This window comes from Kribbella sandramycini (assembly GCF_013131805.1).
Classification (GTDB): Bacteria; Actinomycetota; Actinomycetes; order Propionibacteriales; family Kribbellaceae; genus Kribbella; species Kribbella sandramycini.
The window spans coordinates 1-57,671 of record NZ_JABJRC010000002.1 but is presented as its reverse complement, the minus strand read 5'-3'; the positions used below and the strand labels follow the sequence as shown (position 1 = coordinate 57,671).

At 69.0% G+C, this 57,671-nt stretch carries 47 protein-coding genes and 1 pseudogene (1 of these 48 running past the window's edge); 18 read left to right on the top strand and 30 right to left on the bottom strand.

Going from position 1 to position 57,671, the window contains the following annotated elements; all coding sequences use genetic code 11:
• From HPO96_RS08020 to HPO96_RS08005, 4 genes are all read left to right on the top strand, one after another.
• Nucleotides 1-347 carry the 3' end of a helix-turn-helix domain-containing protein gene (locus HPO96_RS08020; RefSeq protein ID WP_171672543.1) on the top strand. 868 nt of this gene lie to the left of the window's left edge, so 347 of the gene's 1,215 nt are visible here — the last part of the coding sequence; its start codon lies beyond the left edge, outside the window; the stop codon is at nt 345-347.
• A gap of 61 nt (nt 348-408) precedes the next feature.
• Nucleotides 409-1,635, top strand: coding sequence for a DegT/DnrJ/EryC1/StrS family aminotransferase (locus tag HPO96_RS08015; protein WP_337796552.1), 1,227 nt, complete (start codon nt 409-411; stop codon nt 1,633-1,635).
• On the top strand, nt 1,635-2,357 hold the full coding sequence (locus HPO96_RS08010; protein ID WP_171672540.1) for an amidohydrolase family protein: 723 nt from the start codon (nt 1,635-1,637) through the stop codon (nt 2,355-2,357). Before HPO96_RS08015 ends, HPO96_RS08010 begins: the two co-directional genes overlap by 1 nt.
• Complete coding sequence (locus HPO96_RS08005; RefSeq protein ID WP_171672539.1) at nt 2,357-3,079, top strand: amidohydrolase family protein; 723 nt, start codon at nt 2,357-2,359, stop codon at nt 3,077-3,079. The genes HPO96_RS08010 and HPO96_RS08005 overlap by 1 nt, the downstream gene beginning before the upstream one ends.
• Before the next feature lie 72 nt (nt 3,080-3,151).
• On the opposite strand, the gene HPO96_RS08000 is transcribed toward HPO96_RS08005, so the two are convergent.
• From HPO96_RS08000 to HPO96_RS07985, 4 genes are read right to left on the bottom strand one after another with little or no spacing between them, the layout of a single operon-like run.
• A complete protein-coding gene (locus HPO96_RS08000) occupies nt 3,152-3,703 on the bottom strand; it encodes a GNAT family N-acetyltransferase (protein WP_171672537.1) in 552 nt (183 codons plus the stop codon).
• A 9-nt stretch (nt 3,704-3,712) separates the two neighbouring features.
• Nucleotides 3,713-4,000: a hypothetical protein gene (locus HPO96_RS07995; protein ID WP_171672536.1), complete on the bottom strand. Its 288-nt coding sequence runs from the start codon at nt 3,998-4,000 to the stop codon at nt 3,713-3,715.
• A 39-nt stretch (nt 4,001-4,039) separates the two neighbouring features.
• A complete protein-coding gene (locus HPO96_RS07990; RefSeq protein ID WP_171672534.1) occupies nt 4,040-4,825 on the bottom strand; it encodes a CPBP family intramembrane glutamic endopeptidase in 786 nt (261 codons plus the stop codon).
• Nucleotides 4,822-5,778, bottom strand: a complete 957-nt coding sequence (locus HPO96_RS07985; protein ID WP_171672532.1) for an ArsR/SmtB family transcription factor — start codon at nt 5,776-5,778, stop codon at nt 4,822-4,824. The genes HPO96_RS07990 and HPO96_RS07985 overlap by 4 nt, the downstream gene beginning before the upstream one ends.
• Before the next feature lie 61 nt (nt 5,779-5,839).
• On the opposite strand from HPO96_RS07985, the gene HPO96_RS07980 reads away from it, so the two are divergent.
• Nucleotides 5,840-7,036: an MFS transporter gene (locus HPO96_RS07980; protein ID WP_171672530.1), complete on the top strand. Its 1,197-nt coding sequence runs from the start codon at nt 5,840-5,842 to the stop codon at nt 7,034-7,036.
• Here the strand turns inward: HPO96_RS07980 and HPO96_RS07975 are convergent.
• The 3 genes from HPO96_RS07975 to HPO96_RS07965 all read right to left on the bottom strand — a co-directional run bounded on the left by HPO96_RS07975 (nt 7,026) and on the right by HPO96_RS07965 (nt 10,397).
• The gene (locus tag HPO96_RS07975) at nt 7,026-7,853 is read right to left on the bottom strand and encodes a carbohydrate ABC transporter permease (RefSeq protein WP_171672528.1); all 828 of its coding nucleotides are present in this window, start codon (nt 7,851-7,853) and stop codon (nt 7,026-7,028) included. The two genes, HPO96_RS07980 and HPO96_RS07975, sit on opposite strands and share 11 nt — an antisense overlap.
• A complete protein-coding gene (locus tag HPO96_RS07970) occupies nt 7,853-8,695 on the bottom strand; it encodes a carbohydrate ABC transporter permease (RefSeq protein ID WP_171672526.1) in 843 nt (280 codons plus the stop codon). The genes HPO96_RS07975 and HPO96_RS07970 overlap by 1 nt, the downstream gene beginning before the upstream one ends.
• A 376-nt stretch (nt 8,696-9,071) precedes the next feature.
• The gene (locus tag HPO96_RS07965) at nt 9,072-10,397 is read right to left on the bottom strand and encodes an extracellular solute-binding protein (protein WP_171672525.1); all 1,326 of its coding nucleotides are present in this window, start codon (nt 10,395-10,397) and stop codon (nt 9,072-9,074) included.
• 194 nt (nt 10,398-10,591) lie between these two features.
• Here HPO96_RS07965 and HPO96_RS07960 point away from each other — a divergent pair, with 194 nt between their 5' ends.
• The 4 genes from HPO96_RS07960 (at nt 10,592) to HPO96_RS07945 (ending at nt 17,869) form a co-directional block, all read left to right on the top strand.
• Complete coding sequence (locus HPO96_RS07960; protein WP_171672523.1) at nt 10,592-11,620, top strand: LacI family DNA-binding transcriptional regulator; 1,029 nt, start codon at nt 10,592-10,594, stop codon at nt 11,618-11,620.
• A gap of 115 nt (nt 11,621-11,735) precedes the next feature.
• Nucleotides 11,736-14,006 carry a HelD family protein gene (locus tag HPO96_RS07955; RefSeq protein ID WP_337796551.1) on the top strand — a complete coding sequence of 757 codons (2,271 nt, stop codon included), beginning with the start codon at nt 11,736-11,738 and terminating at the stop codon, nt 14,004-14,006.
• A gap of 139 nt (nt 14,007-14,145) precedes the next feature.
• Entirely contained in the window at nt 14,146-16,533 is a 2,388-nt protein-coding gene (locus HPO96_RS07950; protein WP_171672521.1) for a transglycosylase domain-containing protein, read from the top strand.
• A 70-nt stretch (nt 16,534-16,603) separates the two neighbouring features.
• Complete coding sequence (locus HPO96_RS07945; RefSeq protein WP_171672520.1) at nt 16,604-17,869, top strand: aspartate aminotransferase type Ic; 1,266 nt, start codon at nt 16,604-16,606, stop codon at nt 17,867-17,869.
• Here HPO96_RS07945 and HPO96_RS07940 read toward each other — a convergent pair.
• Nucleotides 17,858-18,367, bottom strand: coding sequence for a PaaI family thioesterase (locus HPO96_RS07940; RefSeq protein ID WP_171672518.1), 510 nt, complete (start codon nt 18,365-18,367; stop codon nt 17,858-17,860). The genes HPO96_RS07945 and HPO96_RS07940 overlap by 12 nt on opposite strands.
• 67 nt (nt 18,368-18,434) lie before the next feature.
• Between HPO96_RS07940 and HPO96_RS07935 the strand changes: the two genes are divergently transcribed.
• Nucleotides 18,435-18,914 (top strand): winged helix-turn-helix transcriptional regulator, encoded by a 480-nt coding sequence (locus HPO96_RS07935; RefSeq protein WP_238354938.1) that lies wholly within the window; start codon nt 18,435-18,437, stop codon nt 18,912-18,914.
• Here HPO96_RS07935 and HPO96_RS07930 read toward each other — a convergent pair.
• From HPO96_RS07930 to HPO96_RS07920, 3 genes are all read right to left on the bottom strand, one after another.
• Nucleotides 18,902-19,867: a trypsin-like serine peptidase gene (locus tag HPO96_RS07930; protein ID WP_171672515.1), complete on the bottom strand. Its 966-nt coding sequence runs from the start codon at nt 19,865-19,867 to the stop codon at nt 18,902-18,904. The genes HPO96_RS07935 and HPO96_RS07930 overlap by 13 nt on opposite strands.
• Before the next feature lie 84 nt (nt 19,868-19,951).
• On the bottom strand, nt 19,952-21,082 hold the full coding sequence (locus HPO96_RS07925) for a hypothetical protein (protein ID WP_171672513.1): 1,131 nt from the start codon (nt 21,080-21,082) through the stop codon (nt 19,952-19,954).
• Nucleotides 21,083-21,138: 56 nt separating this feature from the next.
• Entirely contained in the window at nt 21,139-22,497 is a 1,359-nt protein-coding gene (locus HPO96_RS07920; RefSeq protein WP_171672512.1) for an NAD-dependent succinate-semialdehyde dehydrogenase, read from the bottom strand.
• Between the two features lie 131 nt (nt 22,498-22,628).
• On the opposite strand from HPO96_RS07920, the gene HPO96_RS07915 reads away from it, so the two are divergent.
• Nucleotides 22,629-24,725, top strand: coding sequence for a M6 family metalloprotease domain-containing protein (locus HPO96_RS07915; protein ID WP_337796550.1), 2,097 nt, complete (start codon nt 22,629-22,631; stop codon nt 24,723-24,725).
• Between the two features lie 204 nt (nt 24,726-24,929).
• The gene (locus HPO96_RS07910) at nt 24,930-26,960 is read left to right on the top strand and encodes a phosphocholine-specific phospholipase C (RefSeq protein ID WP_171672509.1); all 2,031 of its coding nucleotides are present in this window, start codon (nt 24,930-24,932) and stop codon (nt 26,958-26,960) included.
• 213 nt (nt 26,961-27,173) lie between these two features.
• Here HPO96_RS07910 and HPO96_RS07905 read toward each other — a convergent pair whose 3' ends face one another.
• From HPO96_RS07905 to HPO96_RS07875, 7 genes are all read right to left on the bottom strand, one after another.
• Nucleotides 27,174-28,061 carry an ABC transporter ATP-binding protein gene (locus tag HPO96_RS07905; protein WP_171672507.1) on the bottom strand — a complete coding sequence of 296 codons (888 nt, stop codon included), beginning with the start codon at nt 28,059-28,061 and terminating at the stop codon, nt 27,174-27,176.
• Complete coding sequence (locus tag HPO96_RS07900) at nt 28,058-28,903, bottom strand: ATP-binding cassette domain-containing protein (protein WP_171672506.1); 846 nt, start codon at nt 28,901-28,903, stop codon at nt 28,058-28,060. The genes HPO96_RS07905 and HPO96_RS07900 overlap by 4 nt, the downstream gene beginning before the upstream one ends.
• A complete protein-coding gene (locus HPO96_RS07895) occupies nt 28,896-29,771 on the bottom strand; it encodes an ABC transporter permease (protein ID WP_171672504.1) in 876 nt (291 codons plus the stop codon). The genes HPO96_RS07900 and HPO96_RS07895 overlap by 8 nt, the downstream gene beginning before the upstream one ends.
• A 5-nt stretch (nt 29,772-29,776) precedes the next feature.
• A complete protein-coding gene (locus tag HPO96_RS07890) occupies nt 29,777-30,871 on the bottom strand; it encodes an ABC transporter permease subunit (RefSeq protein ID WP_171672503.1) in 1,095 nt (364 codons plus the stop codon).
• Nucleotides 30,868-32,700 (bottom strand): ABC transporter substrate-binding protein, encoded by a 1,833-nt coding sequence (locus HPO96_RS07885; RefSeq protein ID WP_171672501.1) that lies wholly within the window; start codon nt 32,698-32,700, stop codon nt 30,868-30,870. Before HPO96_RS07885 ends, HPO96_RS07890 begins: the two co-directional genes overlap by 4 nt.
• Nucleotides 32,701-33,035: 335 nt before the next feature.
• Nucleotides 33,036-36,077, bottom strand: coding sequence for a sacsin N-terminal ATP-binding-like domain-containing protein (locus tag HPO96_RS07880; protein WP_337796549.1), 3,042 nt, complete (start codon nt 36,075-36,077; stop codon nt 33,036-33,038).
• A gap of 99 nt (nt 36,078-36,176) precedes the next feature.
• Nucleotides 36,177-36,617: a cupin domain-containing protein gene (locus tag HPO96_RS07875; protein WP_171672500.1), complete on the bottom strand. Its 441-nt coding sequence runs from the start codon at nt 36,615-36,617 to the stop codon at nt 36,177-36,179.
• A 122-nt stretch (nt 36,618-36,739) separates the two neighbouring features.
• Between HPO96_RS07875 and HPO96_RS07870 the strand changes: the two genes are divergently transcribed.
• Both HPO96_RS07870 and HPO96_RS07865 read left to right on the top strand, forming a co-directional pair.
• Nucleotides 36,740-37,537: a GDSL-type esterase/lipase family protein gene (locus HPO96_RS07870; RefSeq protein WP_202885753.1), complete on the top strand. Its 798-nt coding sequence runs from the start codon at nt 36,740-36,742 to the stop codon at nt 37,535-37,537.
• A 31-nt stretch (nt 37,538-37,568) separates the two neighbouring features.
• Nucleotides 37,569-38,051: a GNAT family N-acetyltransferase gene (locus HPO96_RS07865; RefSeq protein ID WP_171672498.1), complete on the top strand. Its 483-nt coding sequence runs from the start codon at nt 37,569-37,571 to the stop codon at nt 38,049-38,051.
• Here the strand turns inward: HPO96_RS07865 and HPO96_RS07860 are convergent.
• Together HPO96_RS07860 and HPO96_RS07855 are read right to left on the bottom strand one after the other, a co-directional pair.
• On the bottom strand, nt 38,048-38,911 hold the full coding sequence (locus tag HPO96_RS07860) for an LLM class flavin-dependent oxidoreductase (RefSeq protein WP_171672496.1): 864 nt from the start codon (nt 38,909-38,911) through the stop codon (nt 38,048-38,050). The genes HPO96_RS07865 and HPO96_RS07860 overlap by 4 nt on opposite strands.
• A 12-nt stretch (nt 38,912-38,923) precedes the next feature.
• Nucleotides 38,924-39,937, bottom strand: coding sequence for an aldo/keto reductase (locus tag HPO96_RS07855; RefSeq protein ID WP_171672495.1), 1,014 nt, complete (start codon nt 39,935-39,937; stop codon nt 38,924-38,926).
• 110 nt (nt 39,938-40,047) lie between these two features.
• Between HPO96_RS07855 and HPO96_RS07850 the strand changes: the two genes are divergently transcribed.
• Entirely contained in the window at nt 40,048-40,605 is a 558-nt protein-coding gene (locus HPO96_RS07850; protein WP_171672493.1) for a TetR/AcrR family transcriptional regulator, read from the top strand.
• Between the two features lies 1 nt (nt 40,606).
• Here HPO96_RS07850 and HPO96_RS07845 read toward each other — a convergent pair whose 3' ends face one another.
• Together HPO96_RS07845 and HPO96_RS07840 are read right to left on the bottom strand one after the other, a co-directional pair.
• The gene (locus HPO96_RS07845) at nt 40,607-42,631 is read right to left on the bottom strand and encodes a S9 family peptidase (protein WP_171672491.1); all 2,025 of its coding nucleotides are present in this window, start codon (nt 42,629-42,631) and stop codon (nt 40,607-40,609) included.
• Between the two features lie 29 nt (nt 42,632-42,660).
• The gene (locus tag HPO96_RS07840) at nt 42,661-43,152 is read right to left on the bottom strand and encodes a MarR family transcriptional regulator (protein WP_171672490.1); all 492 of its coding nucleotides are present in this window, start codon (nt 43,150-43,152) and stop codon (nt 42,661-42,663) included.
• 93 nt (nt 43,153-43,245) lie between these two features.
• Between HPO96_RS07840 and HPO96_RS07835 the strand changes: the two genes are divergently transcribed.
• A complete protein-coding gene (locus tag HPO96_RS07835) occupies nt 43,246-44,016 on the top strand; it encodes a hypothetical protein (protein WP_171672488.1) in 771 nt (256 codons plus the stop codon).
• On the opposite strand, the gene HPO96_RS07830 is transcribed toward HPO96_RS07835, so the two are convergent.
• The 3 genes from HPO96_RS07830 to HPO96_RS07820 all read right to left on the bottom strand — a co-directional run bounded on the left by HPO96_RS07830 (nt 43,982) and on the right by HPO96_RS07820 (nt 46,607).
• Entirely contained in the window at nt 43,982-44,731 is a 750-nt protein-coding gene (locus HPO96_RS07830) for a DUF2071 domain-containing protein (protein WP_171672486.1), read from the bottom strand. The two genes, HPO96_RS07835 and HPO96_RS07830, sit on opposite strands and share 35 nt — an antisense overlap.
• Before the next feature lie 83 nt (nt 44,732-44,814).
• Nucleotides 44,815-45,471, bottom strand: coding sequence for a response regulator (locus tag HPO96_RS07825; RefSeq protein ID WP_171672485.1), 657 nt, complete (start codon nt 45,469-45,471; stop codon nt 44,815-44,817).
• Nucleotides 45,468-46,607 carry a histidine kinase gene (locus HPO96_RS07820; RefSeq protein WP_171672483.1) on the bottom strand — a complete coding sequence of 380 codons (1,140 nt, stop codon included), beginning with the start codon at nt 46,605-46,607 and terminating at the stop codon, nt 45,468-45,470. The genes HPO96_RS07825 and HPO96_RS07820 overlap by 4 nt, the downstream gene beginning before the upstream one ends.
• Nucleotides 46,608-46,770: 163 nt before the next feature.
• Between HPO96_RS07820 and HPO96_RS07815 the strand changes: the two genes are divergently transcribed.
• On the top strand, nt 46,771-47,199 hold the full coding sequence (locus HPO96_RS07815) for a DUF6326 family protein (RefSeq protein WP_171672482.1): 429 nt from the start codon (nt 46,771-46,773) through the stop codon (nt 47,197-47,199).
• A gap of 46 nt (nt 47,200-47,245) precedes the next feature.
• A complete protein-coding gene (locus HPO96_RS07810; protein ID WP_171672480.1) occupies nt 47,246-48,313 on the top strand; it encodes an epoxide hydrolase family protein in 1,068 nt (355 codons plus the stop codon).
• A gap of 80 nt (nt 48,314-48,393) precedes the next feature.
• Here the strand turns inward: HPO96_RS07810 and HPO96_RS07805 are convergent, their stop codons facing one another.
• From HPO96_RS07805 to HPO96_RS07785, 5 genes and pseudogenes are all read right to left on the bottom strand, one after another.
• Nucleotides 48,394-49,395, bottom strand: a complete 1,002-nt coding sequence (locus HPO96_RS07805) for a sugar phosphate isomerase/epimerase family protein (protein WP_171672479.1) — start codon at nt 49,393-49,395, stop codon at nt 48,394-48,396.
• Nucleotides 49,396-49,632: 237 nt separating this feature from the next.
• A complete protein-coding gene (locus HPO96_RS07800; RefSeq protein ID WP_171672477.1) occupies nt 49,633-55,014 on the bottom strand; it encodes a ThuA domain-containing protein in 5,382 nt (1,793 codons plus the stop codon).
• An 87-nt stretch (nt 55,015-55,101) separates the two neighbouring features.
• Nucleotides 55,102-56,244: a xylose isomerase gene (gene xylA, locus HPO96_RS07795; protein ID WP_171672476.1), complete on the bottom strand. Its 1,143-nt coding sequence runs from the start codon at nt 56,242-56,244 to the stop codon at nt 55,102-55,104.
• Entirely contained in the window at nt 56,241-57,404 is a 1,164-nt protein-coding gene (locus HPO96_RS07790) for a Gfo/Idh/MocA family protein (protein ID WP_171672474.1), read from the bottom strand. Before HPO96_RS07790 ends, xylA begins: the two co-directional genes overlap by 4 nt.
• Before the next feature lie 11 nt (nt 57,405-57,415).
• Nucleotides 57,416-57,671, bottom strand: a pseudogene (locus tag HPO96_RS07785) (sugar ABC transporter substrate-binding protein); the annotation flags it as partial.

Sequence of the window (57,671 nt, the reverse complement as noted above, 5' to 3'; positions counted from 1 at the left end):
CGAAGACCGCCGGCCGCTCAGCGGCTGTCGTGTCACTGCGCAACGACATCGATCTGATCCTGGTCGGCGGCGCGACGCCGCGCGCGCAGCAGCGCTCGAAACTGCAGCTGCTCGCCCAGCGCGCCGGGTTGTCGAAGGGCACGCTGGAGCGGCTGCAGGAGCTGGTGCACGCGCCGAACGGCGACGGCCTGACGACGCGGACCGTCGCCGATCACCTCGGGATCCAGCCGCGGACGGCGCGCCGCGTGCTGAACCGCCTGGAGCGCGCCGGACTGGCCGATGCCACCGGCACCCAGATCGGCACCGGCAGCGGCCGGCCGCTGGTCGTCTATCGCGTCCACCTGTGATCCGGTAGGGTCGGCCCGAAGCTTTTACAGCCATGACCGTAATTCTGTTGCGGGAGGCATCGTGGACGAGCTCGCGGTGAACGGCGGGGCCCCGGTACGGACCGTTCCGCTGCCGTCGGTGTTCAACGCGACCGGCCGGCGCTTCGGCGACGACGAGGTCAAGGCGGCCGAGCGGGTGCTGCGCAGCGGCATGCTGTCGTCGACCTGGGGCGCCGAGGTGCGCGCGCTCGAGCAGGAGTTCGCAACGCTGATCGGCGCGGAGTACGCCGTCGGCTGCAGTTCCGGGACGGCGGCGCTGCACCTGGCCGTCGCCGCGGTCGACCCGGAGCCGGGCGACGAGATCATCACGACGCCGATCAGCGACATGGGCACGATCTTCCCGATCCTGATGCAGAACGCCGTGCCCGTCTTCGCCGATGTGAACCCGCTGACCGGGAACCTCGATCCGGCCGCGGTCGCCGCGGCGATCACCCCGCGGACCAAGGCCGTCCTCGCCGTCCACCTGTTCGGCAAACCGGCCCCGATCCGCGAGCTGCGAGCGCTCTGCGACGAGCACGGCCTGCGCCTGATCGAGGACTGCGCGCAGGCTTACCTCGCCCCGGTCGGCGACAGGTACGCCGGGCGCGTCGGCGACATCGGCTGCTTCAGCCTGCAGCAGACCAAACACATCAGCGCCGGGGACGGCGGCCTCGTGATCACCGACGACCCGGCGCTGGCCCGGCGGATGCGGCTGTTCGCCGACAAGGGCTGGCCGCGCGACACCAACGAACGCACGTACTTGTTCCTCGCGCTGAACTACCGGATGACCGAGTTGGTCGGCGCGGTCACCCGGGCCCAGTTGACGCGACTGGCCGGGGTCGTCGCGGATCGGCGTACCGGCGCGGCTCGCCTGACCGCGGGCTTGGGTGAGCTGCCCGGCGTCCGGACGCCGCTCGACGGGGGCGACCATGTGTATTGGATGTATCCGCTCGTCCTCGACCCGGATGTTGCGGGCGACATCCATCAGTGGGGCGCTGCGCTGACCGCCGAGGGCGTCGCGGCGAACCCGGGCTATCTGACCGGGCCGCTGTATGCCGCGCCCGCCATCCGGGAGCACCGCACGTACGGGCGGTCGGAGTTCCCGCTGCAGGGGGTGGCGTACCCGCCGGGGTTGTGCCCGGTCGCGGAGGAGTTGATCGACCGCCGGCTGCTCGTCCTGAACTGGAACGAGAATTACAGCTCCGCCGACGTGGACGATATCGTCACCGCGATCCGCAAGGTGCACTCCGCATTCGCCCAGGAGACCTGATGACCGACGCTCCCCCGCTGCTCGACTGCGACATCCTCGTCGGGCACGACGTGACGACCGGCCGCTGGAGCCGGCCCGAAAAGGTGCGCGAGGTGTTCGCCGCGACCGGGATCTCCGGCGGCGTGGTCGCCTCGCTGCGGGCGGTGCACTTCGACGTCCCGTCGGGGAACGCCGAAGCGCAGGAAGTTGCCTCGGGCAATGGATGGATCGGGTGCCCGGTGCTAGATCTGCGGGATCCGCTCGGCGCGGAGAAGGAGCTGGAGCGGTTGCTCGCGGCGCCGGAGCGGCCGGCTGCGATCCGGTTGGCCCCGGCCGCGCAGGCCGTCGATCCGCGGTATCCGGCGTTCGGGCACGTGGTGCGGCTGGTGGTCGCGGCCGGGCTGCCGCTGTTCGTCGAGGGCGACGTCCGGGTGATCGGTCCGGAGCTGCGCGGGCTCGGCGCGCGGGTGCTGTTCCTGGACACGCACTTCTACTACCTGGGCGACTTCGTCCTGCTCGCCCGGGCGGAGCCGGGTTTCCACACCTCGACCCGGATGCTGACCGGGCCGGACTCGCTGGAGATCGTCGCCGCCGAGGTCGGCGCGGAGCGGCTGGTCTTCGGCGGCCGGACGCCGTTCCACGAAACGCATTCGGTCCGGCGGCGGCTGCTCAGCTCGAAGCTGACCGCGGCCGAGATCGCGCAGGTGGGCAGTCAGTCCCTGACCAAGCTCCTGGAGCCGTGATGCTGATCGACGTCCACGCCCACTGGGGCCCGTGGTTCTTCTCGATGGAGGTCGGCCCGATCGAGGTCAACTCCGAGCTGCTCGACCGGTTCGGGATCGACCTGCAGCTGGTCTCCTCGATCGAGGCGATCGTGTACGACGCCCCCGCGGGCAACCGCGCGCTCGACGAACAGCTCGGCGTCGACGACCGGCTGCGCGGCATGGTCGTGGTCGACCCCCGCCGCCTGGAGGAGGCGCGCGCCGACCTGACCCGGCTGGCCGGCGACGTCCGTTGGGTGGGCGCCAAGATTCACTCCGAGTACAGCCGGACGCCGATCGCCGCCCCGGCCATGCAGGCCGCGATCGAGCTGACCACCGAGTTCGGCCTGCCGACCCTCGTGCACACCTGGGGTGACACCGTTCTCGATCTGGCCGATGTCGCGGCCCGGGTGCCCGGCGCGCGCGTCCTGGCCGGTCACATGGGCGCCGCCGGCTGGCCGCTCGTCCCCGAGGCCGCCGGCCGCTCCGACCGGATCTGGTTCGAGCCCTGCTGGTCGGCCCCCGAAGCCGGCCGGATCCGCTGGATCCTCGACCGGATCGGCCCCGACCGCCTGATGTTCGGCACCGACGCCACTCTCATCGACCCCTCGGTCGCCCTCGGCGCCCTGGAGGCAGCCGACCTGACGCCGGCCGAGGCCGACGCGGTCCGGTGGGGAAACGCCGTGGGGCTGTTCGGTTTGTAGGGGCGGACAGCCACCACTCACCAACTCCTCCGCGCGGCCCACGGTCGCGCTCAGCGCCGCCTGCGGGGGCCGCTACTCCGCATAGCTGGTGAGTGGCGCGGATCCGGGTGCCAAGAACACCACGACCTCGGTCTCCTCGCCCTTGACCGGAGGTTCAACCCAGCCGACGCGGCGGTAGAAGGCGATCGTGTCGGTCGCGTGGTCGGCGGTCAGCAGCCAGGCGCGGGGATGGCCGGCGATCGCGGTCGCGAGCAGGCGGCGGCCGAGACCGGTGCCGCGGGCCGACTCCAGGACGCCGAGCTCGTCGATCTCGAATGCGCCGACCAGGTGCTCCTCGACCTGCTGCGCGCCGAGCCGCTCCAGCACGGCGCCGTACGCGCGATCGGTCCGGAACGGCGCGGGCGTCGTCCACCCGGTCACGAACCCGGCGATCCGGCCCGCGGCGTCGCGCTCGACCCAGGCCTGGAACCCAGGCCGCCGCACGTCGCCTTCCAGCCGCTGCCGGAAGGCGGCGCGCAACTGATCGGGATCGCGGTGACCCCACGGCGGCGCGGTGAAGACCTCGACGTACGCCGCGGTCAGCTCGGCCGCGATCTCGATCAGGTTGCTCGTGTAAGCCTGCACCCCGGCAGATTAGTCGACAGCGGGGTGCACGGGCAGCGCCGAGATCGTCTCCAGCTCGTCGCGGAACTGCGGGAGCATCCAGCGCAGCGGCTGGTCGAGCACCCGGGCGATGGTGGATTCGTCGACCTTGAGCAGATCGCCGATCCGGGCCAGGGCGTCCGGCTCGTCGGTGGCCGCGTAGAGCAGATGGACGACCTCGTGCCGATGCGCGAAAACGGCCAGGGCCGCAGACGCCAGGCCGGCGTCGATCGTGGGTGGGTCGCTGGTCTCGATGATGATTTCCCCGTTGACAGTCACGTCAGACACAACCCCGCCGAACCGCGATCGGTTACGTGCTCAGCCCGGTAACCAGCCGACCTTTCCGATCAGATACGTCGCGCCGACCAGCGCGACGATGTCGATCACCGTGTGCGCGACCACCAACGGCATCACCCGGCCCCAGCGCCGGTACAGGTAACAGAAAATGACCCCCATGATCACGTTGCCCGCGAAGCCGCCGATCCCCTGGTAGAGGTGGTACGAGCCGCGGACCAGCGCGCTCGTCACCGTGCTCCGCCCGACCGACCAGCCCAGCTGATCCAGCCGCCGGTTCAGGTAGGCGAGCACGACGACTTCCTCCAGGACGGCGTTCTGCACCGCAACCGCGACCAGAATCGGGATCCGCCACCAGTGGTCGGGCAGCTGCGCCGGGTCCACACTCAGGTTCATCCCGGAGGCATAGGCGAGCAGGTAGAAGCCGAGCCCAGCGCCGCCGATCACCGCCGCGACCGCCGTCCCGCGGCCCAGATCGCGCAGGCGATCGCGCAGATCGAAGCCAAGCGTGCGCAGCGACTCACCGCCGCGTTTCAGCAGGTGACCGACCAGCACGACCGGCACCAATGCGGTCACGACCGCAAAGATCTGCCACGCGAGGTCGAGCCACGGTCGCCCCGGCGCGCGGGAGCCGACGATCACCGCCGTCTGCCCGCTGATCGCCTTCTCCGCGGTCAGCACCCCCGCGAACGAGATCAGCGCCGCGACTCCGGAGGCCCCCAGCGACAGGGCGAGCACCAACCACACTTCCCGGCTCAGCACCCCGCGGGGCGCCAGTTGCGCATCCGGCTCGCGCACGGCTTCCGTCATACGCCCACTATCCCTCGCGACACCCGGCTGCCGGTGTCGGACTGCCAGTAGAGGACCGACCGGCCGGAGCGGCGACGTTCGAGCAGCCCGGCCGCGGTGAGCACTCGCAGATGGTCAGAAACCGTGGCCAGCGCCAGACCGGTCGCAGCGACCAGGGCGGTGGTGCTGACCGGCTCTGCGGCCGCGGTGAGGATGCGAGCCCGGTTACGGCCGAGCAGGTCGACCAATGGCTCGGCCGGTACGTCGGTGCCCGCGAAGATGCCGGTGACCGGGTAGGTGAGCGCGAAGCGATCCGGGAGCCGCCAACTGACGTTCACCCGTTGGGTGTGGGCGGCGATGAACATCAGGTCCTGGCCGCGGACGTCGGTGATCGGGAAGTCGGAGCTGTTCACCTGGATCCGGCCGTCGCCGATCCAGCGCACATCCGGGCCGAGGCCACTCAGGACGCCGGCCCAGCCCTGCTCGCTGAGCTTCGCCGTCCGGGAGACGACGTCCGCCTGGAGGACGCGACGGCGGCGCGGCCAGTCGGGCTCGACGGTGTGCGTCCAGACCCAGGTCAGCAGTTCGCCGACGCCGGCGGAGAGGCCGCTCGTCGTGAGGAGGAGCGGCGGTAACGGCGTCCGGACGACGCTCAGGTCGGCGCGGATTCGGTCGTCGTCGAGTTCGGTGAGTTGGGTGAGCTCGGCGGCGAAGGCGAGACCCGGCTCCAGGGGCGGCTGAGTGAGGAAGTCGGCGGTCCAGCGGCGTCCGAAGGCGCTGTCGATGACCGCGGCCCAGACAGGCTCGGCGGCGAGCCGCTCCTCGAACGCGGTGACGTGCGTGTCCTTCCAGCTCCGGAACCACGGGTCGACCGGCTGCAGCAGCAGCTTCAGCGCCGCCACCGTCTCGGTGACCTGGGACAGACCGAACCGGGCCCTGGCGAGGGTGTCGGCATCGACGAGAAACTCGGACATTGGTTTCGCCTCCACCCGAAACTCTACGTCGTCACGAGGGCACCGGGGAGGGTTTGCCGGTATGAGTCTCAGCACCGCGCCGGCGGCCACCTACCGGCAGATCTTCGCCAACGCCGAGTTCCGCAGTCTGTGGGTCGGGAATGCGCTCGGGAACGCCGCCGCGACCATGACCAGCCTGACGCTCGCGCTGATCGTGGACGCCGCGACCGGGTCGGCCCTGCTGACCGCCTTGGTCATGTTCGGCCCGTCGCTGGCGCAGGTGCTCGGGGTCTCGACGCTGATGTCGGCCGCCGACACGGCGCGGCCTCGGCCGTTGCTGATCGCGCTGGCGACCCTGTCGACCGTGGCCGTCGGCATTCAGGCTGCTGTGGAACTGTCGGCCGGGGCCCGGCTCGTCCTCGCGCTCGTCGTCGCGTACGGGTTGTCGATCGGCGCCGGCGTCCGCTGGGGGCTGCTGAACGACGTCGTCCACCCGGATCAGTTCGTGCTCGGGCGATCGGCGATGAATCTGTCGGCCGGCGCGATGCAGATCGCCGGGTTCGGCCTGGCCGGGTTGTTGCTGCAGGCAATGAGTCCCTCGACTGTGCTCTGGCTGGCGACCGGTTGCTCGGCGCTGGCCATCCCGGTGATCCGGTTCGGTCTGCGCAACCGCGCGCCCCGCCGCATCGCCCGTACCGGCCTGACCGAGACCTGGCGAGGCAACCGCCGCCTCCTCGCCCAAACCGAGACCAGGCCGCTGCTGCTCGCCCTGACCATCCCCACCGGACTCGTCGTCGGCTGCGAAGCCCTCTTCGTCCCGTACGCCGGTGCCGACGCCGGCTGGCTCCTCGCTGCCACAGCCGCCGGCATGCTCGGCGGCGACCTGGTCGTCGGCCGCTTCCTCAACCGCTCGCAACGCCGCACCACCAGCCAATGGCTGCGCCTTGTCCTCGCCCTCCCCTTCACAGCCTTCGCCTTCGACCTACCGCTCGCCGTACTCGCAACTCTGGTCGCAGTCGGCGGCGCGGGCTACGCGGCCTCCCTCGCCCACCAGGAGGCCTTAGTCGACCGCACACCCCGCGAAGAACGCGGCCAAGTCCTCGGCGTCGAATCCGCCCTCCGAATGACCACCTTCGGCATCTCCGCCCTCCTCGCCGGCGCCCTCGCCGACCTCACCACTCCGCCCGTCGCCATCGCCACCTTCGCGATCGCCTCTCTCCTGAGCTCGCTCCTACTCACCCGCCCACTACGTCGAATCATGTGCCCAGTCAGCGGCTGAAGCCGGCGGTGAGTCCGCTGAGGAGCTGGCGGCGGCCGACGGCGTACAGGATGACGATCGGGAGCGTGGTGAGCACGACCGAGGCGAGGACGGCGGGGACGTTGACGCTGTATTGGCCCTGGAAGGTCCACAGGGCCAGCGGAAGCGTGCGTTGGGTGGGGCTCTGGGTCAGGATCAGCGGGAGCAGGAAGCCGTTCCAGACGCCGAGGCCGTTGTAGATCGCGACGGTGACAAGTGCGGGCCGGGTGAGCGGGAGGGCGAGTGTGCGTAGCATGCCCCACTCGGTCGCGCCGTCCACGCGCATCGACTCGAAGAGCTCCTTCGGCACGTCCCGGATGAAGTTCGTCAGGACGAGCACCGAGAGCGGGATCGCGAACGCGATCGACGGCAGGATGATCGCGAGCAGGCTGTCGTACAGCCGCATCCGGATGATCAGCAGGTAGACCGGGATGATCGTGGCCTGTAGCGGGATCGCCAGGCCCATCAGGAACAACCCGTTCGCCCCGGCGAGGAAGCGGCTGCCGGCGCCGCGCACGATCGCGTACGCCGCCATGAACGCGATCGTCACCGCGGGGACGATCGTGCCGGCCGTCACGATCACGCTGTTCACGAAGTACCGCGGGAAGTCCGACTGGATGACCAGCTGGTAGTTGGCCAGCGTCGGCTCGGTGGGCAGGGCGAACGGGTTCTGGGCGAAGTACGCCGTCTGGTCCTTGAAGCTGGTGACGACGATCCAGTACAGCGGGACCATCACGATGATCAGCCACAGCCAGCCGGCCGATCCGCCCAGCCAGTTGAGCCGCCGGAGTCCGCGCATCAGGCTCCCTCCTGCTGACTGGCCGTCGTACTGCCGCCGAGGCGGCGCAGGAGCAGCGCCAGCGCGAGACCGAGCAGCACCAGCAGGACGGCGATCACACTGGCCGGGCCCATCAGATTCGCCTGGAAGCCGCGTTTGTACATGTCCAGCGCGAGCACCCGGGTCGCGTCACCGGGACCGCCCGCGGTCAGCACGAAGATCAGGTCGAAGAACGTCAGCGAGCCGACCGCCATCAGCGTCGACGACGTGATGATCGTGTACTTCAGCTGCGGGACCGTGATGCTGAAGAACTGCCGCACCCGTCCGGCGCCGTCGATCGCCGCCGCCTCGTACATCGAGGTCGGGATCTGCCGGACGCCGCCCTGGTAGATCAGCGAGTGGAACGGGATGAACTGCCACGACACCACGAAGATCACCACCCCCAGCGCGAGCCCGCCCCGCCCCAGCCAGTCCTGCGTCAAGAACCCGATCTTCAGCCCCGCCCCGAGCCCGAAGTTCGGATCCAGCAGCGCCTTGTACGTGATCGCGATCGCCGCCGAGCTCAGCAGCAACGGCACGAAGTACAACACCGCCAGCAGCCCCCGATACCGCTGCCGCCCCGCCAGGAACGTCCCGATCAGCAAACTCACCGGCGTCTGCACCGCCCACGACAACCCCATCACCGCAAACGTCACCCCCACCGCGTGCGGCAACCCCGGATCCCCCAACACCACCCGCCAGTTCGCCACCCCCGCCGGCCGGATCGCCCCGAGGCCGTCCCACTGGGTGAAGCTCAGGACCAGCACGCCCACCAGCGGCACGACCCCGAACACCACAAACATCACCAACGCCGGCACGACCATCCACCCAACCGCCCCGCTCCGCCCCACCCCGTCCACGCCGCGCCCGGCGGATCCTGCGACCCGGCGGGCAGCCGCTTGGCCGGCACCACCCGCCGGGTCAGCCCGAAGTTCCCCCACCCGCGCTACCACTCCCCCACCCACCCCACACCAGCACCACCCGCAAACCCCGCGACAGCTGGGGTGTGGCGGATGAAGAAGGGGTGGCGGGCGGCCCGTCGGCCTGGGCCGCCCGCCTGGGGTGGCCGGAGGCCGGCTGCCGCCCGCGGCCGGTCTCCGGGGGTTGGCGCTGCCTGTGGGCTGCGTTCGGGGGATGTGGTTGTGCGCTGGGAGCTCTCGGCTGTTGTTGCTGCCGGCAACTGTTGGGCGGGTGGGGGTTTCACTTGCCGATCACCGCGTTCATGGCGTCGGCGAACTGTTGGGGGGCGATGGAGAGCTGGAAGAGTTTGGCGATGTTGTCGAGGAGGGTTTCGGCTTGGGTGGGGCTGAGGGCCTGGTCCCAGGACTGGGTGAAGTTCTTGGCGCCGGCGGCGGTGTTGTAGACGAAGTTGAGCCAGGCGGAGTCGTGCTGGTCGGTGATCGCGGCGAGTTTGTCCTTGGCGGACTTGGCGACGGCGATGTTGCCGGAGGCGACCCACGCGTCGACGGAGGCGTCGTCCAGGGTGCCGGTGGCGAGGAACTTCCTGGCGGTCTCCTGGTCGGCGGCACTCGCCTTCGAGGAGATCGAGAGGTACTGGCCGGGGTTGCCGACGGTGTCGGTCGGGTCGCCCTTGCCGCCGTCGACGCCAGGAAAGTTCAGATAGCCCAGATGGCCGCCGGTGACGAAATCGCCGCCCGACGACTTCATGTTCCCGTACGTCCACGAGCCGTGCAGCATCATCGCCGCCTTACCGGTGAACAGCAGCGCCTGGTCGGCGTTGGAGTCGGCGGTGATCGACGAGAAACCCTTGATGAACCCGCCGGCCTTGATCAGATTCTGCAGCTCGCCGAGCGCCTTCAGCGCGGCCGGATCCGACCAGCTGCCCGGCGTCTGCTCGAAGATCGCCTGGAAGACCGAGCTGCCGCCGATCCGGTCGAACAGGAACTCCAGCCACATCATGTTGGTCCACCGCGACTGCCCGCCGAGCGAGAACGGCGCGATCCCGGCGCCGTTGAACTTCGGCACCAGATCGAGGATGTCACCCCACGACTGCGGCGGCTGCGCCCCGATCTTCTCGAACGCGCGCTTGTCGTAGAACAGCACGATCGGCGTCGTGGTCTCCACCGGCATCGCGTAGATCTTCCCGCCGACGGTGGCCGCGCCGAACGCCGACGGGAAGATCGACTCCTTCAGCGCCGCGTTCTCGGCGAAGAACCCGGTCAGCTCCGCCACCTGCCCGGCGTCCACGTAGCTCTTCAGCCCGCCGCCGCCCCAGCCCCAGATCAGCGTCGGCCCTTGCCCCGCGCCGATCGCGGTCTTGATCTTCTGCTTGAACGCATCGTTCTGGAACTCGGTCGTCGCCAGCTTCGCGCCCGGGTTCGCGTCGTTGAACCGCTTGACCTGATCCGCCCGGATCCCCTGCTGGGGCTGCCCGGTGAGGTACCAGTACGTCGCTCCGTCGCCCGCCCCGGTCGCGCCGGAGGTGCTCTTCGGTCCGGAGGTGCCGCAGGCCGCGAGCGCGCCGGCTCCGGCCAGGCTCAGAAACGTCCGCCGGGATGTCGTCATGGGATCCACAGTGATCTCCGTCTCCATGAAGGTGTTTCGTAACGTAGGTTTCGGTGCTATCACTGTCAAGACGTCGACAGATTTCAATTGACCGCCACATACGCCTTACCCAGAAGGCCTTTGAGCAGCGCGTCGACTTGCCAAGAATCTCGAAAAGTTTCGATAATCAGCGCATCCACGAAAGGAGGAGACCGATGCCACGTCCCCGAGGAGCGGTCACCCTGGCCACGGTCGCGACCACCGCCGGGGTCTCGATCGCCACCGTGTCGAAGGTGCTCAACGGCCGCAGCGACGTCTCCTCCAGCACCCGCGCCCGCGTCCAGGAGGTGCTCACCCAGCACGGGTACGTCGGCCGCCGCCCCGAGCCCGTCAGCCGCCCGACGGTCGAGCTCTTCTACCAGGGCTTCCTGAGCAGCTACTCCGTCGAGGTGATCCAGGGCGTCGTCGCCGCCGGCCAGGACGCCGAGGTGGACGTCGTCCTCAACGCGCACCCGCGGCACCCGAACGGCCCGGCCGGTCGCGCCAGCCGCTGGATCCGCGAGCTGATCGCCGGCGGCCGCCGCGCCGCGATCGGCATCACCAGCGAGCTGACCGACGCCGATCTCGCCGCCCTGTCCCGGGCCCGGCTGCCCTTGGTGGTCATCGATCCGGCCAACATCCCCGAGCCCGACGTGACCAGCGTCGGCTCGACGAACTTCGCCGGCGGGATGGCCGCCACCCAGCACCTGCTCGAGCTCGGCCACCGCCGGATCGGCTACCTCGGCGGCCCGCCGACCTCAGGCTGCAACCAGGCCCGGATGAGCGGCTTCCGCAGCGCGATGGACGCCGCCGGCGCCGCCGTCCCCAAGCAGTACGTCCGGTTGAGCGAGTTCCTGTACGACGACGGCGTCGCCGGCGGCTCCGCGCTGCTCGATCTCCCCGATCGCCCGACCGCGATCTTCGCCGGCAGCGACGAGGTGGCGCTCGGCGTCCTGGAGGCGGCCCGGGCGCGCGGCCTGCGCGTCCCCGAGGACCTCAGCGTCGTCGGCTTCGACGACACTCAGGTCGCGCGGCTGGCGTCACCGCCGCTGACGACAGTCAAACAGCCGCTGCGCGAGATGGGCGCCGTCGCCCTGCGAACGGCCCTGCGCCTCGCGGCCGGCGAAACAGTCGACTCCCACCACGTCGAACTGGCCACCACGCTGATCGTCCGCGGCTCGGCCGCCGCAATTCCTTGCGAATAACCCTCGGGAACAGTTATCGTTGGGCATTTCTGTCTGCATAAAAAAAGTTGCCCCCGAAGGAGCAACTAAGAACAGATTAGCAGACAATTCCAGCGATTTCAAGATCGGGGACGGCGTGACGGATCGGCTGCTGGCACAGGAGATCGGCGAAGAACAAGAGCATGTGACCGCGATGTACGAAAGGCTCGACGTGTTGCGCGAAAGGGCACGTGGCGAACTCGATCGGGTCCAGGGCGAAGCGACGGTCGGAAATCTGCAGGCGTACAGCGAACGCGAATCCTTCACCCAGCATTTCTCCGGCCGCGTCCATCAACTGTCCGCCGTCGAGCGCGGCCTGTGCTTCGGCCGGATCGACGAAACCGGCGGGGAGCGGTTCCACATCGGCCGGATCGGGTTGTTCGACGAGGAGTACGAGGCCTTGCTGGTCGACTGGCGGACGCCGCTCGCGCAGTCCTTCTACCGAGCGACTCCGGCCGCCCCGCTGGGCGTCACGCGACGCCGGCACATCCGCCTGCACGGGCGGACCGTGGTCGGCGTGGACGACGACGTCCTCGATCTCGACGCGCTGGGCGCCGCCGACCGCAGCACGCTGATCGGCGAGGCCGCCTTGCTGTCGTCGCTCGGCGCGAACCGGACCGGCCGGATGAACGAGATCGTCGCGACCATCCAGACCGAGCAGGACGAGATCATCCGCGCCGAACTGCCGGGCGTGCTGGTCGTCCAGGGCGGGCCGGGCACCGGTAAGACCGTCGTCGCGCTGCACCGGGCGGCGTACCTGCTCTACACCCATCGCGACCAGCTCGCGCGGACAGGTGTCCTGGTCGTCGGCCCGAACCCGACCTTCCTGCGCTACATCGACCAGGTGCTCCCGTCCCTGGGTGAGACCGACGTCGTCCTGGCCACGGTCGGCGAGCTCTATCCCGGGATCGCGGCGACCGCTCCGGAGTCCGCGGAAGCGACGCGGATCAAGGGCGACTTGGCGATGGCCGAGGTCGTCGAGCGCGCTGTGCAAGGTTTCCAGCGCGTTCCCGAAGCGACGATCCGGTTCAAGGTCGACCAGCACGAGCTGGCGCTCCGGCCGAGCGCCGTCCGCAAGGCGAAGGAGAAGGCGCTGGACGCGGGCGAGCCGCACAACCCGGCCCGGCGGGTCTTCGTCCGGCGCATCATCACCGTGCTGACCAATCAGATCGTCGACACGATCGGCCGCCAGTACGTCGGCGCCGAGGACGTCGAAGATCTCCGCAAGGAGCTCATCGAGGACGACCGCGTCCAGGCCATCCTCGATCACCTCTGGCCGGAGCTCACCCCGCAGCTCTTGGTGAGCGTCCTGCTCTCCTCCCCCGAGCGGCTCGCCGCGGCCGCCCCACACCTGACGGACGCCGAGCGCGCGGCGATCCGCCGTCCGATCGACGCGCCGTGGACGCCGTCCGACGTGCCGCTGCTGGACGAGGCGGCCGAGCTGATCGGCGAGCTGGACGCCGACGTCGCGGCTCGTCGTCAGCAGGCGGCCGCGGCGGCTGCCGAGTCGGCCGACACGTGGAAGTACGCGCGGGAGGTCGTGCAGGTCCAGCTGGAGTCCGAGAACGTGGTCGTGATGCCGTGGGAGATCGAGCAGTTCGCCGAGCTCGTCCATCGCCGCACGGAGCTGATCGAGAAGCCGGTCACGGTCGCGGAGCGCGCGGCGTCGGATCGCGGCTGGGTCTTCGGCCACGTGATCGTCGACGAAGCGCAGGAGCTGACCGCGATGGACTGGCGGCTGTTGATGCGCCGTTGCCCGCGGCGTTCGATGACGCTGGTCGGCGATATCGCCCAGACCGGATCGGACGCCGGCGTCCGATCCTGGGCCGAAGTCCTCGACCGCTACGCGCCCCGGCGCTGGCGGGCCGCGGAGCTCACCGTCAACTACCGCACGCCGACCGAGATCATGACCGTCGCGGCCGGCGTCCTGACGGCGATCGATCCGTTGCTCACAGCACCGACCTCGGTACGCGCGGGGAACAGCGCGCCCTGGTTGCGGAGCACTCGGAGCGAAGACTTCACCGAAACGTTGCTCGCGGCAATCGAGTCCGAGCGCGCGGCCGTCGGGGACGGCCGGATCGCCGTCATCGCGCCGGCCTCCCGGACGGCGGCGCTGGCCGCCGCACTGCCAACGGTTGCCGAAAGCAATGACCCGGCGATCCTCGAGGCGCCCGTCGCACTACTGGATCCCAGTGCAGCCAAGGGCCTGGAGTTCGACGCCGTCCTGATCGCCGACCCGGCCGGCATCATCGCCGAGTCCCCACGGGGCCTGTCCGACCTGTACGTCGCGGCCACCCGGGCCACCAAACGGCTCGGTGTCCTGGCCGACGGCGTACTGCCGGACGTCCTGATCGGAGGCGAACAGTGAGCAGATCGCTACTCAAGGTGAAAAAATAAGGCAAAAGCGGCAAATCCGTGACGAAAAGGCTGCCGGTAGCCCCAGACCTCCCGTACTGTGCCAGGTCATGCACAGAGGTGACCCTGCCCGCCCCAGTGTTTTCCGGTCGGTGCTTCTCTTCCTCCTGATCAGCGCGGTCTCCGGCGCGCTCGTCGCCGGGCTGGCCCTGCCGCTGGCCGGGCTGGCCGACGTGACGACGACGACCGCGCACAACACGGTGAAGTACCTGCCGCAGGACCTGACGATCCCGCCGCTGGCGCAGTCGACGACGATCGTCGCGAGTGACGGCAAGGTGATCGCGAACCTGGCCCAGGAGAACCGCAAACAGGTCACGCTGAAGCAGATCAACCCGATGATGCTGAAGGCGATCGTCGCGATCGAGGACGACCGCTTCTACCAGCACGGCGCGATCGACCTGAAGGGCACGCTGCGGGCGCTGGTGCTGAACCAGTCCCGCGGCTCGGTCGCACAGGGCGGCTCGAGTATCACCCAGCAGTACGTCAAGCTCAGCCTGGTCGCCAAGGCCCGGTCGGTGGAGGAGCGCGCGGCGGCCACCGCCGACACCTACGAGCGCAAGTTCACCGAGCTGCGGTACGCGATCGCCGTCGAGGAGAAGATCTCCAAGGACGAGATCCTGAACCGCTACCTCAACCTGGCCTTCTTCGGCGACCGCGCGTACGGCGTCGAGGCCGCGGCGCTGCACTACTTCGGCGTCCACGCCTCGAAGCTGACCCTGCCGCAGGCCGCGACGCTGGCCGGGCTGGTGAAGAGCCCGAACGCGTTCAACCCGGTCGCCCATCCGGTCGCCGGTAAGGAACGGCGCAACATCGTCCTGGGCCGGATGCGCGAGCTCGGCATCATCACCCCGAAGCAGGCCCGGGACGCGATGCGGACCCCGGTCATCGATCTCAAGAAGGTCAAGGCGTTCCGCACCGGCTGCGCGAACTCGCCGTACCCGTTCTACTGCGACTACGTCGTGGCCCGGCTGAAGCAGAACCCGGTCTTCGGCAAGACCGAGGAGGAGCGCGCGGACTACATCGAGACGGCGGGCCTGACGGTCCGCACATCACTCGACCGCAAGATCCAGGCGGCCGCGCAGGCCTCGATCGACAAACACTCCAAGCCGACCGACGAGGCCGTCGCCGCGATCACGATCGTCGAGCCCGGAACCGGTCTGGTGAAGGCGATGGCGCAGAGCAAGCCGTACGGGTTCGGCAAGCACCAGACGGCGTACAACTACAACGTCGAGCAGTCGTACAAGGGCGGGTACGGCGGCTTCCAGAACGGGTCGACGATGAAGACCTTCACGATCGCGGCCGCGATCCAGAAGGGCGTCCCGCTGAACTACCGGATCAACTCGCCGCAGACGCTCGACCTGTCCGGCCGCGAGTTCAAGACCTGTCACGGCACCGCGTCGGACAACAACTACAAGCCGAAGAACTCGACCCGGACGGTGGCCGATCCGTCGATGATCCAGGCCGCCCAGGCCTCCACCAACACCTACTTCCTGCAGCTGTCCGAGCAGGTCGGCCTGTGCCCGATCGCCAACCTGCTGGGCAAGATGGGCATGCGGGACGCACAGACCGAGGAGCCGCTGGAGCAGGTGCCGTCGATGACGCTGGGCTCGGCCGGTCTGATCACCCCGCTGATGCTGAGCAGCGCCTACGCGACGTTCCCGGCTCGCGGCACCTTCTGCAACCCGCAGATCGTCACCGCCGTGGCCAGCAGCCGCGGCAAGACCATCCAGACCCCCGGTCTGAGCTGCAAGCCGGTCATCACGCCACAGGTCGCGGACGGCGTCAACTACGTGCTGAACAAGGTCATGGACCCGCCCGGCACCGGCAGCAGCCTGAAGTTCGGCAGCAGCGACCTCGCCGGCAAGACCGGAACCATCGACGGCAGCAAGGCCGTGTGGTTCGCCGGGTACTCGACCAAACTGTCGGGTGTGTCGGTGGTCGCGGACGCGACGCCGAAGTACACGGATCTGCAGGGCCAGACGCTGAACGGCCGGACGATCGGCGAGGCGTCCGGCTCGAAGATCGCGGGACCGTTCTGGGAGACCGCGATGCGCGCGGCGCTGAAGAACTACGCCCGGACGAAGTTCGTCCAGCCGGATCAGAAGACGATCCGCGGCAACGTGAAGAACCTGCCGAACGTGAAGGGGATGACGCCGGAGCAGGCGACCGTCACCCTCAAGGCGGCCGGCTTCAAGGTGGCGGTCGCGACCACGCAGGTGGACTCCGACGCCGTCGCCGGCACCGTCGCCTGGACCACGCCGCGCGCCGAGGAAGGCGCGCTGGCCGGCGCGACGATCCTGCTCTGGCTGTCCAACGGCAGCAAGGCGCCGCCGCCCACCACGCCACCGCCCCCGGGCACCACTCCCCCGCCCCCGGGCACGTCGCTGCCGCCGATCCCGCCGCCGACCAAACCGACCGGCGGCCCGGCCTGCCCGCCGTGGGATCCACAGTTCCCGAACTGCCGCCCGCCGCGCCGCTGACCCTCGTTTTCGCGCCGGTCACGGACAGCACTAGTCTGTCCGTGATCGGTAGCGGGCGAAGGGACATGTCGTGGGTGACACAGCCTTGACGGTGGAAGAGTTGACGGCGCAGCGCGAGCGCGCCCAGGCGGAGTACGAAGCACTCGCCGCGAAGGGGCTGAAACTCGACCTGACCCGCGGTAAACCGTCGCCGCGCCAGCTCGATCTGGCCGACGCGATCCTCGGCGGTATCGACCGCCCGGTCGCCGCCGACGGCACGGATCTGCGCAACTACGGCGGCCTGGTCGGGTTGCCCGAGCTGCGCGCGATCTTCGCCGCCGATCTGCAGGTCCCGGCCGACCAGCTGCTCGCCGCGGGCAACTCCAGCCTGGAGCTGATGCACGACGCGATCGTGTTCGCGCTGCTCGGCACCGTCCCGGGCGCGGAGCAGCGCTGGGCCGACCAGGAGATCACGTTCCTGTGCCCGGTGCCCGGCTACGACCGGCACTTCGGCATCTGCGAGCGCTACGGGATCAAGATGGTCCCGGTCGCGCTCACCCCCGAGGGCCCGGACATGGACGAGGTCGAGCGGCTGGTCGCGGCCGACGCCTCGATCAAGGGCATCTGGTGCGTCCCGAAGTACAGCAACCCGGACGGGACGACGTACTCGGCCGAGACCGTGCGCCGGCTGGCGGCGATGACGACCGCCGCGCCCGACTTCCGGATCTTCTGGGACAACGCGTACGCCGTCCACCACCTGACCGACGAGCACGCCGAGCTGGCCGACGTCCTGGCCCTGGCCGCCGAGCACGGCAACCCGGATCGCGTCTTCGTCTTCGGCTCCAGCTCGAAGATCACGCTGGCCGGCGCCGGCGTCGCGTTCTTCGGCGCCTCCCCGGCGAACCTGAAGTGGTGGCAGAGCCACACGGTCAAGCGCAGCATCGGCCCGGACAAGGTGAACCAGCTGCGGCACGTGCAGTTCCTCCGCGACGCCGACGGCCTGCACGCGCACATGCGCAACCTGGCCGAGCTGATCCGGCCGAAGTTCGAGGCGGTCGACAAGATCCTCACCGCCGAGCTCGGCGACAGCGGTTTCGCGTCCTGGAACGCGCCGACCGGCGGCTACTTCATCACGTTGCGGGTGCCCGAGGGCTGCGCCGCGGACGTCGTCGCCAAGGCGAAGGCGGCCGGGATCGCGCTCACCCCGGCCGGCGCCACCCACCCGTACGGCGACGACCCGTCGGACAGCATCATCCGGATCGCCCCGACCTACCCCGAGCTCGACGAGCTCGAGGCCGCGGTCGCCGGCCTGACCGTCTGCGTCCGGCTGTCGGCGACCGAGAAGCTACTGGGGTAGTTCGAACAGCATGCAGGTGGACGTGGCGTGGGCCAGCAGGGCGCCACGCTCGTCCACCAGCCGGGCCTCGGCGACGGCCGTCCGGCGGCCGCGGCTGATCACCTGACCGGTGCAGCGCAGCTCGCCGGATTTCACGGTCACCGGCTTGATGAAACGCGTGTTCAGATCCAGCGACGTGTAGCCGACGCCGACCGGTAGCGTCGAGTGCACCGAACAGGCCGCGGCTGTGTCGAGCAGGGTCGCGATCACCCCGCCGTGCACGGTGCCGAGCGGGTTGTAGTGGAACTCGCGGACCGGCAGGATCACCGTCACCGAGCCCTCCTCGACCTCGATCCCGCTGCCCCCGATCGTCTGCAGGATCGGCGGCGGCGGGAGCTTGCCCACGGCCAGCGCCTGCAGCAGCTCGAGCCCCGACATCCCGCCGACCTGGGCCGCGATCTCTGCCGGGTCCGACCAGCTGAAGGTGCGCGTCCGGGCGGCGTCCTGGATTTCCGTCATGAGCCGAAGCCTCACAGCTCCTCGCTGGGTCTGTCAACGAGACCTAGGGAACATTAGGATGCCGGTCATGTACAACGCGCTGGACTGGTCGGCGGACAACTGCCCGGTGGGCCGCACGATGGAGATCATCGGCGAGCGGTGGACGGTCGTCGTCCTGCGAGAGGTCTTCAACGGCATCCGGCGGTTCGACGACCTGCGGGTGCGGACGGCGGTGCCGCGCCAGGTCCTGTCGAACCGGCTCGCCCTGCTCGTCGACCACGGCATCCTGCGACGGACGCCGTACCGGGAGCCGGGGGCGCGGCAGCGGTTCGAGTACCGGCTGACGAAGAAGGGGCTCGACCTCTACCCCGTGTTGATCGCGATCCGCGATTGGGGTGACAAGTACCTGGCCGACGACGCGGGCGTGCCGCTGGAGGTCACACATCGCGACTGCGGCGCACTGGTGCACACCGAGGTCCGGTGCGCGGCCGGCCATCACGTGGTCTCGCCACGCGATGCCGTGCCGCGCCCCGGCCCCGGCGCGCGCCGCCGGGATCAGCCGGCCTGAGCCGTGTTGTAGACCGACTGGGCGTCGGCGCCGAAGTACGGGCCGAACATCCAGGTCGGGATGAAGTTGATCTTGTAGCTGTTCACCGAATTCACGATGCCGGTGCCGGCCGCCTCGTTGAACTGGAGGAACCAGCCGCCGCCACTCGAGCCGCCGGTCATGTCGCACGTCATGCCGAGACCGTCGGAGATCAGCGCGTTGAACACCTTGCCGCTGCAGTAGATCAGCTTGGAGCCGTCGTACGGCGCCGCGGCCGGATACCCGAAGGCGTACATGTTCTGGCCGCGCGCCTGGTTGAACGCGACGCCCTGGCCGCCGACCACATCGGTCAGGTTCTGCCCGTTCAACGGGTTCACCACGGCCGCGCCGACGTCGTAGTTGATGTCCTCGCTCGCGACCCACTGGGCCGTCGCGTAGGTCTTCTTCGCGGTCCACGTCCCGTACGGCGTCGCGCCGTTGTTGTACGCCGGGACGAACACCCAGTTGGTGTGGAACGCGCCCTCCAGTTTCACGCAGTGCCCGGCCGTGATGACCGTGCTCTTGTTGCCGCTGGTCACCGCCGTCCCACTGCAGGACGCCGTCCGGCCGGTGTAGGTGAAGAACACCCGGCCCTCGGTGCTGACGATCTTTCCGCCGCCGGTCCACGGCGCGCCGCCGCTGGGGAACGCGGTCGGCGCCATCGCGGTCGGCGCGACGGTGGTCGGCTCGCCGGCCGCGACCGTCCCACCGCTCAGCCGCTGCTTCGGCGTCAGCAGTTGATCGATCGGGACCGCGGACCGCATCCGCTCCGGCGTCCAGAACCCACTGACCCGCGCCTGTTCGGCTTTCGTCGTCGCGGCTTCGTGGGTGGTGGAGGGTTGGACGGCGGTGGCGGTCGTACCGGCAAGCGGCACGGCGAGCCCTACGACGCAGGCGGTTGCGAGCAGGGCGGAACGAACGGGGCGGATTCGCATCATGTCTCCTCACTGAATGTGATGGGCTGATCACATCTGGTGGGTCACCTTAAGCGTTCCGCGCGCGGCGGGAAAGGGATGAGATCAGCGCCGAACGATCGTCGGCTGGAAGGCGGCCCGCAGCCCGGCGCTGGTCGGCGTCACGAACTGGTTCGGCTCCGGGTTCGAGAAATCGGTGGCAGCTTGGTAATAAAGCCGCCGCGGGCACGACGTCCCGTCCACCTCGACCTTGCCGCTGCGGATCAGCCGCCCGGTGCGCAATTCGTACGTCTTCAGGTTGAACACCACCTTGCGGAACGTCACCCACACCGGCCCGAACCCGAGCTTCGACTGATACGGGCACGTCCGCACCGCCTTACCCTGCGCGACGTCCACGCAGACCACGATCGTGGCCGCCTTCGGATCGCTCGTCCGCCATGCCTTCGGCAGCCGCGACGCATACGGGTCCAGCTCGTCGCCCAGCAGGATCGTCCGGTTCAGCCCCTTCCGGTACGGCGGCGCCGCGCTGTACTTCGCCGGGTTGTCGCAGTACGTCCCGGAGTCCGGATCGACCAGCCCCCGAACGTCCGCCAGCTCGATCGCCTCGGTCGCCCGCTGCGCCCCGGCCTTCGCCGCCGCGACCCGCAGATCATCCGGATACCGCTCGATCACCTGCTGGTAGAGCTGCCGCGCACCTTTCCAATCCGCCTGCTTGACCAGCTCATCCGCACAAGCCGACGTCGCCCGCGGCCCCACCTCGGCGATCGCCGTCCCGATCCGCTCCTGCAGTTCTTTGCGTTCCGCCCGCCCGCGCACCTCTTCGGCTATCCGCCCAGCCAGACACGGCTCCGTCACCCGCAGCGCAGCCACGAACCGATCGACCACAACTCGCACCCCGGCAAGCTGCTCCGGATCAGCCAGCACCTGATCGAGCACCCCCACCCCTTGGCTCGCATCCCGCTCACTGCCATGCACCGCCCGATCCAGCATCACCCCCGCCGCATCCAGCCGCCCGCACGCCGCGACATCCGCCTCACTCCGCCGCACCGCCGACCGCCCAACCACCTTGTGCACAAGGTGATACCGCTCCGCCGCAGCCCGCACGACCGCACAATCCCCAGCCGCGCGGGCCTCCAGCACCACCCCATCAATCCGACCCACGTCGTACCGCACCACCCCCGCAGCAGCAACCACGGCCCCCGCCGCCACCAACCCAACCACCACCGCACGCTTCATCCTCCTACTCTGCGCCGGCGCGAAGCCGCGTTACGTCGAGCGACCGCAACCTGCCATCAGAGCCGGATGGACTTCTTGTTCATGAATTCTTCGATGCCGGCGGCGCCGAGTTCGCGGCCGAGGCCGGAGCGTTTGATGCCGCCGAAGGGGAGGTCGGCTTGGGAGCCGCCGGCGCGGTTGAAGTAGACCATGCCGGCGTCGATGCGGTCGGCGACGCGGCGCAGGCGGGTGGGGTCGGTGCCCCAGACGCTGGCGCCGAGGCCGAAGGGGGTGTCGTTGGCGAGGTGGACGGCGTCGTCCTCGTCGGCAGCGCGGTAGACGATGGCGACCGGGCCGAAGATCTCTTCGTAATAGGCGTCCATACCGGGGCGGACGTCGGTGAGCACGGTGGCCTCGAGGTACGCGCCGGGGCCGATGCGGTGACCGCCCGCGCGCAGCGTGGCGCCCTGGTCGACGGCCTTCGCCACTTGGGCGGCGACCTCGTCGGCGGCGGCGATCGAGGCCAGCGGCGGGAGCTTGGTGCCGGGGTCGGCCGGGTCGCCGGGGACGTAGTACTCCGCGACGCGTTTGGTCAGCCGGTCGACGTATTCGTCGTACAGGTCGGCGAGCACAATGATGCGCTTGGGGGCGTTACAGGACTGGCCGCAGTTCCGCATCCGGGCGGTCGCGGTGGCGTTCACGGTCTCGTCCATGTCCGCGGTGTCGAGGATGATCAGCGGATCCGAGCCGCCGAGCTCGAGGACGGTCTTCTTCAGGTTCTTGCCGGCCTCGGCGGCGACCGAGATCCCGGCCTGCTCGCTCCCGGTCAGCGAGACGCCCATGATCCGCTCGTCGGCCAGGATCCCGGGGATCTGCCGGCTCGACGCGTAGGTGTTCACATACACGTCCACCGGGACGCCGGCCGCGTGCAGGATCTCCTCGATCGCCCGCGCCGAGCGCGGGCAGATCGACGCGTGCTTGAGCAGAATCGTGTTACCCAGGACGAGATTCGGCGCCACGAACCGCGCCACCTGGTACACCGGGAAGTTCCACGGCATGATCCCCAGCAACGCCCCGATCGGCCCCTTGGTGATCACCGCCTGCCCGCCCTTCACCTCCAGAGGCTCGTCGGCCAGCAACGCGGGCCCGTGCTCGGCGTAGTACCGGAAGATGTCCACGACGATCCCCACCTCGCCGCGCCCCTCGTTCACCCGCTTGCCCATCTCCTGCGTCATGATCGCCGCGAGCTCGTCCGCCCGCGCCGCAAACCCCTCCGCAGCCCGCCCCACAATCGCCGCCCGCTCCCCCACCGAGCGCCCCCGCCACCCCCCGTACGCCGCGGCCACCCGCCCGATCGCCGCCCGAACCTCCTCCTCACTCGAGTTCGCCACTTCCTCGATCAACACACCCGTCGCCGGGTCGGTGACTGAGTACATCGCTCCTCCATCCCACGGTGGTCAGGCTTACCATACTGTATACAGTGCGCCGGATGGTTGTGAACGGACGTCTCGCCAGGCATGCTCGGGCGCGGTAGTGAAACGTTCCTTCGTCGATCGGATGCCCGCCCGTGTCTGAGCAACGGAAGTATCGAGTCGGTGTGCGGTTGGTCGCCTTGCTGGCGGCGGTCGCGGTGCCCGGGATGGCGCTGGCGGCGCCGAGTGCGCCGCCGGACCCGGAGAACTCGTGGCAGTACCCGCATTGGCCGCAGCAGCAGCCCTGGCAGGAGACCGGGGCCGAGAGCCGGGTCGCGAAGACGGCGGCCGGCGGGTTGCCGGGGCCAATCGACCCGCAGAACTGGGAGAACCCGGACCACATGACGTGGTCGGACTACAAGAAGCCGCCGGGGACGAACTGGGCCGACCCGAGTGTGAAGGGGTCGAAGCGGACATTCAAGGGCGCCCTGGTGCTGCTCGATTATCCGAACCTGGATTTCGCGGTGACCAAGCCCAAGGGGTCGACGGTGTTCGGCAATCCGAGCGCCGAGGCGAACGGCGTACCGCGGGAGCAGACCGCGCAGTTCTACAAGAACTTCCTGAACACGCCCGGTGAGCTGAACCGCGGCCACACGCTGCACGAGTACTGGATGGAGGACTCCGGCGGCCGGTACGGCGTCGACCTCACGGCCTTCGGCCCGTACCGGATGCCGGGCAAGTCGCACGAGTACGCGATGGAGTTCCAGCGGCCGAGCGACTGCCCGGCCGGGGACAGCTGCGTGAAGAACATCCGCACCGATGGCCGCGCGGCCTGGGTCGCGGACCAGGGCTCACAGGTGCCGGCCGGATTCGACTTCGTCTTCTTCCTCAGCGCCGGGCAGGACGAATCGTCCACCTGGCAGGAGTTCGGGATGATGAAGTTCCCGACCAAGGAGGACGTCACCGACGCCTTCGGCCCGCCGGACCCGGCGCTGCCGAACTGGTCGAACACCCGGTACGTCGACTGGACGTCGTGGGCGGCCGGATCGACGATCTGGCCGAACGCCGGCGGCGGCTCGTCCACCCAGGCCGAGAGCTCCGGGATGAGCGTCTACGCGCACGAGTTCAGCCACATCCTCGGGATCGGCGACAACTACAACAACCCGTACGGCGTGCCCGCGCGCCGCGACTACTCCGGGCCCTGGGAGATGCTCAGCCGAGGCACGTTCAACGGGCCCGGCGGTCCGCACAGCCGCTGGATGATCCCAGCGACCGGCGGCGCCTCGATGGGCGCGCAACACATGCTGCGCAACAAGATCAAGCTCGAGATGGTCGACGAGCAGAACGTACTGCGGCTGTCGCGCGAAGCCCTCGCGACGTCGGGCGTCGTGGTCGCCGACGTCACCGCGCGCTCGGTCGAGCCCGGCCCGAACGGGCTGGCCGGGATCAACATCCAGCTCGGCGGCGCGGGCGATCTGGCCCCGCCGTGCGACACGTCGAAGGACCCGTTCTGCGACGGCCGCGGGTACCAGAACTACACGGTCGAGGTCGTGGACCGGATGGGGACGGACTCGTTCACGCCCGACTCCGGCGTCCTGCTCGCGAAGACCAAGAACCAGGACGCCGCGCCCTTCGAGTGGGTCATCGACGCGAACCCGCAGGACATCAACATGACCGACTACGTGCTGCCCGACGGCACCAAGGTCCCGATCACGATCGGCGACTACCGGCAACTGTCGGACGCCCTGTTCCACGCGGGGACGAACTCCGGTAGCGAGTACGAGTACACCGATGAGGCCAACCGGCTGCACTTCTACATCACCAACCTCCGCCGCGACCGCGCCGGCGTCCTGTCCTACACGGTCGCGATCCGCTCGCTCGACGGCTCCGGGCCGCAGAAGCGCGGCGTCCGCGTGTTGCCGACGGTCGCGAAGCCCGGCAAGGCCGGCGTCCAGACCTGCACCTTCAACCTCACCAATACCGGCAAGGCGGGCGCTGCCTCCGAGCACCCCGAGGACGTCGCAAAGTACCTGAAGGGCGACGTCTACCGGCTGTCGGCCAAGGTGAACGGCAAGGACTGGGCGATCTCGCTGCCCAACGCGCTGACCACCGCGAACGCCGGCCAGACGGTCGCCGTCCCCGTGCACATCAAGGCCGGGCGTGGCCCGGTCGCCACTGTCACGCTGACGGCGAAGTCCGAATCCGACCCGAAGAAGACGGCCGGCGCGACCTGCGTGGCCATCAACCGCTAGCCGTTCCCGAGCCTCCGCCCTGGCGCCGAATCCGGTGCCAGGGCGGACTCATGTTCACGCTGGTTGTTTGTAAGAGCTTGAAACTGATTGGAAGTAGACAGGAAAGTTCATCTTCCGTCGGTTAATCGTTCAGGTTAGGGTGCCTGCGATGCAGTGCCGGGGGTTGACACTCCATCCGCCCCATCCGTCCGACAGGAGACGCACATGCCAGACATCAATCGCCGGAGGTTCCTGCAGCTGGCCGGCGCCTCGGCCGGCTTCGCCGCGATGGCGAACAGCATCGAGCAGGCCGCCGCGATCCCCGCGCACCGCGAGTGCGGCGACATCAACGATGTCGAGCACATCGTGGTGCTGATGCAGGAGAACCGCTCGTTCGACCACTACTTCGGGACGCTGAAGGGGGTGCGCGGGTTCGGCGACCCGCGGCCGGTGACGCTGCCGAGCGGGAAGCCGGTGTACTTCCAGCGGGACAAGAACGGCAAGGAGATCCCGCCGTTCCACCCGGACGCCGACGACCTCGGGCTGCAGTTCCTGACCGGGCTGCCGCACAGCTGGCCGGACGGGCACCACGGGATCAACCGCGGCAACTACGACCAGTGGATCCCGGCCAAGGGCGTGGCCACGATGGCCTACCTGACGCGCGAGGACATCCCGTTCCACTACGCGCTCGCGGACAAGTTCACCCTCTGCGACGCCTACCACTGCTCGTTCATCGGCGCGACCGACCCGAACCGCTACTACATGTGGACCGGTTACACCGGTAACGACGGCACCGGCGGCGGCCCGGTCCTCGGCAACGACGAGCTCGGCTACGGGTGGACGACGTACCCCGAGCGGCTCGAGCAGGCCGGCGTCTCGTGGAAGATCTACCAGGACATCGGCGACGGCCTGGACGGGCCCGGACACTGGGGCTGGATCGACGACGCGTACCGCGGCAACTATGGCGACAACTCGCTGCTCTACTTCAACACCTACCGCAACGCCAAGCCCGGCGACCCGCTCTTCGAGAAGGCCCGGACCGGCACCAACGCCAAGGCGGGCGAGAGCTACTTCGCCCAGCTGCGGGCCGACGTCCAGGCGAACAAGCTGCCGAAGATCTCCTGGATCGCCGCGCCCGAGGCGTTCACCGAGCACTCCAACTGGCCGACGAACTACGGCGCCTGGTACATCTCCCGCGTCCTCGACGCGCTCACCTCGAACCCGAAGGTCTGGAGCAAGACCGCGCTGTTCGTCACCTACGACGAGAACGACGGATTCTTCGACCACGTCGTACCGCCGTTCCCGCCGGCCGACGCGAACCAGGGCCTCTCGACGGTCGACACGAAGCCGGACTACTACCCGGGCGGGACCCGCTACACGGCCGGCTCGTACGGGCTCGGGCCGCGGGTGCCGATGTTCGTCGTCTCCCCGTGGAGCACCGGCGGCTACAGCTGCTCGGAGGTCTTCGACCACACCTCGATCATCCGGTTCATGGAGAAGCGTTTCGGCGTCCACGAGCCGAACATCTCGCCGTGGCGGCGGGCGATCTGCGGCGACCTCACGTCGGCCTTCGACTTCGATGTGGCGAACAACCGGCCGATCCCGATGCCCGACACGACGGATTACGAGCCGCCGGACCGCGACCGGCATCCGACGTACGTCCCCGCGCCGCCCGCGGTCGGCGCCGTCCCGGCCCAGGAGCGCGGCTCCCGCCGGACGCGACCGTTGCCCTACGCATCGATCGTGGACGGCGCCGCGGCCAACGGCCGGTTCACGCTGACCTTCGGCGCCGGCCCGCGCGCCGGCGCGCAGTTCCTGGTCACCGCGCAGAACCGCACCGACGGCCCCTGGACCTACACGACCGAGGCCGGCAAGTCACTCGCCGACAGCTGGAACGCCACCGCCTTCGGCGGCGTCTACGACCTCACCGTCCACGGCCCCAACGGCTTCCTCCGCACCTTCAAGGGCAAACCCACCACCGCCCTGGAGATCACCGCCCGCGACCACCGCGGCGACGTCCAGCTCACCCTCACCACCGACGTCGCCCGCACCGTCACCCTCTCCAGCGCCTACGGCGGCGCCCCCAAGACCCTCCACCTCAAACCCGGCAAGACCACCCACACCATCACCACCACCCGCCGCTGGTACGACGTCACCGTCACCACCCCCACCGACCCGGCCTACCTCCGCCGCTACGCCGGCCACGTCGAAACCGGCCAACCCGGCCTCAGCGACCCCGCCATCCGCACCACCTAGCTCCCGCGCACGTTCCCAAACCCGTTCCCGCATAGGTGCTCGCACCCGCGCTCGCGCACGTTCCCGCACAGGTGCTCGCACGTTCGAGGCGCAGGCAGGCTCGAACGTTCGAGGCGCAGGCAGGCTCGCCAGATGCCTACCTGCGCCTCAGAACGCGGGTGAGATCGCCAGGGAGCGCTCTCTGACGGTCTCTCTCAGATGCCGGCTCGCTCCTCAGATGATGGGGGTTTCGGGGGCCGGGGCGGCGGCTTTGGCGTCGGCCTCCTGGTCTTCGAGTTCGTCGACGGTGATGCGGTTGGTCCAGCGGTTGTCGGGGTCGGGCTGGGGGATCGAGTCGAGCAGGAGTTTGGTGTACGGGTGGGACGGCTCGTGCATGACGGTGGAGACAGGGCCGCGCTCGACGATCTTGCCCTTGGTGATCACCATGACCTCGCCGCCGAGGTAGTAGACGGTCGAGAGGTCGTGGGTGATGAAGAGCGTGGTCATCCCGTGCTCGCGCTGGAAGTCGAGCAGGATGTCCAGGAAGTGCTTACGTACTTGGGCGTCCAGCATCGAGACCGGCTCGTCGGCGATGATGAACGACGGCCGGAGCATGTGCACCCGGGCCAGCATGATGCGCTGCCGCTGGCCGCCGGAGAGCTGGTGCGGGTAGCGGCCGAGGACATTCTCCGGCTCCAGGCGGACGGCGCGGAGCGACTCCTCGATCAGCTGCAGCCCCTTGCTGCGACTCGTCGTCAGGCCGAACTTCTTCACCGCCTTCCAGAGCACCCGATCGACCCGGTAGAACGGGTTGAAGATCGCGTACGGGTCCTGGAAGACGGGCTGTACGTCGCGCCGGTACTCGTCGTACTCGGAGCGGCTCAGCTTGAAGATGTCCTTACCGCCGTAGAGAACGCTCCCCGCGGTCGGTTTCTGCAGGCCGAGGACGTTGCGAGCGATCGTGCTCTTCCCGCTGCCGCTCTGCCCGACCAGGCTGACCACCTGCGGCGGCTCGGCGGCGAGCGTGAAGCTGACGTCGTCCACCGCGGTGATGTGGCCGGCGGCCACGCCCCGGGCGTGGAATCGTTGCTCCACACCCCGAAGTTCGAGCTCGGACTTCATGACGCCCTCCTGCCCATCTTCGGGATCGACTCGATCAGCTGCTGGGTGTAGGGATCCTGCGGATCCTTGAACACCTGCCGGACGTCGCCGACCTCGACCAGCCGGCCCTCGTACATGACCGCGACCCGGTCGACCAGTTGCGCATGAACGCCCATGTCGTGCGAGATCACCATCAGCGTGACGCCGAAATCGGTCCGCAGGTCGGCCAGCGACTGCAGGATCACCCGCTGGATCGTGACGTCGAGCGCGGTGGTCGGCTCGTCGGCGATCACCAGGTCGGGTTCGAGCGCGACGGCGATCGCCATCAGCACCCGCTGCTTCATCCCGCCGGACAGCTCGTGCGGGAACATCCGGGCCACCCGCGGCTCCAGGCCGACCTGGCCCAGCAGCCGCGGGATCAGCTCGCCCAGCGACGCCTTGCGGGCCGGCGCGTGCTCCAGGATCACGTCCTTGAACTGGTCCTCGACCCGCATCACCGGGTTCAGCGAGCTCATCGAGCCCTGCGGGAGATACGAGAGAGCGCTCCAGCGCAGCACCCGGAGCTCCTCGCCGTCGACCTTCAGCAGGTCGACCGGCGACCGCCCGGCCGGATGGAACAGCACCGAGCCGGCCGTCACCTGGCCCGGCGGTTTGAGCAGCCGCAGCAGCGCGACCGCGAGCGTGCTCTTCCCGCTGCCCGACTCCCCCGCGATCCCGAGGATCTCGCCCCGGCGGACGGCGAGATCGAGACCGCGGACGGCTTTCACGTCACCGCGGCTGGTCGAGTAGGTGACGTCCAGACCCTTGATCTCGAGAACGTGCGGAGAGCGCTCCCCCGCGTTCCCGGCTGGTTTCTCACTCACCGGCTACTCCCCTCAGCCGCGGGTTGTAGACCTCTTCCAACCCGATGTTCACCATGTTCAGCGCCGCGAACAACAAGGTCAGCAACACGATCGGGACGACGAACATCGGCCAGGCGCCGAGGGTCAGCGCGCCGGTGTTGATCGCGTTGAAGATGATCTGCCCGAGGTCGATGACGCCGCCGGGCCCGAGCCCGATCACCTCCAGACCGACCAGCCCGAAGATCGCGCCCAGCGCGGACGAGGCGAAACCGACCCCGATGAACGGCAGCAGGTTCGGCAGCAGCTCGGTGGCGATGATCTCCAGGTCCCGGGCCTTGCTGACCCGCGCCAGATCGACGTACGGCCGCGACCGCAGGCTGAGCACCTGCGCCCGGATCGTCTTGGCCGCGAACGGCCAGGAGAAGATCGAAATCATCACGCCGACCTGGAACAGACTCACGTTCTTGGCGTACGCGGAGAGCGCGATCAGCAACGGGAACGTCGGGATCACCAGCAGGATGCCGGTGAACGTCGACAGCACCCCGTCGATCCATCCGCCCTTGTAACCGGCCACGAACGCGACGATCACGCCGACCACGGTCGAGATCAGCCCGGCGATCGCGCCGATCTGCAGCGACACCGAGAGAGCGCTCACCACCATCGCGAGCACGTCCCGGCCGAACTGGTCGGTGCCGAGCAAGTGATCCGGCCCCGGCACCAGCCAGCGCTCGTACGCCGCCAACTCGAGCGGATCGGTCGATCCGCCGATCCCCTTCACGATCAGCGGACTGAAGATCGCGACCAGCACCATCACCAGCAGGATCGCCAAACCGATCGCCAGCTTCGGGCTGTTCCGGATCGTCCGCAGGACAGCTGTCAGGATGCGCATCGGCGTCACTTCCAATACTTGACCCGAGGGTCAAGCAACGGCAGCAGGAGATCGAGCAGGAGCACGGCGGTCAGCACCGAGAAGATCGCGATATCGGTGACGCCCATGATCGTGTTGAAATCGAGCTGCTGGATCGCGGTCACCAGCGTGGTGCCCAGACCGGGATAGTTGAACAGCTGCTCGACCAGCACGTTGCCGTTGAAGATGAAACCCAGCGAGATCCCGAACGCGGTGATCTGCGGCAGGTAGCAGTTGCGCAGCGCATATCGGGTCAGGATCCGCCACGGCTTCAGACCCTTCGCCTCGGCGTACACCAGGTAGTCCTCGCCGAGCACCGGCACCATCAGCATCCGGGTGGACAGGATCCAGCTGAACGTCCCGATCACCACGATCGACAACCCCGGCAGCAAACCGTACTTCAGCAAACTGGCGATGAAGTCCAGGCTGAACCCCGGATTGATATTCGAGTCGTACGCCGAGCGCGCGGGCAACCAGCCGAGCGTGTACGCGAACACGTACACCAGGATCAGCGCGACGAAGAAGAACGGCACGTGGGAGAGCGCGATCGACAGGTTCGTCATGATCCGCGAGCCGAGCTTCCCGCGCCGCCAGCCCGCGATCGCGCCGAACACGACGCCGAGGATCCAGGCCAGCACCGCGGAGATCCCGAGCAGACCGATTGTCCACGGCAACGATCGGAGGATGACGTCCTGGGCCGGCGTCGGATAGCTGATCAGCGACGGCCCGAGATCGCCGTGCAGGATCAGTTTCTTCATGTAGACCAGGTACTGGGAGAAGATGTTGCCGTCCAGGCCGAACTCGGCGCGGTAGCGGGCGATGATCTCCGCCGACGCCTGCTGGTTGTAGATGTAGTTCTGCTGCAGGCTCTGGATCAGCGTCTGGATCGGGTCACCCGGCATCAGCCGGAAGAAGAAGAACGCGATCGTGAGCGCTCCCCACAGCTCCACCAGATAGAGCCCGAACCGGCGGACGGCGTACGCCGCGAGCGGATGCCGCGACATCCAGGCCCGCACCCCCGATGGGGGTGCCGGCTCCGGAACCTTGTCGACGACCTCCGCCGGCGGGGCCTCCGCCGTCACGCCGGGCCCTTCTGCCCGGTGGGCTTGATCTTGCCGAGCACGAAGATGAAGTGCTGCCACCAGTTCAGCGGCACCTCGTACAGGTCGTCGTCGGTCGGCCAGCCGGTCCAGAAGACCGTGTTGAAGTACGACGGGTAACCGGTCTGGATCACCGACAGCAGCGGCAGGTTCTGGAAGTAGATCTCCAACGCCTTGTCCAGCAGCGGCTTGGCCTCGGGGGCGGTCGGGTCCATCGCCGCCAGCTGCTTGGACAACTGGTCGAACTCCGGATTGCGGAAGCGCATCTTGTTCTTGCCGGCGGCGTTCTTCCCGATCGGCTGCGCCTTGTCGCTCTCCCAGTCGGAGTACATCTGCGCGGGGTCCATCGCGAAACCGGCCCAGCTGGAGTCGATGTCGTACTCACCGCGCTCGAACTTCTCGCCGTGCACGCTGCCGGACAGGCTGCGCAGCGTGGCCGGGACGCCGACCTTGGCCAGGTCGGTCTTGAGCACGTTGGCGATCGCGTACTCACCCCCGTCGACCGGCGACGGCGTGATGATCTCGAGGTTGACCTCCTTGCCCTTGTACATCCGCTTGCCGGCGGAGTTCTTCGGGCAGATCTCGTCCAGGATCTCGGTCGCCTTGGCCGGGTTGAACTCGAACTTGTACTTGTCCGCGAGCGCGTCGTTCTTCCACTTCTCGTTGGTCGGGTAGTCCGCCCAGGGATAGATCGCGGGCGGCACCTCGACCGGCCAGATCGACTTGCCGATCTTCTCCCGGTCCAGACAGTAGTTGATCGCCCAGCGCATCTTCGGCTCCGAGATCACGCCCCGGGCCGGGTCGCAGTTCATCCACAGCACCCGGGGGTTCGGGTCGTGGAACTGCGTGGTCTGCAGGTTCGGGTAGCCGGTGTTGCGCAGCTGCTTGGCGTGCTGCTCGTCGATCGAGCCGACGTCGAACTCGGCCCGCTCGAACGCGAGCGCCGCCTGGTCGGCCTGTTTCGAGGTGCTCTGGAAGACGACGTACTGCGGACCGACCTCGAGCTTGTCCTTGTTCCAGTAGTCCGGGTTCTTCTCCCAGACGAACATCTTCTGGTTCCGGATCGCCTGCTTCAGCTTGTACGGGCCGCTGCGCACCGGCGGGTTGTTCTTGAACTTCGTCGGGTCCTGCCCCTTCCAGACGTGCTCGGGCAGGATGTCGAAACCGCCGGCGATGGCGGCGATGAAGTTGTAGTGGAACCGCGGCGTCGCCTTGGTCAGCTTGATCACGGCCTGCTGCGGATTCGGGACGACGATCTCCTTGACGAACTCCTTCAGCTCACCGCCGCCGCCGAACAGGTCGGCGCGGTCGCGAAGGAGCATCACGGTGAACTTGAAGTCGTTCGCCGTCAGCGGTTTGCCGTCGCTCCACTTCGCCTTCGGGTCGAAGTCGATGGTCAGCTCGGTCTTGGCGTCGTTGTACTTGTACGCCGTGGCCAGCCACGGCTTGAGCTCGCCGGTCGCGAAGCTGAGGTAGAACATCGCCTCGCGGCAGATCTCGAACCCGGCGCCGGACGGCGAGCCGTTCGGGATCATCGTGTTGAAGCTGTCGAACACCGTGTACTCGACCTGGCCGATGATCACCGACTGGTCGCGCGGGACCGGGATGTTGGCCTTGCCGATCTGGACCGACTTGGTCGCGACGGGTTTGTCGTTGGCGGGTTTGTCGGAGTACGAGCCGCCACCGGAACAGGCGGCCAGCAGGCCGGTCAGAGCGGCCGCGGCACCTCCCCCGACCAGGCTGCGGCGGCTGAGTTGGTAGCGCACTACCTCGGCTACGTCTTCGAACTGCGGGCGCGGTGCTTCGTTCATGACGAAAGTCACCTCCGTTTCCGTTGCGTTGACCACGGCATCACCGACCGAGAGGTGCCACGGACTATAAGTAGCGATGACAACGTTGGCAAGAGTTCATTGCCACGTTGCAAACTTGACGCCAAACCCGCAGATCAGTGGATATACCAACCTCTGACAACGATGTTTCGCTCTGCGTGACCACCGCGCCCATTGGTCCAGTCGGCAGCACCCCGCCACCACCCCGGATCGTGACGGTATACAAACCGTCGTCCGAGCCGCCCGACCGATTCCGGCCACCCGAAACGTTTCCGGCACACCCGTGCCGAACTCCTGCCCGCGGGGTGGTCGGCTTGTTACTGCGCGGCGGGGTGGTCGTAGGTGGCGTCTTGGAGGAGTTCGGAGGTGCGGTCGGGCTCGTTGAGGACGGCGCGGATCAGGTGGCGGCGGTCCCAGTGGCCGGCGGACCAGGCGAGGGCCTTGGCGAGGCCGTCGAAGGTGGCGGCGTGGGGGGCGCCCTCGGCGTCGACCCACCAGGAGACGTCGACGCCGTCGACGGTCAGCTCCTCGTGTTCCCACCAGAGCGGCGGTACCTCGGGGACGAGCTCGCGAACCAGTTCGGGGACGTCGGCCGCCGTCCCCTCGCCGTCGATCTTGCCCTCGGCAACTTCATGGGCGAGCGGTACGTCGAACAGGTCGCCGAGTCCGTCGGCCGCCGCGCCGGAGGCGACGACGAAACCGCCCAGATCCGTGCGCTGCAACCACATCGGGCCGTCGACGACGACCGCTGTGGCCGGGTCGACCACTTCGGTCCAGCCGTCCGCGCTCAGCACGCGGACCTGGTCCGGCGCGTCGCCGGGGAAGAGCGGCAGCGTGCCGAGCTGTCGCCAGAAACGCAAGAGAGCGCTCTCGGTGATCTCGTGCTCCGGATCTGCCAGTCGATCCAGGACCAGGCTGATCCCGTCGGCGTCCAGGTCGCCGACCTCGCGGACCAGGCCGACCGCCGACCGCACCTCCGGGTCGAGCGCAGCGGTCCACTCCGGCGCCGGGTCGAGGAAGGCTGCGAGTACGGGCTCGGCGTCCGGATCGGCCCGTCCGGCGAGCGGTTCGCCGTCCGCGAGCAGAACGCGCTCTCTGATCCACCAGGCCGCGTACGACGGGACGCCGAGCGGCCTGTCGTCCGGGCCGATCACGCGTACCTGCGTCACCAGCGCCCGGCGCAGCTCGGGTTCGGCGCCGAGGATGCCGAGCACCTGCGGCCAGGCATCGTCCCGGACCCAGTCGAGATCCCGGATCGCGGCGAGCTCGCCGACGGTCGCGCCGTACCGGGAGCCGTCCGGCGCGACGTCGTACGCCCAGTCGTCGATCCCGTCGAGATCTTTGAGTGCCTCCGGCAACCGATCGAGCGCGACGTCGGCGGCGGTCACCACGCCGAGGGTCGCGAGGACGCCGGCCGCGGCCAGCGCGGGGACGCCGTAACGCTCAAGCAGGGCCGGGTCGATCGGCGCGACCTCGTCGGCGTCCAGCGCCTCCTCGGCGGCGGAGCCGGGGACGACGAGAGCGTTTGCCGGTGTGAGTTCGCCGTCCGCGTCCCGCAGTACGAGGTCGGACAGCCACCACAGGCCGTCGGCCTGGGCCGGGTCGGTGGCGATCAGGCTCAGGACGGCGTGGGCGATCGCCTCTGGATCGTCCGCGTCCATCGAGTGTTCGACGGCCGCGCGGACGGCGCTGTCTTCGAGCAAGGACCGCGGGGACGCCGGGATCGCGCCGAGCCGTTCGAGTGCCGGGTGGACCGCCGCCGGGTGGACGACGCGGACGCCGTACGCGCCGAACTCCTTCAGCACCTCGACCGGCAGCTCCGGTCCGGGCAGCAACAAGCCCCGGACGCCGCGGACCAGGCGACCGTCGGCGAGCGGAACCGGCAACGTGCCAAGGGATTCCCGCAACAAAGCATCGGTGACCATCTCGGTGAGAGAACCGTAGAGAGCGCTCCACCACTCCGGTTCTTCGTGCGCTGCCGCGGTGCCGAGCTGATCGACGACCTCCGCCAGCTCCAGCCGCCGGACGCCGAGCGCGTCCAGCGCCGGCCTGTCTGTCCGAGCCGCGCGAATCAGCCCGGGCACGATCGGCGCGAGCACCTGATTGAAGGTGTCGTCCGCACCCTCGACGATCACCGCATCGCGCGGCCGCAGCAACGTGCCGTCTTCAACGGACCGCACGATCGGCGTACCAGGCAGGAGAGCGAGGATTGCCTCGCGGATCAACTGATCGAGGGGGCCAGCGGCGAGACCGGTGGGCACCAGGCGGAGGACATCGTCGCCGTCCTCGGCCCGGGTGCGCAGCAGTTCGGCGTACGCCGTCGCCGCCTCGCGGACGAGCCGATCGGTCAACGGTCCCTTGGCGACGTGCCGCCGGGTCGGGTCGAGCGGCAGGCTGGCCAACAGGAGAACGGGCAGAGAGAGCGCTTCCTCGGTCGGCGTCGGCGCCTGGACGACGCCGGGGAGCGCGACCGCCGAGTCCCGCGGCAGCGCCCAGACGACCGAGAAGAACGGGCGAGAACGCTCTTCGACCGGTCGATCGGCGAGCAGTTCCTCGCGTTCGTGGGCGTCGAAAACGCCTCCGGTGCGATGGATCCACCAGCGCGAGCCCGCGTCCTCGAGGACGCGGCGGCCCGCGTCGGTCTCGATCTCGATCCGCGCCAGGCCCGGTAACGCGAGCAGCAGCGGATCACCGGCCTCGGACAGCAACCGCCGAACGAGCGAGACCGCCGCCTCGTCGCGCAGCGGCAGGATCACCGCCGTGTCGTACCCCTCCGGCGGCTCACCTTCCGCCGCGAACGGCAACCGCAGTACAGGCACGTTGCCGTCCCGCCGCCGCACCTCGGTCGCCAACTCCCCCGACCCAAGCCCCGCGATCGCATCCGCGGTATCCGCCTTCGAAAACCGAACCCCACCGGTCCGCGACAAAATCACCGGCTCGTCCGAAACCGCCAGCACCGCCGAGAACCCAACCCCGAACCGCCCCACCGCCCGGCCGGCCCCATCCGCCCCCGTCCCGGTCAGGTCTTCCCCACTCGGGTTCTCGGTGTGCTCGTCGCGTTTGGCGGAGGCTCGGAGGGTGGCGAGAGATTCGACGCCGTCGCGAGAGAGCGCTGTCCCGGTGTTCGCGACGACCAGGGTGTTGCCGCGGAGCTCGAAGAGCACGCGGCCGGGGGTGCCGGCGCGGACGGCGGCGTCGGCGGCGTTCTGCGCGAGCTCGACGACCAGCCGGTCGACGTAGCCGCCGAGCGCGAGGTCCTCCTCGGCGTTCGCATCCTCGCGGAAGCGGATTGGCGCGGCCGACCAGCCCGCCAGCACTCGTTCGCGAATCCCCGCCGTACCGAACACGTCGTCGCTCACGCGCTGCAGTATGCCGGGAGGGCCGCCGAAGCTGCCCGCCGGGGCGCGGAGATCTGCCCCGGCGAGCGCTCTCTCAGGTGCTCTTCGGACCGCGACGGGTCACTGGAACGAGCAGCCCGGGTTGGCAGCGTCCTCGGACAGCGGGGCGCCGTGCGGGTTCACGTACAGGACCTCGAGGACGATCGGCGTCTTGCCGAGGTTCTTCCCGATGTGCACCTGGTTGCTCGGTTCGACGAACGTGTCACCGGTGCGGTACTTGCCGTCCGACTTGCAGTTGCTGCCGAAGTGGTCGAGCTTTCCGGCCTTGACGAAGGCGTACAGCGTGCCGTCGTGGAAATGCCAGCCGGTCGTCCCGCCCGGCAGGATGGTGATCTCCCGCAGAACGTAGTCCGTGTCGCCGACGGTCCGCTGGTAGAGGATCTTGCCGGTGACGCCGTCCGGGGGCGTCGCCTCGGCCGTGGCCGGCAGTACGGCGAGCGACGCCGCCGCCAGACCACTGAGCGAGAACGCGGTGAGCGCTCCCCGAGTAACTCCGCGCATGAGTGGTTCCCTTCGAGAATCTGCTGAGTTGACGATGATGCAGACCGGACAGCTGTCTGCGTTGTGACATCGCTGTCCGGATGCCGAGAGCCATGCTGCCAGGTCACGGTTAAGGTGAGGCCGTGATCCCACCCGGCAGCCGGTACGTCGCCCTTGGCAGCTCGTTCGCCGCGGGCCCTGGAATCGACCCGATCGTGCACCGTCCAGCCGGCCGTTCGGCCCGGAACTACGCGCACCTGGTCGCCGCCGAGCTCGGGCTCGAGCTCACCGACGTCACGTACAGCGGCGCGACGACCGCTCACTTGCTCGACACCCCGCAGGACGGCGTCCCACCGCAGATCGATGCCGTCGGCCCCGATACCGCGCTCGTGACGATCACTGCCGGCGGCAACGATCTCGAGTACGTGGGCACCTTCGTCCGCGGCAGCATGCTGAACACCCTGGCCAAACCGGCGACGCTGTTCGGGCGCCGGGTCGCGAATCGGATCCGGGCCCGGGTCAGCTATCTGAAGGACGACGCCGCCTACCAGGCCGCGGCCGAGTCACTGATCGCCGTCGTCGAGAACGTCCGAGAGCGCTCTCCGGGCGCGCGGATCCTGCTCGTCGACTATCTCCCGCTGGTCGGCCCGAGCACCCGGCCGCGCCTCGACGTACCGCTCAACGAAGAGCAACTGCCAAGTATCGCGATCATGGCCGACGGCCTGGCCGCTGCCTTCGCGCAAGCCGCGGCCGCCACCGGAGCCGATCTGATCGCGGCGTCCGCGGCCGGCCGCGACCACGCGATCGGCTCCGCCGAGCCCTGGACGACGAGCTTCGGGCTGCGACCGCCCGGCGTCCTGGGCGGCGTCGTCCCCTATCACCCGAACGCCGCGGGTATGCGCGCTGTCGCCGACCTGATCGTCGCGCGTTTGCGGGCCTGAAACTGTCGGCGGGCGCTGTTACGTTCGCGGCATGGGAACAGTCGCGCTGCGAGACGTTCAGGACGCCGATCTCGATCTGCTCTTCGAGTACATGCGAGACCCCGAAGCCGTCCGGATGGCCGCCTTCGTCGGGCGCGATCCCAACGACCGCGCCGCCTTCGACGCCCACCGCGCCCGGATCAGCGCCGACCCCACCATCCTCGACCTCGCGATCACCCTCGACGGCGCCTTCGTCGGCACCATCGCCAGCTTCGTCATCGAAGGCGACACCGAGCTCTCCTACTGGATCGACCCCGCCCACTGGGGCCAAGGCATCGCCACCCAGGCCCTCACCTTGTTCCTCGACCGCCAGCCACACCGCCCCCTACACGCCCGCGCTGCCACCGACAACCAAGCCTCACTCCGAGTCCTCCAGAAGTCCGGCTTCCACATCACCGGCACCGACCGCGGCTTCGCCCAACCCCGCAACACCGAAATCGAAGAAACCATCCTCCAACTCGACCAGAAGAGTTAGTGGTGGGTTGGGGTTATGAGGTGGGTGCGGAGCCAGTGGGGGAGGTTTGGGGGGTAGGGGGTGGGGAGGCCCAGGACGAAGTGGGTGAAGCCGGCTCGGTGGTGGGTGGTGATGGCTTCGCGGGTGGGGGCGGGGTTGGTGTAGTCGACGGGGAGGAAGGTGGAGCGGGTGAGGGTGGCGGGGTCGCGGTCGAGGGTGGTGCAGTAGCGGGTCAGGAGGGTGTTGCGTTCGACGGCGTCGGCGAGGTTGCCGCCGGGCATGTTCCAGATGTCGGCGTGTTCGGCGGCGACGCGGAGGGTGGCCTTGGAGCGGCCGCCGATGAGGATCGGCGGGTGCGGGTGCTGGAGGGGTTTGGGGTTGCCGAAGGCGCCGGTGAGGGTGTGGTGTTTGCCGTGGAAGTCGAAGGGTTCGGTTTCGGTCCAGAGGCGGCGGATGATCGTGCACGCCTCGGCCAGGCTTTCGACCGCGGTGGCCGCGTCGCCGTACGGGAGGCCGTGGGCGTCGTACTCGTAGCGCGCCGCCGGGAGGCTCGGGCGCGAACCCGCGCCGATGCCGAAGTCGAGCCGGCCGCCGGAGATGACGTCGACGGTGCTGGCGATCTTCGCCAGCACAGCCGGTGGACGGAAGCGGTTGCTCGTCACCAGCACACCGATCCGCAGCCGCTGCGTGCGGGCGGCCAGCGCTGACAGCAAGGTCCAGCCCTCGTACGTCGGCCCGGCCGGATCGCCGAAGATCGGGAACAGGTGGTCGTACAGCCACGCATGCTCGATCTCCGGGACGGCGTCGGCCTCCTCCCACACCCGCAGGACATCGGCGTAGTCGACCTGCGAGGGCGCGGTCATGATTCCGAAACTGATCATCAGGTGCTCCGATCAGCGCCGGCGCAGAGCGGCGTCGAGGAGTGCGGGCGGGGTGTCGAACTTCTCCTCCGGCGCCAGATCGATGCCTGGCGCAACGATCTCGTCGATCGCGTCCAGGACGTCGCCGGTCAGCACCGTGTCCGCAGCGGCGAGCTGGGAGTGCAGGTGGTCGAGTGTCCGCGGCCCGATCAGCGCGCTGGTCACCCCCGGATGCGCGGTCACGAAGCCGAGCGCGAGCTGGATCATGGTCAGCCCGGCCTCATCCGCAAGCGCGGCCAGCTTCTCCACCGCCGCCAGCCGCGCCTGATTGGCCGGGCGACTCAGGTCGAACCGCTCCGGTAGCGCCTGCGCCCGGCTGGTCGCGATCTCCTGCCCTGCCCGCACCGCACCGGACAACCAACCGGAGGCCAACGGGCTCCAGGCCAGTACGCCGAGGCCGTACTCCTGAGCAACCGGCAACACATCCGCCTCGATACCGCGCTGCAGGATCGAGTAGCTCGGCTGTTCGGTCACGTACCGGCTCAGAGAGCGCTCTCGGGCGGTCCACTGCGCCTGCACGATCCGGTACGCCGGGAACGTCGACGACCCGAAGTACCGGATCTTCCCGGCGCGCTGCAGATCGGTGAGCGCAGAGAGCGTTTCCTCGTCGCTGGTCTCCGGATCCCAGCGATGCATCTGATAGAGGTCGACATGGTCGACGCCGAGCCGGCGCAGGCTGTTGTCCAGCTCGGTCACCAGCCAGCGCCGCGACGTGCCGCGATGGTTGCGCTCGGCCCCGATCGGCATCGCCGCCTTGGTCGCGAGCACAAGATCGTCGCGGCGCCCGGCGATCGCCCGGCCGACCAGCTCCTCCGAGCCGGGATACATGTCGGCGGTGTCGATCAGGTTGACGCCGCCCGCCAGCGCGGCGTCGACGATCGCGGTCGCCTCCTCCTGGCTGGTGTTACCGATGGCGCCGAAGTTCATCGCGCCGAGCGCGAGTGTGCTGACCTGGACGCCGGTCCGGCCCAAACTGCGATAGAGCATGACGAAGTACCTCCGCAACGGAGTGGAATGTGGCATGATGAGTAAGCGGAACGCTGTTCCGTTAACAATACGGAACGATGTTCCGCTTTGCAACCAGGAAGGACCGGCTGATGGCCGCACGGGCGCCGCGCGCCGACGCGCAGCGGAACAAGGAAGCGCTACTGGACGCCGCCGCGGCGATCTTCGTCAGTCAGGGCGTCGACGCGCCCGTCCGCGACATCGCCGCCAAGGCCGGGGTCGGCACCGGCACCATCTACCGCCACTTCCCCACTCGCGCCGAGCTGATCGTGGCCGTCTACCGGCACCAGGTCGACGCCTGCGCCGAGGCCGGCCCGGCCCTGCTGGCCGCCACCGACTCCCCGTACGCCGCCCTCACCCAGTGGATCGACCAGTTCGCCGACTTCCTGGTCACCAAACACGGCCTGGCCGGTCTACTCCAGCCCGAGGCCGCCGGAGGCGAGTGCATCCACCACTACTTTCTCGACCGCCTCCTACCCGTCTGCGGGACGCTCCTCGACGCCGCGGCAGCGGCCGGCGAGATCCGCCCCGGCCAAACTCCCTACGAGCTGATGCGTGCCGTCGGCAACCTTTGCGTCGGCGCCGAGAACGACCCCCAGTACGACGCCCGCCACATGGTCGCCGTCCTCCTCACCGGCCTGCGCGTCTGAGCTACCCCAGGGATCGGCGGAGGAACGCCAGCTCCTGATACAGGAGGTCGGCGATGGTCTCCTCGTCGGCGATGCGATGGCCTTCGCCGGGGAGCGTGATGAGGTCGTGCGGTTTACCGGCGGCGGTGAGAGCTGCGGACAGGCGAAGCGCATGGGTAGGCCAGACGTTCGTGTCGGCCAGCCCCTGGACGATGAGCATCGGCCGGGTCAGCTTTGTTGCGTAGGGCAACAGTGAGGATCGGCGGTAAGCGTCCGGGTTGGCCGCGGGATCGCCGAGAAAGCGCTCTTTCCAGTAGGAGTCGTACCCCCGCTGGTCGCTGACCGCGGCGCCGACGACGGCCGCGTGGAAGACGTCGGGGCGATGGATGACCGCGGCCGCGGCGAGGAACCCGCTGTAGCTCCAGCCGCGGAAGGCGACCCGATCGAGGTCGAGATCGCCGTATTTGGCCGCGATGTGCTCGAGCGCGGTGACCTGGTCGTCGAGCGCGTAGGTGACCGAATCGCCCTGGACGGCGCGCTCGTACGCCGGACCGCGGCCCGGCGTACCGAGGCCGTCGGTGCTGATCACGACGAACCCTTGCTCGGCGAACCAGCGCGAGATCGCGTAGTACGGCGCCGCATACGCGAGCACCAGCTGGAACCCCGGACCGGCATACGGGTTGAGCAGCACCGGGAGTTTCGCCGTCCCCGGCTGATGCCAGGACGGGTGGAAGACGGCGGCGCGGAGCTCGGTCGGGCCGACCGCGACGAGATCGACGTCGAGATCCAGGAGAGCGCGTTCTTCGTGCGTCTCGAGGCGGTGATCGCTGACCGTGATCCGGCGGTCGGTCATCGTGCGGGAGTCGCGGACGACGGTGCCGCCGGTCACCGATCCCGAGTGGACGCCGCGCTCGTCGGTGAGCCGGTGCAGCGTTCCGTCGTACAGGTAGAGATGTAACTCGGTCGGTTCGGACTGGGCGAGGAAAGCGACGCCGTCCGGCGCGACGGAGCGGATCTCGGCGACCTGCAAACCCGGCGGGGTGACGAACTCGGAGCCGATCAGCAACCGGTCGGTGTCACAGTCGACGTCTCGCTCGATCCACACGAGGAGACCGTCCGGAGTACGTTTCGGCGTGCCGGGCCGGAGGTCGACCCAGTGCTCGTCGGTCACTTCACGAACCAGCGTGGTCGCGCCGGTCGTCGGGTCGGCCTCGATGATCAACAGTCGGCGCTGATCGCGACTCTGGACGGCGAACAGCGGCGCGGACGTCGACCAGCTGGCTTGCACCAGGTACTCGAACTCGGCCCGATCCCACTCGACCTCCCGCCGCCGGCCGTCGAGATCGATCAAGCTGAGCCGGACGTCGGCGTTCGCCGTACCGGCCGCCGGATAGCGAATCCCCTGCGCCGGCCCGGACGACGGCCCGGACGACGGCTCGGTCGACGGCCCGGACGACGGCTCGGTCGACGGCTCGGTCGACGGCTCGGGCGCCGGCTCGGTCGGCGGTGTCGGAGCTGGCAGGTATCGCAGCTCGACCTGACTCTCGTCGACCCGCGCGACCAGCAGCTGAGAACCGTCCGGAGACCACCAGAAACCGCTCTCTCGGCCCATCGACATCCGGGCCGCGAACTCGGGCATCCCCCAGCTGACGGCCTCCCCGTCAGGTTCGGCGAGCCGACGGCGATCAAGGCCGTCGGCTCCGATGATCTCCAGCGCACCGTCGCGGGTGAAGGCGATCCAGCGGCCGGTCGGATCGATCCGGGCGGCGCCGACGACGCCGAGCTGCAGATCGTTGCGGAACCCGGTCTCCAGCTCGATGACCGAGACGCCGTCCGCAACCTGCAGGCAGACCCGCGAGCCGCCGACCGTGTGCGGCCCGGCACAACCGATCCGCCGCTCGGCGCCGGAGGCAACGTCGAACACCCACAGCCCGTCGTCGCGCAGGAACGTGACGAATCGGCCGGTCGCCCGGATCGCCAGGTTCGACACCGCGCCGGCGCTGAACCGCCGGGTGCGCGCGTACTGGCGAGGCAGATCTTCCGTCATCACAACTCCAGCGGCCGAAGGGCGATGCGTCATTGTTCCGTGGCCTGCAGCAACTGTCTAAGGAGTGCCTCGAGATGTTTCTGATCTGTGGCCGAAAGCCGCCGGATCAGCGTCTGTTCGACCTCCTGGATGTCGCCGACGCCGCGCTGCCAGATGTCGAGACCGGCGGGTGTCAGGCGGGCGAGCACCTTGCGGCGGTCGTCGCGATCGTGGCGGCGCTCGACATACCCGCGGCGCTCGAGCGCGTCCAGCCGGTTCGTCATCGCGGCGGGCGACATGGACAGGTGCCGCGCCAGCTCCCCTGGCGTCGCCTGGTACGGCGGACCGCCGCGGCGCAGCAGGTGCAGCGTCTTGAACTCCCACCACTGCATGTCGTACGCCGTCAGCACGGCGTCCCGGCTGCGGTCGAGGTAATGACCGAGCGACTGCAGGCGAACGGCAATGCCCTCGACCCGCCGATCGAAACCGGGGATCTGCCCGTCCCACTGGTCGACGTGCCAACCGACGGAATCTTCTTTCACCGGCCCAACTTTTCACCCACTGAAGCTTAGTTGTCAAACATTTCGACATCGAAGTACTTTCGGAGCACAGATCCGGGAGCAAGGAGACGTCAGATGGTGCAGGTCGAGGTATCGGCAGTGGTGGCCGCGGCGGAGCAGCTCACGCTGGCCGGACAATGGGGTGTCGCTCGCTCCCTGCTGGCGGCGACGCAACCGCTCGACCCGGCGGAGGCCCGGTCGGTGGCGCTGGCTTTGGCCGAGGTGTCCGTCGACGAGGACTTCGCGCGGCAGACGCAGACCGGCGCGCCTGCTCTGGCCGCGCTCGGCCGGGCATTGGAGCTGTTGCCCGACACAACGATCCGCTGGGACGCCGAGCTCCTGCACCTCCGATCGGACTACGCGCCGGCCTTGTTCGGTGGCGCCGCCGAACTGGGCCCGGCCCTGGTCGCACGGGCCGTGACGCTGCGGGACACCGCGCCGGACGACGGGCGCGCCGGGATGGCCGCGTTCTACGCCGGGGTGATCGCGGACAACCTGTTGCGCGACGCAGATCTCGCGTTCGCGCAGTACACGGAGGCGCTGAAACGCGGAGAGAGCGCTCCCCACGATCTCGTCGTCTCTCTCGCGCTGCGGCACCTCGGCGATCACGCGCACACGTCCGGGGACCTGCAACTGGCCCGGGCGCAGTGGGAGCGATCGACCGAACTGCGCCAGAAGGTCGGGCACCTGCTCGGCACGCTCGCGCAGCAGACCCTGCTCTGCGTCCTGCTCAAGGACGAGGGCAACATCCAGGGATCACAGGCGCTCGCTGCCGAGGTGCACCGGTGGGCCGGTCAGGCCGGCCTCCCGTTCATCGAGAAGCAGACCGCCGAGATGCTGGCTTGACTGGTAGCGCGAACTCGGCTGGTACGCCGGGGCTGTACAGCACGTGATCGGGCGGCCCGGCCGGCTCGGGCAGACCGACGGACGGGAAGAGACCCGGCATGTGCAACGTGGTGACTGTCGCGGAGTGCAGCTCCCAGGCCGGATGCCAGTTCGGCAGGTACCAGGTGCGGCCGCCCCGATGGGTGTGCAATCCCCAACGAGCGGTGAGGAAATCGGCCAGTGGGTCAGCCGGAACAGCTGGCCCGGTGTCTACCGTGACCAGGGCGGATGCGTGGACGCCGGGCCAGCGCAGTGTCGACGAATAGGTATGAGTACTACCTGACTGCTCGTACGTCATCCGGGCCCAGCGGTACGGCAGGGCGAAGACTGTCCGGGCGGCCGCGACGATCGCGAGCCGGTTCGCGTCGAGGCTGCGGAAGACGACGCCGCGGCGTCCGGTCTCGTCGACGGAGTACAGGCGGATGTTGGTTTCGAGGAAGGTGCCGAAGTACGGGATCGCCGGGCCGTGCGGGAGAGCGCTCCCTACCATCCGGAACGGGACGAGGCCGATGTAGGTGCGCCCCTCGAAGGTGTCCGGCCGTGTGCCGGGCGGGAACAGGTGCGCAACCGCGGCCGGCTCCACAGCCCAATGCAGGAAGGCGAGATCGAGCCACTGCTGCCGGAGAATGCGCGGACGCCGAAGCCCAGGCGCAGCCGGCCACTCAACGCCACTCACCCCGCCGAGCCTAACCGCCGACCGGAACCTGTCGGCGGGTGGGGCGAGCCGTACCGCAACACGTCGGTGTGCGGGGCCGGCCGCTATTCGGCTCGCGCGCGTTTGGTGTCGTAGGCCCACATCGCGATCTCGACGCGGTTGCGGGCGCCGAGCTTGGTCAGCAACGAGGCGACATGGGTCTTGACCGTGCTCATCCCGACGAAGAGCTCGGCGCCGATCTCGGCGTTGGTACGGCCGCGCGCGACCAGCGCGAGCACCTCCTCTTCGCGCTCGGTCAGCGGATCGATCGGCTGGACCGGTACGGCCGGCGCCTGGCCGGCGAAGGTGGCCAGCAATCGCCGGGTGATGTTGGGGGCGATCAGCGCATCCCCGTTGGCCGCCGCGTGGATGGCCTGCACGAGCAGCTCCGGCCCGGCGTCCTTGAGTAAGAAGCCCCGGGCACCGGCGCGGAGGGCGCCGAGGACGTACTCGTCGAGGTCGAAGGTGGTGATCACGACGACCGCCATCGGGTCGGCAACGCCCTCCCCCGCCAAACGGCGAGTCACCTCGATCCCGTCGAGCCCGGGCATCCGGATGTCGACGAGGAGGACATCGGGACGCAGCCGGCTCGCCATTTCGAGCGCGTCGAGCCCGTTCGCCGCCTCCCCCACGACCTCGATATCGGGCTGGACGCCGAGGATCATCACCAGCCCGGTCCGGACCAGGTCCTGGTCGTCGGCCACGACGACGCGGATACTCATGCCCGCGCCTCCACCGGCAGGACAGCCTCGACCACCCAGCCGCCTGCGGGCGCCGGGCCGGCAGAGAGCGCTCCCCCGAGCAGCTGAGCGCGTTCAGCCATACCCTGCAAGCCGTACCCGGGCTCCGGCGTCGATCCAGCATCCGTCTGTCCGTCGTCGCTGACCCGTAGTCTGACGGCGGCGCCCTCCCGGCGGACGTCGATCCCGACGCGGGTCGCGCTCCGGGCGTGCCGGACGGCGTTGGTCAGCGACTCCTGCGCGAGCCGGTAGAGCGCGGTGTCCACGGACGGCGGCAGCCCGGTCAGCGCGCCGTCGAGTGAGACCTCGACGACAGGCGTCGTGTCGGCGCGTGCGAGCGCAGGCAGGTCCGCGACACCTAGCTGCGGCGCATAGGCGACGGTCTCCTCGTCTCGCAGCACTCGGACCATCGATCTCATCTCCGCCAAAGTCCGGGACGCTTCGGACTCGATCGCAGCCAGAACCTCAGCGGCCTTCTCGGGCTGCAGGCCGGCGACCACGCCACCGGCCTGCGCCTGCACCGCGATGGCCGAGACGTGGTGGGCCACGGTGTCGTGCAGCTCGCGTGCCAGCGCCACCCGCTCCTCATTACGGATCTCGCGCTTTTGACGGTGCCAAAGGTCAGCGCGATAACGGAAGACGGCCGCGAGGGCGACGAAGAGCAGCAGGAGAACGCTCCCGCCGAAGACGTCGGCCCAGCCCGCGGCAGCGACGTACATACCCAGCGCGACGACGGCTGTCACGAACGCCGTCCCCAGGACCATCTCTCGCCCCGAGCCCCACCGCATCAGCGAGTAGAGCAGGATCAGGACCGCCATCATCGAGTACAGGCCGAGGTCGCCGGCGTCCGTGGTCAGCTGAAGGACGGAGAGCAGGCTGACAACGCCCCATCCAATCAGCGCGGCGCTCAAGGGGCGCGTCCGCCGCCAGAGCAGGGCGGGCACCAGACCCAGGGCGAGCAGTGTCACCAGGGGTCGCCAGACCAGGCCCGGCCGAACGATGCCCTCGACCACTGCGGCGGCCGCGAACACGCCCGCCAACAGCCAGTCGAGCCGGCCGATGGGTAAGGCGCCAACAGGCCGCGGCTCGTGCCAGATGGAGCGCCGGACAGTGTCCACGGCTCCAGGGTAGGGCTCGGCGTCCCCCGGCGTACCGACCGAAAGGACTAGAGCGCGGTCGTGCCATCGGCCAGGCGACGTCGGGCCTCCGGACGGAGGTGGCAGCCGCAGGCGCTCAACGATCGTGGTGACACCGATTCACCCCCGACACAGGGAGCCCAGAATGACAACACCACGACTCACCGCCGCGCTGGTCGACCAGCCGATCCCGGTGCGCGTCAAGCTCGCCGCCGCGTGGGCGAGCCTCATGTTCCTCTACGCCTACGTGGACATCCTCAACTTCTTCACCCCCGGCGTCATCGAGGAGATCCTCGCCGGCAAGGTCTTCGAGTTCAGCCTCTCCCAGACCTTCTCGACCGCGGCGCTGATCCTGATGTCCGTCCCGATCCTGATGATCGCGCTGTCGACGACGCTGCCCGCCCGGGCGGCCCGGATCGCGAACCTCGTCGTCCCCGCGCTCTACGTCCCCGTCACGGCCTTCAATGTGCTGGGTGAGTCCTGGCTGTTGTTCTACGGTCTCGGCGTCGTGCTGGAACTGGGGTTGCTCGCCCTGATCCTGCGGTCCGCCTGGACCTGGCCCCGCGGAGCGTAGCGGTAGCGGACGGCTGCTGTCCGCTACCGCTTCTACGGTCGGGAACATGACAGAGAGCGCGTTCCGAGTTGAGATCCCGCAAGGCGAGTTGGACGAGCTGCGCCGGCGGCTGGAGACCACCCGATGGCCAGGACAGCTGGAGGGCGTCGGGTGGTCGTACGGCGTCGAGCTCGGCCGGCTGCGCGAGCTGGCCGAGTACTGGCGGACGGCGTACGACTGGCGGCGGTTCGAGCAGCGGATCAACCAGCTGCCGCAGTTCCTGGACGAGATCGACGGGCAGCGGGTGCATTACCTCCATCTGGCGAACCCGGGACGGCCGGTGGTGATGCTGCTGCACGGGTGGCCGGGCTCGGGGGCCGACTATCTCGAAGTGGTCGAGCTGCTGCGGAACGACTTCGCGCTGGTGGTGCCGACCCTGCCCGGGTTCGGGCTGTCCGGCCCGACCTCGGCGGCCGGGTGGGGATCCGAGCGGATCGCGCGGGCCCTGGTGACCTTGCTGGACCGGCTCGGGTACACCGAGTTCGGCGTCCACGGATACGACTGGGGCTCGATCGTCGCGGCCGAGCTCGGGCGGACGGTACCGCAGCGCTTGACCGGACTGCATCTTGAGGGCTACCTGTCGTTTCCCGGCGACGAAGAACTGACCGAGGCCGAGCAGGAGCGGTTGAAAGGGCTGGAGGTCTGGCAGACCGAGCGGTCGGGCTACGCCACCATCCAGGGCACCCGCCCGCAGACCCTGGCCTACGCCCTCGACGACTCCCCCGTCGGCCAGCTCGCCTGGTTCCTCGAATGGTACGACGACTACGGCGACCGGGTAGGTGCCATCAGCAACGACCTGATCCTGGACTCGGTCGCCCTGAGCTGGTTCACCGGAACCGCCGGATCAGCCGGCCGCATCTACCGCGAAGCGACCTTGTCCTGGGACGACGAACACACCTACGTCCCGCTCCGCACCGGCCTGGTCGCCCTCCCCGGCGACAGCACCGTCCGCCGCCTCGTCCAGCGCGAGTTCGACGTCGTCCACTTCACCGAATTCGACCGCGGCGGCCACTTCGCCGCCCTCGAAGTCCCCGACCTGGTCGCCGCCGACCTCCAGCTGTTCTTCAAGCACTGAGCGCCGGAACGGACCGGAGAGAGCGCTCCCCGGCCCGTTCTCGCGGCGATCCGGAAGGACGGTTCCTGGATCGGTTCGGGTCAGGAGGAGAAGGCGGCGTCGAAGGAGGCGGTGGGCGGGTCGAAGGCGAGGGTGCGGACGAACTGGAGGGCTTCGGCGGCGCCGACCAGGCGGTCCATGCCGGCGTCCTCCCACTCGACCGAGATCGGGCCGGTGTAGCCGATGGTGTTGAGCATCCGGAAGCAGGCTTCCCAGGGGACGTCGCCGTGGCCGGTGGAGACGAAGTCCCAGCCGCGGCGCGGGTCGCCCCAGGCGAGGTGGGAGCCCATCCGGCCGTTGCGGCCGTTGCCGACCTGGCGCTTCGCGTCCTTGCAGTCGACGTGGTAGATCCGGTCCCTGAAGTCCCAGAGGAAGCCGGCCGGGTCGAGATCCTGCCAGACGAAGTGCGAGGGGTCCCAGTTCAGGCCGAAGGCCGGGCGGTGCCCGATCGCCTCCAGGGTGGCGGTCGTCGACCAGTAGTCGTAGGCGATCTCGGACGGGTGCACCTCGTGCGCGAACCGGACGCCGACCTCGTCGAAGACGTCCAGGATCGGGTTCCACCGGTCGGCGAAATCGCGGTACCCGGCCTCGATCATCGCCGGCGGCACCGGCGGGAACATCGCGACCGTCTTCCAGATCGACGATCCGGTGAACCCGACCACGGTGTCGACGCCGAGCGCCTGCGCGGCCCGCGCGGTGGTCGCCATCTCCGCGGCCGCCCGCTGCCGCACGCCCTCGGCATCGCCGTCACCCCAGATGTGCGCGGGCAGGATGCCCTGGTGCCGCTCGTCGATCGGGTCGTCGCAGATCGCCTGGCCGAGCAGGTGGTTGGAGATCGTCCAGACCTTCAGGTTGTGCTTCTCCAGGATGTCCAGCCGGTCCCGCACGTACGCCGGGTCCTCGGCGGCCCGGCGGACGTCGAGGTGGTCACCCCAGCAGGCGATCTCGAGGCCGTCGTACCCCCAGGACGACGCCAGCCGAGCCACCTCCTCGAACGGCAGGTCGGCCCACTGGCCGGTGAACAGGGTGATCGGTCGTGCCATGTCCAACTCCTCGGTTCTGAACAGCGGATCAGGGGTGTCCCCGGCGGGCGCCGGAGCGCGAGGCGCGCCGCCGGGGACGGGAACCGTGAGGTCCCCTGCCGGTCGTCGGAGAGCGCTCTACCCCGTTCCCGGGTGGGGCCGAACCACCCGGGGCCGGAGCAACTGCGTCAGCTCTCCCCCACGACCGGCGTCTCGGGTCCCGCCCCGGCCAGAGCGAGCCTGGCCGGGGCAGGACAGTCAGCGGATCTTGCTCCGAAGGTCCTGGCCGACGGCGGTGAGCAGCGTGCGGGTCGGCACGTCGCGCACCGTCTTGGCCTGGGCGAGGTACAGATCCATGGCGACCCGGGCGACCAAGGGCTGCTTCCGGACCACGGCGCGTTCGGCCAGCCCGAGCTGCACCTTCATCACCGTTGCCGTCGCCAACGGAACCTTCCCGGCGACGCGGAAGCGCTCCACGAGCTTCACCGCCTCCGGGTACGACGTGACGACGGTGAACGGCACCGTGGTCACCGACTTGTTGCCCGCCGCATCCGATGCGGTGGCGGTCAGCTTGTGCGCGCCGAGCCCGAGCACGGCGCCGTCGAGCTTGCCACCGGCCGGAACCGGCTTGCCGTCGATCGCCAGCGTCACGCCCGCCGGCCCGGAGAGCGCATCCGCAGCCTTCGCACTCACCGTGGCCGTCGACGCGACCCCGAGCGAACCGCCCGACGCCAAGCCGCTGACCGTCGCGGTCGGCTTCGTCTTGTCGAGCTTCACCGTCACCGACGAAGGCTCCGACACGTTCCCGGCCGTATCCGACGCCCGGACCTGCAGCGTGTGCGTCCCGTCCGCCGTGAACTTCACCGGCGCCGTGTACTCGGACCAGCTACCGTCACCCAGCTTCTGCTCCAGGTACACCTGACCACCCTGGTCATCGGTGCCCAGAGCAGTGGCGATCACCTCGTCGGTCCACCAACCGGCCAGACCGCTCGGCGTCGACGGGTTCAGCGACAGCGCCACCGTCGGCGCCGTCGTGTCCCGCACCAGCTTGAAGTACTCGAACTTCGCCGTCTTCGACGCCACCTGGTCCACACCGAACGCGTAGACCCCGAACGACGCCCCGGTCGCCAGCGCGCTGTTGCTGACCGACTGCATCGCCGTCCAGGTCAGGCCGTCCGAGCTGTACGAACCGGTGAACGAAGTGCCCACCTTGGCCAGCCGGAACCACCAAACCCCCTGTGTCGCCCCGGCGCCAGGCTGCGGGTCCTGCAGGACGTTGTTGATCTCACTCCGCAATTCGATGCCCCGGGCAACCGGTGACCCCGAGGGGTTGGTCGTCAGGTAGTCGAGTTTCACGTAGTTCGCGTCGTCCTTGTAGACCATCAGACCGGCCTGCTGGAACGCCTCGTCGAAGGTCGACGCGTCGACCTTCGTCTCGATCGTCCAGTCGCCGTCCGGCGCGGGCTGCAGGGTCAGGTTGGTCGGGTTGGTCGCCGTCCCCTGGTAGATGTCGCCCTTGCTGGTGTCGATCTCCAGCTTCCCGCCGGCCACCCGGTACGCCGAAGCGTCCGGCCGGACCACCGACGACCAGCGGCACGCGTCGAGCGTCGTCCCGGTGAACTCGTCGTCCGGAGCGGGCTGCTCGGCCGTGTCGTCCGGCGTCAGCTGGAAGTAGTCGAACGACGCCGTGATCGGCAGCGCCTCGGCCCGGTTCGCGAGCCCGAAGAGCCCGATCCGCGGGTTGGTGATACCGGCCAGCTGCTTGGTCTCCGGCATCTCGGTGAAGGTCGCGCCGTCCGAGCTGTACGCCGCCTTCAGGTTGGCGCCGTCGGACGTGAACCGCACCCACACCGTGTCCGGGTACGCCGCGCCCAGGTTGGCCGTGTTCGACCCGGCGACCTCGTTCGGTACGCCGCCCTCCTCGCGAATGAACTGGAAGATCCGGTCGTTCGCCGACGCGGCGCCGGTCGACCGGCCCTGGATCACCATCTTCGCGTAGTTGTCGTCATCGCCGTACAGCAGCAGACCTGCCTGCTGGTAGGCCAGCCGGGCCGGCAACGTCAGCTTGGTCGTCGCCTGCCACGGGCCCGCCGGCAACGGCTGCAGCACGAGGTTCGGCGTACCGGTGTTGCCGGTGCCGTAGATGTCGGTTGCGGTCAGCGGCAGCTTCAAGGCGCCATCGGCAACCGACAGCTCTTGGTTGCCCCGGACAACTTCCGACCACCGTGAGGTGTTCAGCGCCGTACCGTCGAACCCGTCGGACCGGCCGGTCAGGCAGGTCGGCAGCGACGGCGTGTCCACCGTGATGGTCACCTTCGCCGTACCGGCCGCGCCACGAGCGTCCTTCACCGTGACGACCGCCGTGTGCGTACCGGCGGTCGTGAAGGTGTGGCCCACCGCGGCGCCGGTCGCCGTCCCGCCGTCGCCGAAGCTCCAGGTGTAGGACAGCGGCAGATCGCCTTCGGGGTCGGTCGCGGTCGCCGTGAAGTCGACCTTCAGCGGCGCCTTGCCCTGGGTCGTCGACGCCTGCACGGTGACGGCCGGACGCTCGTTCTCCGTGACACCCTTACCGATGAACTTGACCCAGTTGACGTTCAGCTGCCCGGTCGTCTTCACGAAGTACAGCGGACCGCTGTCCAGCGACGCCCCGCTCACCGAGCCGGTGAAGTCGCCGTACGTCTGCCAGGCTCCGGTCGCCGGCACCTGGATGGTGGCGACGATCGGCCCGTCGGTCGGCGAACCCTGCCGAACCTGCACGGTCGCGCCGGCCTCGGGCGATGCCGCCCGGAGCTGGATCTGACCGATGTTCTTCAGGTTGGTCGGCTTCCAGCTCCACCAGTCGCCGTCCTCGATGTAGCCGATGTTCTTGCCGCCGCCGGCGGTGTCGCCGGTGTCCTCGACCTGGACGCCGGGCGTCGGTCCGGAGCCGCCGGTCTCGCTGTAGTACTCCGCCTCGCGCAGCTTCGGCTGCAGCTGGACGATCTTCTCGGTCGTGATCGCGCCTGTCCCCGGTGCGCCCTTGTCGGTGTACTTGACCTTGATCAGCCCGAAGATGTTCGCGCCGACGTGCCCCTGGTCGCCGTTCACCGGGATGACCGCCTCACAACCGCGGTATTCCTCGTAGTCGTGCGCGTGCTCGTCGTGACCGAGCGCGGGTTTGGTGATGACGTCGTTGCAGTTGACCGTCCCGTCCTCGGGATCGGTGACCGTCACCTTGTAGCGGACCGTGTCGCCGAAGTCGAAGAATCCGCCGTCCGGCGGGGCTTCGACGGTGATCGACGGCGCGGTGTTGCCGGCCGTGATCGTCTGGTTCGAGACCGCCGTCCGGCCGTCGGTGTCCGTCACGGTCAACCGCGCCGTGAAGATCCCCGGGGTGTTGTAGGTGTACGACGGTTTCGGCTCGGTGCTGTCCGTCGTCCCGTTGCCGTCGAAGTCCCAGGCCAAGGTGATCGGCTGCCCGTCGGGGTCGCGCGACCCGGTCGAGTCGAAGGCGACGACCAGCGGCGTCGGCCCGGACGTCTTGTCCGTGCTGAACTGCGCCAGCGGCGCCCGGTTGCCCTGGACGTAGTCGATGCGGTAGATCCCGGAGTCGGCGTTGTTACCGCCGAAACCGCTCCCCCACTCGATCACGTACAGCGCGCCGTCCTTGCCGAACTGCAACGCGTGCGGGCGGATGAAGTTCAGCTTCTGCAGCATCCGGGACACATCGGACACCCCGGTCCGGGCGTCGTTCAGCTGCACCGAGAACAGCCGGCTGTCGTTCCAGTCGGCGAACACGGCCTTGCCGTCGAAGTACGCCGGCCACTTGCGGTCCGACGTGCTGTCCGGGTCGAACTTGTACGCGCCGCTGGTCATCGGCGCACCGCTGCCGCCGATCTCCGGTACGCCGCTCGTCGTCTTACCCATCCACAGCGACGCCGGGATGGCCGCCGGCAACTGGTTGATCCCGGTGTTGTTCGGCGAGTTGTTGACCGGTGCGTTGCAGTTGAACGTCGAGCCCGCCGTCCCGGTGGCGAAGTCGTAGTCGTTGTACGGCGTGTTCGCGCCGACGCAGTACGGCCAGCCGTAGAAACCCGGTCGGTCGAGGATGTCCCACTCGACCCGGCCGTCCGGGCCGCGGGTCGGCGACACCTGGCCGGCGTCCGGGCCGTAGTCCGCGACGAACAGGTGGTTGGTGGTCGGGTCGATACCGATCCGGAACGGGTTCCGGAAGCCCATCGCGTAGATCTCGGGTTTGGTCTTGGCCGTCCCGGGCGGGAACATGTTGCCGGCCGGGATCGTGTAGCTGCCGTCGGCCTCGGGGTGGATCCGGAGCACCTTGCCGTTCAGCGTGTTGCTGTTGGCCGAGCTGCCCTGCGAGTCCCAGGCGGAACGGCCCGAGCGCTCGTCGATCGGCGAGTAACCGTCGGAGTCGAACGGGTTCCGGTTGTCGCCGGTGGCGATGAACAGGTTGCCGTTGTTGTCGAACTCGAGCGCTCCGCCCGCGTGACAGCACTGATCGCGCTGGGTGTCGATCCGTAGTACCTGTTTCTCGCTGGCGAGCTCCAAAGTGTCACCAGTCACCTTGAAACGCGAGACCTTGTCGTGCGGATCGGAGCCGCTCGGCGAGTAGTACAGATACAGGAAGCCGTTCGTGTCGAACGCCGGGTCGAGCGCGATACCGAGCAGACCGAACTCCTGCCCGGTGTAGACGCTCAGCGTGCCGGCGGTGACGACGGAGCCGTCGGTCTTGACGATCTTCACGGCGCCGTTGCGGTCGATGTAGAAGACCCGGCCGTCGGAGGCGACGGTGAGCTCCATCGGGTTCGACGTGTTGTCGTCGAGCGTGACCTTCTGGTAGCTGTCGCTGAGCGACGCGCCGCAGTCGGCCGGCAGCACACCCGCGGCCGTCTTGATACCGCCGAGCAACAGCTTCTGGAACTCCGGCTCGGCGTACGACTGGATCGTGTGCCCCATACCGGTGTACCAGGCGCGACCGCCGTCGTAGTCCTGGCACCAGGTGATCGGGTGCTCGACGCCCATGTTGCCGCCGGTGTACGTCGACTCGTCGAGCGAGGCCAGGACGTGCACGCTGCCGCGCGGGTTGGTCTTGTAGTTGTACCACTCGTCGGTCCGCGGCCAGGTCGTCGGCGCCTCGGCCGTCGACGGGTGCGCGTGGTCCTCCACCTTGACCGTCGCGTTCGGCGTACCGGGCGGGTGGCTGTCGAAGTAGCTGCCGACGAGCTTGCCGTACCACGGCCAGTCGTACTCCGTGTCCGACGCCGCGTGGATACCGGCGTACCCGCCGCCGCCCCGGATGTAGCGCTCGAAGGCGGCCTGCTGGTCGGCGTTCAGGACGTCGCCGGTCGTGGACAGCCAGATGACCACCTCGTACTTGGCCAGCTCGGTGTCGTTGAACAGCGACGCGTCCTCGGTCGCGGTCACGGTGAAGTTGTTGCCGGCCGCAAGGTCCTTGATCGCCTGGATACCGGCGGGGATCGAATCGTGCCGGAAACCGGCCGTCTTGCTGAAGATCAGGGCATTGAAGGTCTCGTCGCCGTGCCCGGGGTGAGCCCGGGCAGGCAACGGCGCCAGCAAGGCCGCAACCAGGGCGAGCACGAGCGCACACGCGAACGTGCCGTGCCTGCGTAGCTGGGTCATGCGGAGCTCCTCATGGGTCGGATAAGGTGCGCGCTCCAACGAATTCCCGTGCTCTGCCCGGCGCGGGACGTAGGTACTGCGGGTGGATCAGCGAACGCCGAGCAGGTGCTCCATCGCCAGCTGGTCCAGCTTCTCGAACCCGAGTCCGCGCTCGGCCAGCGCGTCCGGGTCGTAGGTTTGGGCTCGGAGGTCGGCCAGACTCTCACCCTCGGCCAGGGTGGGTTCGGACAACTCCGCAACACGCGCCGCGGCCAGGGCTTCGGCCACCTCCGGATCGGCGCGGAACGCGGCTGCCTTCTCCCGCAGGATCAGGTAGTTGCGCATACAGCCCCGCGCGGTCTCCCAGACGCCTTCCTCGTCCTCGGTCCGCGGCGGTTTGTAGTCGAAGTGGATGTAGCCGTCGTATCCGCTCAGGGTGTCGACCGTCCAGAACGCCTCACGCAGGTTGCCGGCGCCGAAGCGCAGGTCCTGGTCGAACCGCGGACCGTGCTGCCCGTTGAGGTCGATGTGGTAGAGCTTGCCGTGCCAGAGCGCCTGGGCGATTCCGTGCGCGTAGTTCAGGCCGGCCATCTGCTCGTGCCCGACCTCGGGGTTGATCCCGACCAGCTCGGGGTCGGCAAGGTCGTTGATGAACGCGATCGCGTGCCCGATCGACGGCAGCAGGATGTCGCCGCGCGGCTCGTTCGGTTTCGGCTCGATCGCGAACCGGATGTTGTAGCCCTGCTCGCGGACGTACGCGCAGAGGAGGTCCATCGACTCCTTGTAGCGGTCCAGCGCGGCGCGGACGTCTTTCGAGCCGCCGGACTCCGCGCCCTCGCGGCCGCCCCACAGCACGTACGTCGAAGCGCCGAGTTCGGCCGCGAGGTCGAGGTTGCGCAGCACCTTGGCCAGCGCGTACCGGCGGACCTGTCGATCGTTCGCGGTCAGGCCGCCGTCCTTGAAGACCGGATGGCTGAACAGGTTGGTGGTGGCCATCTCGACCACGATGCCGGTATCGGCCAGCGCCTTGGTGAAGCGTTCCAGCGTCTGCGTCCGGGTGCTGTCGTCGGGGACGAGGTCGTCGTCGTGGAACGAAATCGCGGCCGCGCCGAGCTCGGCGAGTTTCTCGACCGCGTGCACCGGGTCCATCGCGGGGCGGACCGCCGTGCCGAAGACGTCGACGCCTTCCCAGCCAACGGTCCACAGACCGAAGGAGAACTTGTCGTCCCGGCTCGGGGTATATGCGTTCATTCAGGGATCTCCTGCCATTGTCGGGACGCCGAACTGGCCTCGACCGCGGCCAGCACGCGCTGGACCCGCAGGCCGTCCGCGAAGGACGGCGCCGGGTCGGCGCCGTCGGCGATCGCGGTGACCAGGTCGACGACTTGGTGGGTGAATCCGTGCTCGTATCCGAGGAGGTGGCCGGGCGGCCACCACGCCTCGACGTAGGGGTGCGCCGCCTCGGTCGCGAGGATCCGCCGGAAGCCGGCCGTCCGCGCGTCCTCGGTGGCGTCGTAGTAGTGCAGGAGGTTCATGTCCTCGAAGTCGAAGGCCAGGCTGCCCGCACTGCCGTTGATCTCGATCCGGATCGCGTTCTTCCGGCCGGTGGCGAACCGGGTCGCCTCGTAGACGCCGAGTGCGCCGGAGGCGAACCTGGCCAGGAACACCGCCGCGTCGTCCACGGTCACCGGCCCGCGCTCGGCGCCCGCCGTACCGGCCAGGCCGGAGTGCTCGGCGGCGACCGGGCGCTCCTTGACGAACGTCTCGAGCTGCCCGCTCACCTCGGTGATCGCGTCACCGGTGATGTACTGCGTCAGGTCGATGATGTGCGCCCCGATGTCGCCGAGCGCACCCGAGCCGGCCTTCTCCTTGTCGAGCCGCCACGACAGCGGCGCCTCCGGGTCGGCGATCCAGTCCTGCAGGTACTGCGCGCGGACGTGCCGGATGGTGCCGAGTTTGCCTTCGGCAACGAGCTGGCGGGCCAGCCCGATCGCGGGCACCCGGCGGTAGGTGAACCCGACCATCGAGCGGACGCCGTTGGCCCGGGCCGCCTCGGCCGCGGCGGTCATCGCCTCGGCCTCGGCGACCGTGTTCGCCAGGGGCTTCTCGCAGAGCACGTGCTTACCCGCCTGGAGGGCGGCGATCGCGATCTCGGCGTGACTGTCCCCCGGCGTACAGATGTCGATCACCTGGACGTCGTCCCGGGTCAGCAACTTGCGCCAGTCGGTCTCGGTCTCCTGCCAGCCGAGCTTGCCGGCCGCGGCCTGGACCGCGTCGGCGTTCCGGCCGCAGAGCACGGTCATCGCCGGGTCCAGCGGCAGGTCGAAGAAGCGCGGCGCGCTCCGCCAGGCCTGCGAATGAGCCGCGCCCATGAACGCGTAGCCGATCAGGCCGATGCCCAGGTTCGTCATTCTGCTCCTACTCAGCTCTCGAAGGCGGTCGGGAGGTACTGGTCGACGTTCTCCTTGGTGACGACCGGCGCGTACAGCTGGACGGTGCGCGGGACCTCGACCTCCACCAGGTCGGTCAGGGCCTTCTTCTGCACCAACAACCGAGCCAGCCGGACGCCGTCCGCACCCTGGGTCGACGGGTAGATGACGGTCGCCTTGATCAGCGTGTTGTCGGCCTTGATCTCACGCATCACATTCGCCGACCCCGCGCCGCCGACCACAAAGAAG

Coding starts and splice junctions, on each gene's coding strand:
- HPO96_RS08010 (WP_171672540.1), top strand. CDS start 1,635: ATGACCGACGCTCCCCCGCTGCTCGACTGCGACATCCTCGTCGGGCAC.
- HPO96_RS08005 (WP_171672539.1), top strand. CDS start 2,357: ATGCTGATCGACGTCCACGCCCACTGGGGCCCGTGGTTCTTCTCGATG.
- HPO96_RS07990 (WP_171672534.1), bottom strand. CDS start 4,825: ATGACGGAAGCCGTGCGCGAGCCGGATGCGCAACTGGCGCCCCGCGGG.
- HPO96_RS07985 (WP_171672532.1), bottom strand. CDS start 5,778: ATGTCCGAGTTTCTCGTCGATGCCGACACCCTCGCCAGGGCCCGGTTC.
- HPO96_RS07980 (WP_171672530.1), top strand. CDS start 5,840: ATGAGTCTCAGCACCGCGCCGGCGGCCACCTACCGGCAGATCTTCGCC.
- HPO96_RS07975 (WP_171672528.1), bottom strand. CDS start 7,853: ATGCGCGGACTCCGGCGGCTCAACTGGCTGGGCGGATCGGCCGGCTGG.
- HPO96_RS07970 (WP_171672526.1), bottom strand. CDS start 8,695: ATGGTCGTGCCGGCGTTGGTGATGTTTGTGGTGTTCGGGGTCGTGCCG.
- HPO96_RS07965 (WP_171672525.1), bottom strand. CDS start 10,397: ATGACGACATCCCGGCGGACGTTTCTGAGCCTGGCCGGAGCCGGCGCG.
- HPO96_RS07960 (WP_171672523.1), top strand. CDS start 10,592: ATGCCACGTCCCCGAGGAGCGGTCACCCTGGCCACGGTCGCGACCACC.
- HPO96_RS07940 (WP_171672518.1), bottom strand. CDS start 18,367: ATGACGGAAATCCAGGACGCCGCCCGGACGCGCACCTTCAGCTGGTCG.
- HPO96_RS07935 (WP_238354938.1), top strand. CDS start 18,435: ATGTACAACGCGCTGGACTGGTCGGCGGACAACTGCCCGGTGGGCCGC.
- HPO96_RS07930 (WP_171672515.1), bottom strand. CDS start 19,867: ATGCGAATCCGCCCCGTTCGTTCCGCCCTGCTCGCAACCGCCTGCGTC.
- HPO96_RS07925 (WP_171672513.1), bottom strand. CDS start 21,082: ATGAAGCGTGCGGTGGTGGTTGGGTTGGTGGCGGCGGGGGCCGTGGTT.
- HPO96_RS07920 (WP_171672512.1), bottom strand. CDS start 22,497: ATGTACTCAGTCACCGACCCGGCGACGGGTGTGTTGATCGAGGAAGTG.
- HPO96_RS07910 (WP_171672509.1), top strand. CDS start 24,930: ATGCCAGACATCAATCGCCGGAGGTTCCTGCAGCTGGCCGGCGCCTCG.
- HPO96_RS07905 (WP_171672507.1), bottom strand. CDS start 28,061: ATGAAGTCCGAGCTCGAACTTCGGGGTGTGGAGCAACGATTCCACGCC.
- HPO96_RS07895 (WP_171672504.1), bottom strand. CDS start 29,771: ATGCGCATCCTGACAGCTGTCCTGCGGACGATCCGGAACAGCCCGAAG.
- HPO96_RS07885 (WP_171672501.1), bottom strand. CDS start 32,700: ATGAACGAAGCACCGCGCCCGCAGTTCGAAGACGTAGCCGAGGTAGTG.
- HPO96_RS07875 (WP_171672500.1), bottom strand. CDS start 36,617: ATGCGCGGAGTTACTCGGGGAGCGCTCACCGCGTTCTCGCTCAGTGGT.
- HPO96_RS07865 (WP_171672498.1), top strand. CDS start 37,569: ATGGGAACAGTCGCGCTGCGAGACGTTCAGGACGCCGATCTCGATCTG.
- HPO96_RS07860 (WP_171672496.1), bottom strand. CDS start 38,911: ATGATCAGTTTCGGAATCATGACCGCGCCCTCGCAGGTCGACTACGCC.
- HPO96_RS07855 (WP_171672495.1), bottom strand. CDS start 39,937: ATGCTCTATCGCAGTTTGGGCCGGACCGGCGTCCAGGTCAGCACACTC.
- HPO96_RS07850 (WP_171672493.1), top strand. CDS start 40,048: ATGGCCGCACGGGCGCCGCGCGCCGACGCGCAGCGGAACAAGGAAGCG.
- HPO96_RS07845 (WP_171672491.1), bottom strand. CDS start 42,631: ATGACGGAAGATCTGCCTCGCCAGTACGCGCGCACCCGGCGGTTCAGC.
- HPO96_RS07835 (WP_171672488.1), top strand. CDS start 43,246: ATGGTGCAGGTCGAGGTATCGGCAGTGGTGGCCGCGGCGGAGCAGCTC.
- HPO96_RS07825 (WP_171672485.1), bottom strand. CDS start 45,471: ATGAGTATCCGCGTCGTCGTGGCCGACGACCAGGACCTGGTCCGGACC.
- HPO96_RS07815 (WP_171672482.1), top strand. CDS start 46,771: ATGACAACACCACGACTCACCGCCGCGCTGGTCGACCAGCCGATCCCG.
- HPO96_RS07810 (WP_171672480.1), top strand. CDS start 47,246: ATGACAGAGAGCGCGTTCCGAGTTGAGATCCCGCAAGGCGAGTTGGAC.
- HPO96_RS07805 (WP_171672479.1), bottom strand. CDS start 49,395: ATGGCACGACCGATCACCCTGTTCACCGGCCAGTGGGCCGACCTGCCG.
- HPO96_RS07800 (WP_171672477.1), bottom strand. CDS start 55,014: ATGACCCAGCTACGCAGGCACGGCACGTTCGCGTGTGCGCTCGTGCTC.
- xylA (WP_171672476.1), bottom strand. CDS start 56,244: ATGAACGCATATACCCCGAGCCGGGACGACAAGTTCTCCTTCGGTCTG.
- HPO96_RS07790 (WP_171672474.1), bottom strand. CDS start 57,404: ATGACGAACCTGGGCATCGGCCTGATCGGCTACGCGTTCATGGGCGCG.